Origin of the sequence: Vreelandella glaciei, from assembly GCF_013415125.1 — a bacterium.
Lineage (GTDB): Bacteria > Pseudomonadota > Gammaproteobacteria > Pseudomonadales > Halomonadaceae > Vreelandella > Vreelandella glaciei.
Genome location: NZ_JACCDE010000001.1, coordinates 114,108 through 171,332 on the forward strand (window position 1 = coordinate 114,108; position 57,225 = coordinate 171,332).

Below are 57,225 nucleotides of genomic sequence, written 5' to 3' on the forward strand. Positions count from 1 at the left end.
ATGGCACTGAGAGTGTGCCTCGTGTCGACAAGATCGTGGGGCCGGGCAATATTTATGTCGCCACCGCAAAGCGGGCGGTATTTGGACAGGTGGGAATCGACATGATTGCCGGCCCCTCGGAAATCATGGTGGTGTCCGATGGGCTGACTGATCCTGATTGGTTGGCGATGGATCTGTTCTCCCAGGCCGAACACGACGAAGACGCGCAGGCGATCTTGGTGAGCTGGGATAAGGCGCACTTAGCTGCCGTTGAGGCTGCGATTGAGCGCCTGCTGCCGACACTAGAGCGCGAAGAGATTGTGCGTGAATCGCTACGCCGACGTGGGGCGTTAGTGCTTTGTCAGGACGCCCAAGAAGCGATTACGCTGATTAACCGGATTGCCCCTGAGCATCTGGAACTTTCGGTCGCTGAGCCAGACGCTTGGTTGGACGATATCCGTCACGCCGGGGCGATCTTTATGGGGCGTTACACTGCTGAAGCGCTGGGAGATTATTGCGCGGGGCCCAATCACGTGCTGCCTACCTCTGGAACGGCACGTTTCTCGTCACCGCTAGGTGTCTACGATTTCCAGAAGCGTTCTTCAATTATTCACTGCTCGGCAGGCGGTGCATCTGAGCTGGGCAAAATTGCCTCGGTATTGGCGCGAGGCGAGTCATTAACCGCCCACGCCCGTTCAGCTGAGTACCGTATTCGCGATTGAGGCCCACCAAATATCGTGCCAACGCGTTCAAACTGTTACCGCTATGAGTCGCGTTGGCCGGGCACCTCTTCATTAATCGGAATAGCGGGAAGCGGGCGTTCGCCCACTTCTAATGTCATTTCCATGCGCTCGCCGCTGCGCACAATGGTTAACGGCAGCGACGTGCCGGGGGGGATTGAGGCGATTTCGCTCATCGTGGAGCGAGCATCCAGAATGGGCTCTCCGTCCACGGCGAGTAGTACATCGCCAGGCTCTAGACCTGCTTGCGCAGCCGGACCACCGCTGACGACACCGGCAACAATGACGCCTTGAGGTGTTTGCAGCCCAAAGGAGGCCGCGAGTTCGCGTGATAGCGCTTGTGCCTCTATACCCAGCCAGCCACGAATCACACGTCCTTGAGTAACCAGTTCATCTAGGATGCTGTGGGCAAGGTTGGCGGGGATCGCAAAGCCAATACCCTGGGAACCCCCTGAGCGTGAGAAAATGGCGGTATTAATACCCACCATGGCACCGTCAGGGTTGACCAGCGCGCCGCCAGAATTACCTGGATTGATCGCAGCATCTGTCTGAATAAAATCTTCATAGGCGTTGAGCCCTAGGTGATTACGTCCCGTGGCGCTAATAATGCCCATGGTGACGGTCTGGCCCACCCCAAAAGGGTTACCAATGGCTAGCGCTACGTCGCCCACTGCTACGTCGGCAGAATCGGTCAGTTCAATAACCGGCAAGTCGTCCAAATTAATGCGCAGCACGGCTAAATCACTTTCAGGGTCGGTGCCAATCACTTCGGCCAACGTTTCGCGCCCATCACGTAACGCCACCTGAATTTCGTCGGCGCCATTGATAACGTGGTGATTGGTTAATACGTAGCCGTCTTCACTCACAATAACCCCAGAGCCTAGGCTGGAAAGCATCCGCTGGTGAGTCGTCGCATCGTCGCCCTGGCTATCAAAAAATTGCTGGAAGAAGGGGTCCGACATCAGTGGGTGCTGATCGCGTTCCACAATACGTGATGAATAAATGTTAACCACGGCCGGCGCTGCTTGTTCGACTGCTCGTGAATAGCTCACTGGGCCCTTATTGCGGGATAGAGGGGCAGCCTGGTGTATTTCTGGAGCTGGGCGATTAGGGTTGGGTTCGACTGCCGCTGGGACCGTAGAAATAACCGGGGCCGGAGATTGAGGTGCCTGTGGCGTTGAATCACGAAACGGGTTGGGAAGTTGCTCGGGGAGCGCAAACAGGATCACCACAGCGAGCAGTACGCCAGTAACAACAGGCCATAGGTAAGGCAGCATATAGCGTCGCATGTAATAAATTCCTTAACGAGTCAGTCTCACTGTTCGCGATAAAAAGCAGCGAGTTTTACAATGTTTTAATGGTAACACTTTCTTAGCAAGTTCCTCACGGGTGCATTTAAATCAATAAAAGGACGCAATATGATTCATCGTGACCAATTAGTGGCAGCCTGTGACCATCAGCTGCGCGCTGCCCAGTTTAAAGATTATACGGTTAATGGTTTGCAGGTGGCGGGTAGTGAGCACGTTAAACGCGTTATGACGGGAGTGACAGCCTGTCAGGCTTTGCTGGATGAAGCCGTTGCTTGGCAGGCGGATGTGGTGTTGGTGCATCATGGGTATTTCTGGAAAAACGAACCCGTTGCGATCACCGGCATGAAGCAGAAGCGGATTAAAACACTGCTTGATAACGATATCAGCCTGCTGGCGTACCACCTACCGTTGGATGCTCACGCCGAAATGGGCAATAACGCCGAATTGGCCAGGCGCCTAGGCTGGAAAGTGGAGGGGTGTATTGATGGCGAGCTTGGAGAAGGACTTTTATGGTCAGGACGTTTAGCGCAGCCACTTTCTGTACAGGATCTCGCCGTGCAAATTGCGCACACCCTTCAGCGTGAGCCTTTGGTTATTGAAGCCCCACAGGTGGGTGATATTGAGCGCATTGCCTGGTGCACCGGTGGGGCGCAAGACATGATTACGGCAGCCTTTGAGGCGCGGGCGCAAGCCTTCGTGTCGGGTGAAATATCCGAGCGAACCACCCACTTGGCGCGCGAAATGGGGATCCATTATATCGCTGCTGGTCATCATGCCACCGAGCGCTATGGGATCCAGGCCATGGGTGAGTGGTTAAGTAATGAGTATGATGTTGAGCATCGCTTTGTGGATATTGATAATCCTGCTTAACACATTAAGCGCCCCGAAAGTTTGTTGATGAGAATCGGGGCCGCTTATTGTTGTTTGGTTATTTAATATTGTCGTTTAGTCACTTAATAGCGGGGTGGTTGAGGCGTTGTCACCTCATTTCTTTTCAAGCCAAAATCCTCAGATAGCGTACCGCCTTTACCGTCGGCGTAGTCGCGCGGGGTAGCGGGAGCCGCTGTATCAGCCGGTGCCTGCTGTTCAGAGGTAGAATTGATGCCAGAAAGATCAAGGCTTGGCTGAATCGCCGCATCTCGAATATCCCACTCCTCAGCGTCCTCTTTTAGCTGAAGTTCTAGTTGGTTGGCTTCATCGCGAATATTGCTGAGTCGCTGATAGATCCCGGTCAAATGGCTGCCCACGCTGTTCTTCATTTCAGCGATTTGATGTTCGCGTTCGAGTAGCTTTTGACGCATGGAAGCAGCCTCACGCTGGCTTTTGCTGAAGAGGCGATAGCAGCCTAATCCAACGATTAAACCGACGATAAAACCGATAATGGCAAAGGTTAATGGTGAGCTTGCGTCCACAGTGTTCTCCCTGGCGCCTTGAATATAACCGCAGACTGCATTAGCCAGCAGTTTTTGAATTAAACAGGCTGCCATTATAGGCGTCAGTCTGCCGGTTGGGTCAATCCACTCATGCGCTTAGACGTCTCTGCGGGTATAATCGCAGCCTTCTTAAGGTGGCCAGTGGTTGTGCTGGTTGCTGCCTTACATGCTGTGGGAGGCGATTGCATGTCATCAACATCTGCGGATAGGGCAATGTCCAAAACACGCCCGGCATCGCCTATTGAGCGCTACCGCGCGGATTTAGAGCGTGAGGATTTTCAATATGATGCGGCGCAGGAATCAGCAGTAAAACATTTGCAGCGGCTTTATGATGAGCTTGTAGCTGCACCTACGACCGTGCCAAAAACCTTGGTTGCCCATAAGGGCTTGAAAGCCAAGATGGCCGGCTTAATGGGTAAAAGATCTTCCTCTGCCGATAAACCTGTCTTGCCTCAGGTAAAAGGGCTCTATTTTTGGGGAGGGGTAGGGCGCGGTAAAACCTATTTAGTCGACACGTTTTACGAATCCCTCCCTTTTCCTGACAAAATGCGTACCCATTTCCATCGCTTTATGCAGCGCGTCCATAACGAGCTGACACACTACAAGGGTGAAAAAAATCCCCTCACGCTGATTGCGGGTAAATTTGCCACTGAGGCGCGTGTGATTTGCTTTGATGAATTTTTCGTCAAAGATATTACCGATGCCATGATACTTGCCAACCTGCTGGAGGCGCTTTTTGAGCGCGGGGTAGTGCTGGTGGCAACCTCAAATATCGTGCCTGATGACCTGTATAAAGAGGGTCTGCAGCGGGCCCGTTTTCTGCCTGCCATTGAGCTTGTCAATCGGCATTGCAGCGTGGTGAACGTCGATTCAGGCGTTGACTATCGTCTGCGCGCACTTGAGCGGGCTGCTATTTTTCACTCACCGCTGGAAGAAGCGGCTGAGCATGAACTTTCGCGTAGCTTTCGTGAAATAGCGGGGCAGGAGGGCGAGGTAGATGCGTCGCTAGAAATTAACCATCGTGTGCTGAAAGCCCGCCGTTTGCATGATGATATTGCTTGGTTTGAATTTCTTGAGTTGTGTGACGGGCCGCGTAGTCAAAATGACTATATTGAACTGGCCCGTGAGTTTCACACCGTGTTGGTCTCCAATGTAATGCGAATGGATGCAAAAAAGGATGATCAGGCGCGCCGTTTCATCAATATGGTGGATGAGTTTTATGATCGTGGCGTAAAACTACTGATGTCGGCAGAAGTGCCAATTGAGCAACTTTATAGCGATGGCAAGCTGACATTCGAGTTTCAGCGTACGCTTTCTCGCCTGCAAGAAATGCAGTCAAAGGAGTACTTGGCGTTGGCGCATAAACCCTAGCGGGCGAAGAGCCCCTAAGCCAAGTAAAAAAGTCACGATACGGCTTAACTTGTCGTTATCCTTACTGTAGAATGCCGCCTCGCTACATGTTGCTGGCGTAAGCTGGCAACCAAAAAGAATAGGGATGGTGCTTCGCCGTACAACGGTGTGAGTCACCCAATACATTTAATCTGGTGATTTTATCCATGAAGACGTTCAGTGCTAAGCCGCAGTCCGTCCAGCGCGACTGGTATGTTGTCGACGCTAAGGACAAAACGCTCGGTCGCCTGGCAACCGAGATTGCTCGTCGCCTACGCGGCAAGCATAAGCCCGAATTTACCCCTCACGTTGATACCGGTGACTACATCGTTGTTATCAACGCAGAGAAAGTCCATGTGACCGGCAACAAGGCGAAGGCTAAAACCTACTACCGCCACACTGGTTACCCGGGCGGTCTGCGCTCTATGACATTCGACAAGATGCTTGATCATGCGCCTGAGCGCATTATTGAGTCAGCCGTTAAAGGCATGTTGCCGAAAGGTCCTTTGGGTCGCGCCATGTACACTAAGTTAAAAGTGTACGCCGGTGCCGAGCATCCGCATGCTGCCCAACAGCCGCTTGAACTAGACATCTGAGGAAATCTTCGCCATGACACAGCAGTATTACGGTACCGGGCGCCGCAAGACTTCCACCGCTCGCGTGTTTATGAAGCCAGGCTCTGGCAAAATCACTGTCAACAACCAAGACCTTGACCTTTACTTTGGTCGTGTTACTGGTCGTATGGTTGTTCGTCAGCCGCTTGAGTTGACCGAAACGCTAAGCCAGTTTGACATCTTCGTAACTGTCGCTGGTGGCGGTGGTTCATCTCAGGCAGGCGCTATTCGTCACGGTATTACACGTGCCCTGATGAACTACAATGAAGACCTGCGTCCTTCGCTACGTGCCGCTGGTTACGTAACGCGTGATGCTCGTCAAGTTGAACGTAAGAAAGTCGGCCTGCGCAAAGCACGTCGTCGTCCGCAGTTCTCTAAGCGTTAATTCTTTACGTTATGCGGTAAAGCGCCCAGGTCACCGACCTGGGCGTTTTTTATTGAAATATCATAAAATTATATTGCTCGTACCACTATGGTCACGGGCGGTTGTTCTTGTGCACAGCGCTTTGTTTTTTTACCATAGAGCGTATTTGATATTCGTCGTCGCAAGACGCCTTTGCGGCGAAGCGGGTAAGCTGATGGGAGAAACCTGAAATGGCAGATAACGGCGTAAACAAAGGCCGACGCCGTTTCCTCGTAGGTGCCACCTCCGTTGTGGGTGCGGTAGGTGCTGTCGGGGTTGCGGTACCCTTTGTGGCTTCTTGGCAGCCTAGTGCCAGGGCAAGAGCGGCGGGTGCTCCTGTTCAAGCGGATATATCGAGGCTTGAACCAGGGCAGCGTATGACCGTTGAGTGGCGTGGTCGTCCTATATGGATTATCAACCGTACACCGGAGATGATTGAGCGCACTGAATCGCTGGGCAGTGACCAGTTAGCTGATCCTGATTCGGAAGTGCCACAACAACCTGCGTACATCGATGGGGGGTTGCGGTCGATTCGACCTGAGATTGGGGTGCTGATTGGTATCTGTACACACTTAGGTTGCTCGCCACTTTTTCGCCCTGAGCCTGATGCAGAGGGCGTAGGCGTCGATAATTGGCCGGGTGGTTTCTTCTGTCCTTGCCATGGTTCTCGCTTTGACTTAGCTGGTCGTGTGTTCAATAACGTTCCTGCGCCGACTAACCTCGAGGTCCCGCCCTACCGCTTTGAGAATGACGATATCATTGTCATCGGCGAAGATGAGGAGAGTGCCTAATGGGTAACCCGAATAAAGCCAAAGCGGAAAAGGGCATCATGCGGTGGGTAGATGATCGCTTTCCCGCGACTCAAATGTGGCAAGAGCATCTATCTAAATATTACGCGCCAAAAAACTTCAACTTCTGGTACTTCTTTGGCTCGTTAGCGCTGCTGGCGCTAGTTAACCAAATCCTAACCGGGGTTTGGCTGACGATGAGCTTTAATCCCTCGGCTGAAGGTGCGTTTGATTCTGTCGAATACATCATGCGCGATGTGGAGTGGGGCTGGTTGATTCGCTATATGCACACCACCGGCGCCTCTGCTTTCTTTCTCGTTGTTTACCTGCATATGTTCCGTGGCCTGTTATACGGTTCTTACAAAGCCCCCCGCGAGTTAGTGTGGGTCTTTGGCATGACGATTTACCTGGTGCTAATGGCGGAAGCCTTTATGGGCTACCTGCTTCCTTGGGGCCAAATGTCCTATTGGGGCGCGCAGGTTATCATTTCGCTATTCTCTGCCATTCCCGCTATTGGCCCTGATTTAGCGCAGTGGGTTCGCGGTGACTTCCTGATCTCAGGGATTACCCTTAACCGTTTCTTTGCGCTGCACGTGGTGGCCCTGCCCATCGTTATTTTGGCGCTTGTAGTGCTGCATATCATTGCCCTGCATGAAGTGGGTTCAAATAACCCCGACGGTATTGATATCAAGCAGAAGAAGGATGAGGCCGGTGTTCCGTTGGACGGGATTCCTTTCCATCCCTACTACACGGTTAAAGACCTGGTAGGTGTTGCGGTATTCCTGTTTGTTTTCTGTGTGGTGGTGTTCTACTTCCCAGAAGGCGGAGGCTACTTCATTGAGCGTCCTAACTTTGATCAGGCTAACCCGCTGCAAACACCTGACCACATTGCGCCCGTTTGGTACATGACGCCGTTCTACGCCATTCTTCGTGCTATAACTTTCTCGGTGTTTGGCTTAGACGCTAAGTTCCTGGGCGTTATATTCATGGGCGCAGCGATTGCAATATTGTTTGTTCTGCCCTGGCTGGATCGTAGTCCGGTACGCTCTATGCGTTACAAAGGCTGGATGTCGAAAGTGATGTTGCTGCTGTTTGCCATCAGCTTCGTTATTCTTGGTGTTTTAGGTGTGTTGCCATCAACGACAGGGCGAACCATTCTGGCGCAAACGTGCACCGTGATTTATTTCGCCTTCTTTGTCTTGATGCCTGTCTACACCAAGCTTGAGAAGACTAAACCCGTTCCAGAAAGGGTGACTGGCTAATGAAAAAGCATCTATTAGGACTCCTTTTCGCCTTAGTGCCAGTAACCGCGATGGCTGCAGGAGGCGCAAGTGTGCCTCATTCGATGGAGCCTGATCTTCACGATCAAGCCTCGTTGCAAAACGGCATGAAGCTCTACGTTAACTACTGCATGGGTTGTCACTCGCTTCAGTATCAGCGTTTTGCCCGTGCGGCTGACGACTTGGGGATGCCTCAGGATCTGGTGGAAGAGAATCTGATTTTTTCGCCTGAGTTGGCCTATAACGATCAAATGCACATTGCTATGGACAGTGGCGATGCAGAGGGTTGGTTTGGTGCGCCGCCGCCCGACCTATCGCTGAAAGCACGTGTGCGAGGAACCGATTGGATCTACTCCTATCTGCTCGGTTTTTATAAAGATCCCAGCCGTCCAACCGGCGTCAACAACACGGTATTCGATTTGGTAGCAATGCCTAACGTGTTGGAGCCTCTGCAGGGCGTGCAAGAGCTGGTGTGTGCTGAAACGGATCATCCGGTAGAAGGGCAAGAGCCGGATGCGTTATCAGGTAAGTATCAGTCTTGTGACGTGCTGCAAGTCACAGAGCCTGGTGAGCTCGAGCCTGCTGAGTTTGAGGAAGCGGTGTATGATCTTACTAACTTCCTGGCTTATGTAGGCGAGCCCTCCAAGCTTCAGGCCCAGGCACTGGCGCCTAAGGTGCTGATCTTTATTTTCATTTTTGGTGTGATTGCTTACCTGCTCAAGCGTGAGTATTGGCGAGATATCCACTAATTAGTAGTAGCTGATCGTCAGTAGGGCGCACGGCGTGAGCCGTGCGCCTTTTTCTTGTCAGCATGACAATAAAGCAAAGCAAGCTAGCTTCCCCTAAGGGTGTGCTGGCGTGTTATTATCCAAGATTGTTTTGAAGTGAGGATGCTTTCATGGGTGTTGTGGCCAAGCGGTCGTCGATGATCTTTTACTCAGGTGGTGATGATCATTTCAGTCATCGTGTGCGCATTGTGCTGGCCGAGAAGGGGGTCGCCGTTGATATCGTCGATGTTCTCGACGAAAAACCACCAGAAGAGCTGGCAGACCTCAATCCGTATAACAGTGTACCGACACTGTTAGATCGTGACCTAGTGCTTTATGAGTCCAAAGTCATGATGGAGTATCTGGATGAGCGTTTCCCGCATCCTCCGTTGTTGCCTGTTTACCCAGTGGCTCGGGCGCAAAGTCGTCTATGGATGCACCGCATTGAGCGTGAGTGGTGTCCAATGGTTGATCAGATTCGCAGCGGTGGAAAGAAAGAAGCGGATAAGGCGCGTAAAGAGCTACGCGAAAGCTTAATTGGTATATCGCCAATTTTTGAAGATATGCCTTATTTCATGAGCGAAGAGTTTACGCTAGTGGATTGCTGCTTAGCGCCTGTGTTGTGGCGCTTGCCGGATCTCAATATTGAACTGCCTGAAAAGCAGGTTAAGCCGTTGCTGGCATATATGTCACGTGTATTTGAGCGTGAAGCGTTTAAGGCATCTTTAAGTGAGCGTGAAAAAGAGATGCGCGCTTGAATTCATTCGGCTCCCGTTCGCTTGTTAGAGGCAGGGAGCCTTACTTGTAAGGAGGAGGGAGTCTAGATGAAATCGAGTCGGCCCTATCTCGCCAGAGCGCTTTATGAGTGGCTGCTGGATAATGAGCTAACACCTTATCTGGTGGTGGATGCTACCTTGCCAGGCGTCGAGGTGCCTCGCCAGTTTGTTCAGAATGGCCAGATCGTTTTGAATGTGGCGCCTACTGCCGTGCGCGATCTTTTTATGGAGAATCAAGCAATAGGCTTTAATGCCCGCTTTGGTGGGCAGCCGATGCAGGTGATGATTCCGACGCCGGCTTTAATTGCTATCTATGCCCGGGAAAATGGCGCTGGAATGGTCTTTGGCCATGAGCCTGAGTTGGGTGAAGGCACCGAATCTTTTGGGGATATTGAGGACGACGAGAAAGCCTCTGGTAAGCCTGAGCTTTCAGTCACTGAGCCAGTTCATGATGAACATGGCGATCCCAAAACTTCAGCCGAAACCTCTGATATAGCTTCTAGCGCTAAGAAAAAACCAACGCTACGGGTTGTTAAATAACGCTAGTTAAATAACACCTGTGGTGTGAATTAAAAAGCCTCGCTTTTATCAAGCGAGGCTTTTTTATGCGAGCTGGCAATGAAAGGGTGTACAGCTTAGTCGAGGTAGTCAAACACCTTGACGATTCGTTGTACGCCGCCAACTGCGGAGGCTGCATTAACGATGCGGTCGGCTTCTGCACGCGTCACGCTGCCCATCAGGTAAACGCTGGCGTTTTCTGTAGTCACTTTTAGTTTAGAAGAATCGATGTGGTCATTAGTTGCTAGGTGGCTGATGACGTTGGTGGTTAGCCATGTGTCCGTCAGGCGCTGGCTGGCCGGTAGGCGAGCGGCAATGGTGAGTTCGTTATGAATTTCATTGACCCCGCGTAAGCTGGTGGTGACTTCGCCCGCCATAGCGCGAAGCTCTTCACTAGGCACTTGTCCCACCAATAGCACCACACCGTTATAGGCATGGGCGCGGATACGGGCGTCGCCGAGTCGCGCATCGGCGCGCTCAAGTGCGTCGTCAACTTCACGCTCTATAGTGGCATCAATGGCTTCAACGTCGTCGCTACGTTGGGCATAGTTTGACTGATTGGAAGCGGAGTTATTGGCACAGCCGCTGATAAACATTACCGCGCAAAGCGCAGCAGCGATAAAACCGCGAGAGGAGAGGTGCTGGGGCATCGGTATGACTCCTTGGTGCTAGCTAGCTGTTAAAAATTAATCGAAGTCCGTTTATGTTAACGCTATAAACAAGGACTACTGGTGTTTAAGCGCTGCCAAACAGTTGTTCGTCGATAAGGTCGCATAGGCAGTGAATTACCAAAAGATGAACCTCTTGGATGCGCGCCGTCGAGGTGGCAGGAACGCGGATTTCACAATCATCCTGGCCTAGCAGTGAGGCCATGTCGCCGCCATCGCGACCGGTAAGGGCGACAACGGTCATATCGCGATCATGCGCCGCCTGGATAGCTTGTACAATATTGCCTGAATTGCCGCTAGTTGAGATAGCCAGCAGTACGTCGCCCGGTTGGCCCAGAGCACGGATCTGCTTTGAAAATACCTCATTATAGCTATAGTCGTTGGCGATAGACGTTAGCGTGGATGTGTCGGTGGTGAGCGCTAACGCAGGCAGGCTTGGCCGTTCACGTTCGAAGCGGTTGAGCAGTTCAGAGGAGAAGTGCTGGCTGTCGCCTGCACTGCCGCCATTGCCGCAGCTAAGTATTTTTCCTTCGCTAACAAGGCACTGCACCATCATTTGGCTTGCCACTTCAATAAAGGGCGGAAGCACTTCGCTGGCATACGTTTTAGTGTCGATGCTGGCGTTAAAGTGGCCGAGTATCCGAGATTGAAAGTCCATCAGGGCTTCCTGGTTAAATTAAAGTGTAAAGACCGTTTTTAAAGACAGTCAAAAGGCATCAAAAGCAGCTTTCACCCAGTGAAAATCAAGATCGGGGGACTTGCCAGTAATCGCCAGGACATCAAAGCGGCATGGCGATGAAAGTCCACCGCGAGCGATATATAACCTGGCCGCACGAACCAATCGCTGCTGTTTCTGGTGGGTGACCGTTTCTAGAGGATGGCCATAGCGCGTCGTAGTGCGATGTTTAACTTCGACAAAGACGAGAATATCGCCATCTCGCATTACCAAGTCAAGCTCACCCCCTTTCACGTGATGATTTTGCGTGACGAGGGTGAGTCCCTGTTGGCGCAGCCATTGAGCAGCTATCTGCTCAATGGCGGCACCACGGGCACGAGCGGTATGGGCGTTATTCGTCACTGACGTTACGGTTAGGGATCAAAATAGGCGATGGAACACCGTTTTGGAATTTTGCCCAAGGCAGCTCACGGTAAATGCGGCCGTCGTCGTTTAAGTAAAGCATGCCGGTACTGCCGTTCAAGCCGTTGAGCTCGTTAAGATTTGAGAAGCGAATTGCCAGCTCGTAAGCATCAACACCCATGGCCATTAGGCGGAACATAGAGGCATCCGATTCATCGCGTAGGCTCTGATAGGTTGATGCAAAAGGAAGCGCTTCTTCACCACCAACCGCAGCATCGGGGATTTGCCAGGGGATATCCATAAACATGACATCGTTTAAATCTTGATCAAGGCGCGTTTGCAAGCGGCCTTCATGTAAATGCGATGTGGCATAAATTGGCAGATCAGGGGCGTAATAATAGTCCATGGTGGGCGGCACTTGGCGCGCATATTCCGGTAACGCGAGTAGGAAAAGTGCGTCAATATTGCTTAGGCGGGCGCGTTCGCCGCTGACATTGAGAGCGGTTTGTACCGCATTAGAGACTGAGCTATCAGGGTTGTAGCGTACGGCGTTGGCAACTTCACCGCCTTGGCTGTGCCACTCATTCCAAAAGGCTTCACCTACGCGGCGCCCCCAATCGTTATCAGGCACCATCATGGACATTTGGCGGTGGCCATCCTGCCACGCACGGCGAGCTGCTTGGCGTGCTTCATCTTCAGCGGAGAGGCCGTACTGGAATAGCCGCTGTGCTTGGTTGTTATCGCCACTGCCATAGTTGAGCGCCAGCGTAGGAAGGGGAACACTATCGCGTTGCTCTAGCTGGGTGACTTGGCTTTTATCTAATGGGCCAATCATTAGCTGCGCGTTCATTTGCTGGGCGCGGTCATAGAGCTCATCAAGTGAGTAGCGCGACGCGTCGAGAAAGCTGAGTTCGGTATTGCCCCCTTTAACATCATGGTGCTGACGCATGGCGGTGGCGATGGTGTTAGCGACGCTGCTAAGTGGGCCAGATTCGGGCAGTGCAACCACGATACGGCGTATTGCCTGACCTTCAAGCTCAGGCAGTGCGACCGTTACCGCGCCAGGTTGGTCAAGCGCTTCACGAGCCCAGCGCTGACGCTCTGCAAGCCTCTCTTGCTGGCTAGCCTGCATTGGCAGTTCGTCGTCGAGTACTTGTGTGGCGCGTAACACGGCGCGTGGTTCATCCAGGGCGCGGGCAAGTTCGGAAAATAGCAACGCCCAGCGCACACGGTCAGGTTCTGATAGCAGGCTTTCATCGATTCCGTCGGCGGTTTCAAAGGCTCTGTCGCGCTCACCCTGCCTCGCCAGAATGTTGGCTGCTTCCAAGCGCGTTTTAGCTGCTTGTTCGGGTGCCTGCTGTTCCGCTTGGTTGAGTAATTGACCTGGGTCTTCAACAGGCACGCGGTCTACCACGCTTGGCGACTGCATCGCACAGCCAGCAACGAGAAATGCCACAAGGGCAGCGGCGAGTAAGCCACGTAATGACTGTTTCATGTATCCTTCCTTAAGTTTCCATTTGCGCTGTCGCTGCTTGCCAGCGATTGCCGAGGCTACGGCACAAGCATAGCGCACCGATAGAGCAAGCCATCAACGAATTGAGAGTCAACAATGCCAGACCATAATCCGGGTACATTGTACGTGGTTGCCACGCCAATTGGGAATTTGGACGACTTAACCGCACGTGCCGCTCGGGTGTTAGGGCAAGTCGCGCGGGTTGCAGCTGAAGATACCCGCCATAGCGGCCGCCTGTTGGCGCACTTAGGCTTGAATAAGCCGATGATCTCCTTACACGAGCACAATGAAGCGCGTCGTGTGGATACCTTGGATAGCTATCTCGCCGCAGGAGAAGATATTGCCTTAATCAGCGATGCAGGAACACCGTTGATTAGCGATCCAGGTTTTGTGTTGGTTCGTGAGCTGCGGGCGCGAAACCGCCATATCGTGCCTATTCCTGGCCCTTGCGCGTTGATTACCGCTTTGTCGGGAGCGGGCTTGCCGACAGATCGCTTTGTATTTGCTGGCTTTCTACCTGCCAAGCCAGGCGCTCGCCGCCAAGCACTCGATGGCTGGAAAGCCCGTGAAGAGACGTTGGTGTTTTACGAGTCGCCTCACCGTATTGTGCACACCCTTGAGGCGCTGCAGGAGCAAATGGCCGGGCGGGATGTGGTATTGGCACGTGAGCTAACCAAAACTTTTGAGACATTTTTGCACGGAACGCCTGAGAGTTTGCTTGAGCAGTTGGCGGCTGACCCTAATCAAGCTCGCGGCGAATTCGTCATTATTGTGGCTGGCGCTCCGCCGGTTGAGCAGAGTGAACATCAGAATATATCAGCGGAGGTCTTGCTAGAGGCACTGCTGGCAGAGGGCGTGGGCGTTAAGCAGAGCGCTGCGATTGCCTCGCGAATGCTCGGTGGTCGCAAGCAAACTTGGTACGCTCGTTTGCAAGCAATTAAAGGCGAGCATTGAGGCAAGTCGAGGGCGCTGGTATGCTTGCCGCCGGAGTTGGCCAGACAGTCGCCGCTAATACCCCTTAAAAGGTGTTGGGGGAGGAAAGTCCGGGCTCCATAGGGCAGAGTGCCAGGTAACGCCTGGGCGGTGTGAGCCGACGGAAAGTGCAGCAGAGAGTAGACCGCCTAAGCCCCTGAAATAAACCTCTGGGGCCGGTAAGGGTGAAAGGGTGCGGTAAGAGCGCACCGCGCGCCTGGTAACAGTGCGTGGCATGGTAAACCCCACTCGGAGCAAGACCAAATAGGGACCCAATGGCGTGGCCCGCGCTGGGTCCGGGTAGGTTGCTTGAGCGCTGTGGTAACGCAGCGCCTAGAGGAATGGCTGTCCACGACAGAACCCGGCTTATCGGCCGACTCCCCCATTTCCACATCAGGGCGTGCATGCACGCTCTTTATTACGTTGTCTCTAACATCTTGTGTGAGAAAAAAATGCCTTCTCCTGACGCTGAACAGGTTGCTTCCCGCTTTCGCCATACCAGCGTACTACTGGAAGGTGCTATTGATGCCCTGGTGCATGACGATCAAGGCGTCTATTTAGACGGTACTTTCGGGAGAGGCGGTCACTCACGGGTAATTCTTGACCGTCTGAGCAAGCAAGGTCAGTTGCTCGCCATGGATCGCGATCCTCAAGCCATTGCCGCAGCAGCTGACATTGATGATGCGCGTTTCCAGATTACTCAACGTGAATTTGCCCAGCTTGCCGAATTTGCCCGTGAACAAGGCGTGTTCGGTAAGCTTTCAGGGGTGCTGCTTGATGTAGGCGTTTCCTCCCCTCAGCTTGATGATCCCGAACGCGGTTTTAGTTTTATGCGTGATGGCCCGCTGGATATGCGCATGGATCCTACCCAGGGCCAAAGCGTTGCTGAATTCTTGGCGCGTGCCAGTGAAGCTGATATTGCCTACGTATTTAAAACCTACGGTGAAGAGCGTTATGCCAAGCGTTTAGCCCGGGCGGTGGTCACTCGTCGAGTCGAGAAGCCCTTTACCCATACGGTGGATTTGGCTGAAGTCCTTAAAGTTGCTCACCCCGCCTGGGAAAAAGGTCGTCACCCAGCCACCAAAGCGTTTCAAGGGCTGCGTATATTCGTCAACGGCGAGCTTGAGCAATTAGACAGTGCGCTTGATGCGGCGCTTGAGGCGCTTGCCCCCGGCGGTCACTTGGTGGTTATCAGTTTTCACTCGCTGGAAGATCGCCGTGTGAAGCGTTTTATCCGTCATCATGTGCGCGGTGACACTGACCTTCCGCGTGGGGTGCCTATTCGCGACGATCAAATAAATCGGCGTCTTGAGGCGTTAGGCAAAGGCGTGCGGCCAAGTGAGGAAGAAGTGGATGCTAATCCTCGCGCACGAAGTGCCGTCATGCGGGCTGCACGCAAACGGATGTCATCACGGATGTAATCATGAGCATGGATCGGATTGAGCAGTGGGCAACCACGCTACGCGCCGAATGGCCTTTCAAGCTACGCCTGCGCGCCTGGCCAGTGGTTATTAGCCTGTTATTTTTACTCTGCATGGCCTCTGGGTTAGCTGTTGTCATTACTACGCATATGACGCGGGTGCAATTTGCTCAGCTGCAACAGCTAGAGCAAGAAGAGAACCAATTGCAAACAGAGTGGGGGCAGCTACTGCTTGAAGAGGGCGCCTGGTCAACGCCTGCTCGTATAGAACAAATTGCCACTGAGCGCCTGGGCATGCGAATCCCCGATGTCCATGATGTTGAGGTGATTAGGCCATGAGAAGCGAGCGTCGCGGAGGCACCTCTCGTCAGGCCCCGATTGCACCTCCTCTTGGAGGTGGTCGGTTCGTATTTATTTTATTGGCGATTGGTTTGGCATCCGCTATTTTAATCGGCCGCATTACGCTGCTTCAGGTTATTGACCGCCCCTTTCTGCAAAGCCAGGGGGATGCACGTACCCTCCGCCATGAAGCGATTCCCGCCCACCGCGGCATGATTACCGACCGTAATGGAGAGCCACTGGCTATTTCTACGCCAGTCGTCACACTCTGGGCGAACCCCCAGGAGTTGCCCGAGGATGCCATACAGCGCGTTATGCTAGCCCAGGCGTTAGGGATGACGCTGGATGACTTTGAGTCGCGTGTAGCACGCTTTAGTGAGCGTGAATTTATGTATTTACGCCGCCAAATGACGCCCGCCGCGGCTCAGCAGATCCTTAATCTACGGACCCCCGGTGTCTATCCCCAGCGTGAATACAAGCGTTACTATCCTGCTGGCGAAGTGGCGGCGCAATTATTGGGCGTCACCAACGTTGATGACATTGGGCAAGAAGGTTTAGAGCTCTCCTATCAGCCCTATTTGGCAGGCCACCCTGGGCAACGGCGAGTGATTAAAGATCGCCGTGGGCGTCTGGTGCGTGAGCTTGGCGTGATTAACGAAGCCCAGCCGGGGGGGAAGCTCACCTTGGCTATTGATCAACGTATTCAGTATATGGCGTACCGTGAGCTGCGTGCGGCAGTCGCTGAGAATGAGGCTGATGGTGGCGTGCTAGTAATGATGGATGCGCGCACGGGGGAAGTGTTGGCTATGGCGAACCTGCCCTCCTATAACCCTAATAACCGGGCAGGACTCGATCCGCGTGGGTTGCGTAACCAAGCTCTGGTGGATGTATTTGAGCCTGGTTCGGTCATGAAGCCGCTGGCCATGGCAGCTATTTTGGAAAGCGGGGTGGTAGACCGCGATGTCATAGTGGATACATCGCCCGGTTGGATGCGGCTGGACCAATTTACAATTCGCGATTTTCGTAACTATGGTGAGTTGGATCTGGCCGGTATCCTGGAGAAATCATCGAATATCGGTATGTCACGTTTAGCGTTGCAACTGAGCGATACCGCTATTTGGGAAAAATATAACCAGTTAGGATTAGGGCAAGCGCCCGGTACAGGTTTTCCTGGTGAGTCAACGGGTAGTTTGCCCGCACCGGTGCGCTGGTCGCGCAGTGAGCGAGCAGCGCTCTCTTATGGTTATGGACTCTCTGTTTCCGCGGTGCAGCTAGCGAGTGCTTACACGGCGTTAGCTAATGATGGTGTTCGTTTGCAGCCCTCTCTTTTACGCCTTTCTGAGCCCCCTCAGGGCATTCCTGCTATATCGCCCACGGTTGCGAATGATCTGCTCAATATCTTGGAAACCTCGGTAGCCGCTTATACCGGTGGTCGGCGAGCCCGGGTGGAAGGTTATCGCGTGGGAGGGAAAACGGGCACCGTACGTAAGACCGGACAGCAAGGCTATACCACCGATGCTTATCGCAGTGTGTTTGCGGGGATTGCGCCTATTTCTGATCCGCGTATTGTCACTGTAGTCATGATTGATCACCCCAAGGCTGGCGAATTTTATGGTGGTGCTGTCGCCGCCCCGGTTTTTTCCAGCGTAACGGGTAATGCTTTGCGCTTGTTGGATGTTCCGCCGGATCACGATGCTGAGTAGTTTTTCTAAGGAGTTTGCATGACGCTGAGTTCAGTCGATGTGGTGTCGGCGCTTGCGCACGTATGGCCTAATTCACCACTGCCCGTCGATTTGCCTGAGCTGCCGGATCTAGTACGCATAGAAATGGATTCCCGCAAACTACAAACGGGCGATGTTTTTGTGGCAGTGCCGGGCAGTCAGCGTGATGGCCGCGATTTTATTGAGCAAGCGCTCAATGCGGGTGCTGCGCTTGTGTTAGCGCAAGGCGAGCCCGGTCAGGTGCTGCTTGAAGGCCGCGTGCTGAAACTGCCGCATCTTTCGGTGCGCTTGGGTGAGTTAGGGCGCGCCATGTTTAAAGTGCCTAATGATCTTGAAGTGATTGGCGTGACCGGTACCAACGGTAAAAGCTCCGTCACTAATTATATCGCTGCACTTAGCGAGACATTAGGAACGCCCACCGGACTGATTGGTACGTTGGGTGTAGGGCGTCCCGGTGAGTTGCGCGATAGCGGCTTAACCACGCCTGGCGCCTTAGCGCTGCAGGCGACACTGGGTGAGCTTGCCAGCCAGAGTGTGCGGCGTGTGGCGCTTGAGGCCTCTTCCCATGCGCTGGATCAGTACCGCTTAGAAACGGTAAACGTAAGCGTAGGCGTGTTTACCAATCTGACGCGCGACCATTTGGATTATCATGGCAGCATGGCCGCCTATGCAGCATCCAAAGCGAAGCTTTTTCGGCGCTCGGAGCTCCGTCTAGCGGTAGTCAATGGCGATGACCCCTTAGCACGCTTAATGCTGGCAGGTTGCAACAGTAATGTACGGGTGCTGGCGACGGGTAAAGATGAAGCCGTTACCTTGCGCGTGCTGGACTGGCAGCCCTCTGAGCAGGGGCAGCAGGCAATGATTGCGACTCCCGAGGGCGAGAAAATGCTTAGCTTAGGTTTAATGGGGCGTTTTAATTTAGATAACGTGCTGTTAGCGATGGCTGTGTTGTACGGATTAGGCGAATCACTCGACGACCTCTTCTCAGCCGCGTCTTCGCTGACGCCGGTGCCGGGCAGGATGGAGCGCTATGGTGGTGACGGCACGCCTACCGTGGTGGTGGATTATGCGCACACGCCGGATGCGCTTCATAGCGCGTTACAAGCGCTGCGTGCCCATCTGGGTGATGCTGGCAAATTGTGGTGTGTATTCGGCTGCGGGGGAGAGCGCGATACAGGTAAGCGAGCCGAAATGGCTAAAGCTGCCGAGGCGCTGGCAGACCACATTATCGTTACCGATGATAATCCTAGGCACGAGTCCGCTGAGCAAATCCGCCAACAGATTTTGTCTGGGTTCTCTGACACCGCGAACCCTATTGAAATCGGGGATCGTCGTGAGGCTGTGGCCACCGCTATTAAGCAGGCGGCTTTACAGGATGTCGTGCTTATCGCCGGAAAAGGCCATGAGGCGTATCAGGATATCCAGGGAGTGCGCCATGCCTATGCCGATAGCGAAGAGATCCAGCGTGCCTTTGCTGGGCGGAGAAGTCACTAATGCAGTGGACACTTGGCCAGCTCGCCTCTGTGCTGGGTATTGAGGCGCCTGTTGATAAAGCGCAGCTGTTAGTCAGTTCAGTCGTTACCGATAGCCGCAAGATCGAGTCTGGCTGCCTGTTTGTTGCCCTTAAAGGCCCTCGCTTTGACGGTCATGATTTTGTTGCGCTTGCCAGCGAGCTCGGTGCCGTAGCGGCATTGGTCGACGCCCCCGTTGCTGCCGACTTACCCCAGCTGGTGTGCCCGGATACACGTTTGGCCCTTGGGCTGATTGCCGGCGCGCACCGGCGCGCATGGCATGGCCCCGTGGTAGCCGTCACCGGCAATAGCGGTAAGACGACCGTTAAAGAGATGTGTGCTGCTCTGCTAGCGCCTTTAGGCGACGTATTAGCCACTCAAGGTAATCTGAATAACGACTTTGGCGCGCCGCTGACCTTATTGCGATTGCGGCCGCATCATCAAGCCGCGGTGATCGAGCTGGGCGCTAATCATTTAGGTGAAATCGCCTGGACAGCCCCGCTGACCAAGCCCGATGTGGCGATTATCACCAATGTCACCGGTGCCCATGTGGGCGAGTTCGGTGGCATGGGGCAGATTGCCCAGGCGAAAAGTGAATTACTGGTCGGGCTGGGCGAGCAGGGTACTGCTGTTCTGAATAGGGATGATCACTATTTTACGTTTTGGGCTGCTTGTGCGGCTCCGCGGCGGGTGGTGAGCTTTGGTTTTCACCCCGAGGCGGATGTGAGCGCCGCAGCGCTTTCCTGTGATTCGCAAGGGCGGTATGCTTTCACGCTATTTCAGCATGGTCGAGCGCTGGGCCAGGTGCGTTTGCCGTTACTGGGCAAGCACAATGTCAGTAATGCGTTGGCTGCTGCAGCTGCAGCATTAACGCTAGGCGTGCCGGAAGAGCAAGTGATATCACGCTTGGAATCGCTGCAAGCGCTTGCCGGTAGGTTGGCCGTGGTATCCGGATGGCGCGGTGTCACTGTGCTGGATGACACTTACAATGCCAATCCTGGCGCGGTCAAAGCGGCCCTGGATACCTTGGCCAGCTTTCCTCCGCCACGCTGGTGTGCGTTAGGGGCGATGGGCGAACTGGGGGAAGCATCGGCTGCGCTGCACGCCGATATCGGCCGCTATGCCGCCGAGCTTGGTATTGATGAGCTGTTAACGCTGGGCGAGGCCGCACGTGCCGCCAGCGAAGCCTTTGGTCGTGGGCTGCACTTTAACGATCACGAGACGCTAACGCGTTATGTCACTCATACTTTGCCGCCTGACACTACGTTGCTGGTGAAAGGGTCGCGCAGTGCGGGCATGGAACATGTCGTTAATGCACTGCGTTCGGATAAATAAGGTAAACGCCGTTCATGTTACTTCACTTGGCGAATTTTCTGTCGCAGTACCAATCTGATTTTCAGGTCGTTAACTATTTAACCCTTCGCGTAATTTTAGGCGCTCTCACGTCGTTAATGCTCTGTTTATGGCTGGGGCCATGGATGATTCGGCGCCTCGTGGAAGGCCAGATCGGGCAATCCGTGCGTGACGATGGGCCGCAATCCCACCTCTCAAAAGCGGGCACCCCCACCATGGGGGGGGCAATGATTTTGCTGGCCATTGCCATCAGCACCTTGTTATGGGGTGACTTAACCAATCTCTATATCTGGGTGGTGCTGGGTGTCACGCTCGGCTTCGGCGCCATCGGCTGGGTCGATGATTACCGCAAAGTAGTGGAAAAAAATCCACGCGGTTTACCCGCTCGCTGGAAGTATTTCTGGCAGTCGGTGGTGGGTTTGGGGGCGGCGCTGTTGCTCTATTTAACCGCCTCCACGCCGGTCGAGACCAGCCTGCTGGTGCCGCTGTTCAAAGAGGTGGCTCTGCCGCTCGGTGTCTTCTATATCGTGCTTACCTATTTTGTGATTGTAGGGAGCTCCAACGCCGTCAATCTAACTGATGGCTTAGATGGCCTGGCTATTATGCCGACGGTGCTCGTGGCCATGGGCTTATCGGTATTCGCTTATGCCAGTGGCAACACCGTTTTCGCCGAATATCTGCATATTCCGTTTATTGCCGGAACCGGTGAATTAGCCGTGTTCTGCGCAACGATTGCTGGCGCTGGGCTGGGGTTTTTATGGTTTAACACTTATCCCGCCCAGGTCTTTATGGGCGACGTAGGTGCCTTGGCGTTAGGGGCTGCGCTGGGGGTGGTAGCCGTGATCGTACGCCAGGAGATTGTGCTGTTTATCATGGGCGGTGTTTTTGTCATGGAAACAGTGTCGGTCATCCTTCAGGTGGGATCCTACAAGCTCACCGGGCGTCGCATCTTCCGAATGGCGCCTTTGCATCATCACTATGAATTGAAAGGCTGGCCTGAGCCGCGGGTCATTGTCCGCTTTTGGATTATTACCGTGGTGCTGGTGCTGCTTGGCCTCGCAACGCTCAAAGTTCGTTAATGCATCTGACCATGAGTGCATCGACGGATCGTTGGCATGATGCGAGAGGGAGCTTGTAATGGTTCAAGTAGCTAAGGGAGTAACGCTGGTTGTCGGGCTGGGGCTTTCCGGTCGGGCTATCTGCCGTCATTTAAGTCGCTTAGATGTACCTTACATGGTAGCGGACACGCGGGCCGAACCGCCGGGGCTTGATGATTTTCGCACTGCGCATCCCGGGGTGGAAATTCACTGCGGCTCGCTTGCCGCGCTGGATCTGCGCGATGTGGAAGAGGTGGTGGTAAGCCCTGGGCTTGACCCGAGAATGCCGGGCTTGAAAGAGCTGGCGGATCAGTTAAATCCTCGCACTGGGGAGCCGATGGTAGTGGGTGAGATGGCCCTGTTCGTGCGTGCCGCAAAGGCGCCCATCGCAGCGATTACCGGTTCTAATGCGAAGTCGACGGTGACCACGCTGCTCGGTGAAATGGCAGCGGAGGCAGGCGTGAATGCGGCAGTGGGTGGTAATTTGGGCACCCCCGCGTTGGACTTGTTGGCCAGCCACCCGGATGCCGCGCTCTATATCCTTGAACTCTCGAGCTTTCAGCTGGAGACGACACCTTGTCTGGGGGCGAGCTGTGCCGCGTTCCTGAACCTGTCCGAAGATCACCTTGATCGTCACGGTGATATGCACGGTTATCGAACTGCAAAACAACGTATCTTTATCGGTGCCCAGCACGCGGTGGTGAATGGGGATGACCCTCTGTCATGGCCTGACTATCCCGTTGACCAAGTGGCCTACTTTTCCCATGACGCTCCGGTGGAGGGCCAGTGGGGGCTGGCGCGTGATCAAGGTAAATTAATGCTGATGCAGGGCGACACCCCCTGGTTGTCCATTGATGAGTTAAGCATGACTGGGCAGCACAATTACCTTAATGCACTGGCTGCGCTAGCGATGGGGCAGGCGTTAGGGTTTGCAGCGGCGCCCATGTGTCGCGCACTGCGTGACTTTAAAGGGCTGGCACATCGCAGCGAAATGATAGCGCGTATCAACGATGTCACCTGGGTTAACGACACCAAGGGCACCAATGTGGGCGCTACTCTGGCAGCCATCAATGGCATTGGCGCTACGCTGGAAGGACGTTTGATTTTATTGGCAGGCGGGGTTGGTAAGGGCGCGGATTTTACCCCGCTGGCCGAGCCTTTGAAGAAGTGTGCGCGTCATGTGCTGCTGTTTGGGTTGGATGCTCCGCGATTGGCGGAGGCGTTGGATGGTCACGTGACGACTCAGCAAGTAGACGATCTAACTCAGGCCATGCAAGCAGCGTTTAAAATCGCTCAGCCTGGAGACTGTGTGCTGCTATCACCTGCCTGTGCAAGCCTGGATCAGTTTGCTAATTACCAAGAACGTGGCGAGGTATTTCGCCGTTGGGTGCATCAACAGGCAGCGTCCACTACTGGGGGAGCGTCATGAGCCGGCTTCAGCGTCTGCGTACTGTTCTTACCACGCGTGATTTGCCTTGTGATATCTGGCTGGTGATGGCGGCAGTAGCCTTAGCGGGTTTGGGCTGGGTAATGGTGAGTTCCGCTTCAATTGGCTTACTGGAAGATACTTACCACTACTCCCGCCAGCACGGCATTTTCCTAGTACTCGCTATCATGGCATGTGTATTTATGCTCTGTGTGCCGCTGGAAGCCTGGCGCCAGAATGCTGCGCTTATTCTGCTCGCCTCTATCTTTCTGTTGTTTCTAGTACTGATTATTGGCCAGGAGATCAACGGCAGTAAGCGCTGGATAGCGTTGCCGGGGCCATTGCCTAGTTTGCAGGTCTCTGAATTTGCCAAAATTGGGCTGATTTTTTATATGGCGGCATTTATGTCGCGTTTTACCTACGATTTGCGACGGCGCGCATTCAGCATGTGGCGCCCATTAGCCGTGCTGGCGGTTCCTGCCGGGCTGCTGTTTCTAGCCCCGGATTTTGGCGGCATGGTGGTCTTTACCGTTTGCGTTATCGGTATGCTGATGATGAGTGGCGCATCGCTAGTACTGCTTGTGGGCAGTGGCGCGCTGCTTGGCTCAGGGGCGGTTATGATGGTGGTGATAGAGCCCTATCGACTGGCGCGTTGGACTAGTTTTCTTGACCCCTGGGCAGATCAATTTGCGACAGGTTACCAATTAACCCAGGCGCTGATTGCCTTCGGGCGAGGGCACGTGACTGGCACCGGCCTGGGCAACAGTGTGCAAAAACTACACTACCTGCCGGAAGCGCATACCGATTTTATCTTTGCGGTGATCGCCGAGGAGCTCGGAATGATCGGCGCGATTATTGTCGTGCTGCTGTTTACGCTATTTATTGCGCGCGCTATGTGGGTAGGGCGCAAAGCGGAGATGGCCGGGCATCTTTTTGGCGCTTATGTAAGTTACGGCATCGGGTTTATTGTGGCTGCGCAGGCGTTTATTAATATGGCGGTAAGTTCCGGGCTGTTGCCAACCAAGGGTTTAACATTGCCGCTAATGAGCTATGGCGGTTCAAGTCTATTGGTGACTGGCGTGATGGTGGGGCTGCTGCTGCGCACGGATGCCGAAACGCGTCACCGCCCCCGGGCGTCCACCCCGTATAAATCGCGCCATGAACCGCGTTTATCGTAACGTTATGCCGCTTGGTGCTATCAGGAGTTTGATGTGAAGACTAATGTTAGGCGACGAGTGCTGATAATGGCAGGTGGCACCGGCGGCCATGTGTTCCCGGCGCTTTCCCTCGCCAACGCACTGCAGAAGCAGCAGGTGGATGTTGAGTGGCTGGGCAGCCCCAGGGGGATTGAGAACCGTCTGGTGCCTGAGGCGGGTATTAGATTGCATACTATTGCCATCAGCGGGCTGCGCGGTAACGGCATAACCGGCTGGCTAAAGGCGCCGCTGAATCTCACCCGTGCAGTCTTAGAAGCGCGGACGGTGATTCGAGAGTTCAAGCCGCATGTCGTGGTTGGCCTGGGTGGCTTTGCCAGTGGCCCCGGCGGGTTGGCGGCTTGGTTGACGCGCATCCCCCTGGTTATCCATGAACAGAACGCTGTGGCAGGGCTGACAAATCGTGTTTTATCGCGACTGGCTAAGCGTACCTACGCCGCCTTCCCAGAAGCCTTTGGCTCGCGCGCCGAAGTGATTGGTAATCCCGTACGTGACGATATTGCTGCCTTGGGTAGTACACCGCGGAATGTTGATGAGCTCTCTGCACGGCCACTGCGTCTGCTAGTGGTGGGGGGCTCGCTTGGCGCAGTGGCACTAAACGAACGCTTGGCGCCAGCGCTTGCTGCACTGCCTGTTGAGCAGCGACCCGAGGTCCGCCATCAGGCGGGTAAGGATCGTGATGTTGCGACTGCCGAAAATTATCAGCAGCACGGCGTAAACGCTGAGGTTAGTCCCTTTATTGATGATATGGCTGCTGCTTATGAGTGGGCCGATTTAGTGGTATGCCGCTCTGGTGCGCTCACCGTGGCCGAGCTGGCCGCCGCCGCCAAGCCTGCATTGCTGGTGCCTTTTCCCTTTGCGGTCGATGACCATCAGCGTATCAACGCGCAGGTGTTAGTTAAGGCGGGGGCCGCCAAGTGCGTTGTACAGTCTGAGCTGACGGTTGAGCGTTTAAGCGACTTTTTAAATGAATTGCTCGTCCCCAATACCCTGGCTGCGATGGCGGCGAACGCCCGTCAGGCCGCGCATTTGGATGCGACTCAGCGCTTGGCTGAAGGGTGTTTGGCGATGATAAAGCTAGGAGATTCTGCGTGATCGATAAAGACAAACCCACGACACCCTCACGTGGCACTCCCGCTGGCCCAGGTATGCGTCGCATTCGGCGCATTCATTTTGTGGGTATAGGTGGCGCTGGTATGTGCGGTATCGCAGAGGTGCTAACCAACCAGGGCTACATCGTCAGCGGTAGTGATATGAAAAACTCTTCAGTCGTCGAGCGACTGCGCCAATGTGGTGTATGCGTGGCGATTGGTCATGCTGAAGCAAACGTAGAAAGCGCTGACGTGGTGGTGGTGTCTAGCGCAATCGATGAAACCAACCCTGAAATTCGCTGGGCCCACGAGCATCGTGTACCGGTCGTGCGCCGGGCTGAGATGCTCGCCGAGCTGATGCGCTTCCGTCACGGTATTGCCGTAGCGGGTACCCATGGCAAAACCACCACGACCAGTTTGACGGCGACCCTGCTGGCAGAGGGGGGGTTAGACCCGACCTTTGTGATCGGCGGCAAGCTGACCAGCGCCGGTACTAATGCTCGCCTGGGCGAGGGCGACTACCTTGTTGCCGAAGCCGATGAGTCCGATGCCTCATTTCTGCACCTGCAGCCAATGGTATCCATCGTTACCAATATCGATGCTGACCATATGGCGACCTATGGCGGTGATTTTGAGCGGCTGAAAAGTACCTTTATCGAATTTCTGCATAATCTACCGTTTTATGGCCTGGCGGTGCTGTGTATCGATGACCCGCATGTCCGTGTGCTGTGCGATCAGGTGAAGCGGCAATTTGTGACCTATGGGTTTGATAGCGATGCTGACTATCGCATTGTCGATTTTGCCCAGCGCGAAGGAGAAGTTTCGTTTACTGCGTTACGCCCAGGTGGCGCTGAGCCGCTAGCGGTACGCTTGGCCATGCCTGGGCGGCACAATGCTCTCAACGCCATGGCGGCGATTGTTGTGGCTACTGATGCAGGCGTCAGCGATAGTGCAATTTTGAGTGGGTTGGCGAGCTTTGCAGGCGTGGGTCGTCGGTTTCAGGTGCATGGGCATTTCCCTGCACCTAAAGGCGGCGGCGACATCATGCTGGTGGATGACTACGGTCACCATCCGCGTGAAGTCGACATGGTTATTCAGGCCGTTCGCGCTGGGTGGCCCGAGCGCCGCCTGGTGATGCTTTACCAACCCCATCGCTATAGCCGTACCCGCGATTTGTATGAAGACTTTGTACGCGTACTTTCCCAAGTCGATACGTTGGTGCTGCTCGATGTTTACAGCGCCGGTGAAGCTATTATTCCTGGTGCCGAGGGGAGAACCCTGGCCGGGTCGATTCGCCAGCGTGGAGAAGTCGACCCACTCTTTGTCGAGCATAAGCACGAGTTACCGGTGCTGTTAGCCAATGTGTTACGGCCAGGCGATATTTTAATTACCCAGGGTGCTGGTGATGTGGGGGGGATTTCCCTGCGTCTGGCACAGGCACAGCTAGCGATGAACGAGGTAGATCTGTGAGCGTTGACGTAACAAACCCTGAGTCGCACGGAAAAGTCGTTGTCGTTTACGGCGGTACGTCTGCTGAACGCGAGGTATCGCTTAAAAGCGGGGCGGCAGTACTTGAGGCCCTTCAGCGTAAGGGCATCGATGCCTGTGGTTATGACCCCCGCGACAACGGCCTGGTGGGATTAGAGCAGCTGGCTCCTTCGGTGGTCTTCGTTGCCTTGCATGGACGCGGCGGTGAAGACGGCACGCTTCAGGGGGCGCTGGAGCTGCTCAATATTCCCTATACCGGGAGTGGCGTGCTTGCCTCAGCGTTGGGTATGGATAAGCAGCGCACCAAGCAAGTATGGAGTGCGGTTGGCTTGCCGACGCCAGAGAGCATCATGCTGGATGCCGGTTCGGATTGGTCAGCCGTGGTCGCTCAGCTTGGCTTGCCGCTGATTGTGAAACCCGTGCATGAAGGCTCAACGCTAGGTATTAGCATTGTCAAAAGTCAGGCGGCGCTTGAGGCTGCGTATCACGAGGCAGCACAGTTCGACGCCCGCGTCATGGCTGAGCGCTTTATCGTCGGCGACGAATACACGGTTGCGCTGCTAGGCGATCAAGTGTTGCCAGCGATTCGGGTTGAAGTCCCGGGCGGTTTCTATGATTACGAAGCCAAATATATCGCCAATACCACGCAGTACCATTTGCCATGTGGCCTGGCAACGGAGCAGGAAGCAGCGCTGGCGGATCTATGCCAGCAGGCATTTGCCGCCATCGGCGGGGTAGGCTGGGGGCGTGTTGATGTGATGCACGATAGCGAAGGGCGTTTCTGGCTGTTGGAAGTTAATACCGTGCCTGGGATGACCGACCATAGCTTGGTTCCCCAGGCAGCGGCACATGCGGGTATCTCTTTTGACGAGCTGGTGATGGAAATATTGAATACCGCTGGCAGGCAGTTATCGCTATGACGAGTTTGTTATGAAGGGTGCCTTATGAAAAGGCGTAATGCCTGGTTGGGCGTTATTCTATTAGCCTTGCTGATGGGCGCCGGTGGCCGGGCGCTTTGGCTGTGGTTAGATCGCCCTATTGAGCGGGTGTCTATTCGCGGTGAGTGGGAATACGTCAGCGCCGACTATCTGCGTACCCAGCTGGCGCCCCTGGTGGTCGATGCCACCTGGCTTTCGGCGGATCTGGGTGAGTTGCGTGACCGCGCCCTGCAAGTCGGCTGGCTAAATGAAGTGCGAATTACGCGCGAATGGCCGAATGCGTTAATGTTTGAGCTCATTGAACAACAGCCCGTCGCACGCTGGAATGATGATTTCTTGCTTAATCCTGAGGGAGAGCCTTTCGCATTTGCACCATTAAACCCGCCTTCGGGTTTGCCTGATATGGCGGGTCCTGTCGGTAGCAGCGAGGAAGTGTTGCAATACTATCATCGGCTGTTGCCGCACTTTACTCAGTTATCACTTGATCTTACACAACTTCGTTTAGAGCCGCGTGGGGCTTGGCGGCTGCAATTAAATGACGGCGCTTGGGTGATGTTAGGGCGTCGTCAGCACGAAGTTCGATTGGCGCGTTTATCTGCTTCTTGGCAAAGGGAGTTGTACTCTCTTGGTGATCAGATCCGCTATATAGATCTCCGTTACCCTAATGGTGTCGCCGTAGCGTGGCATGGAGAAAGTGAATTTGCTGTGCAAGATGAGTAACTCTTCTATTACTTGATGCAAATAAGGTGTAAAAGTGAGTGGTTGCCATCGATGAAAAAGCCAATAATCGGCTTTAAATTGCTTTCAATGCCTATTATTGTGGGTTCGTACTAGTCGTATTACGACTATTGTTTCTATACTATGGGCCAGATGATGGTTAAGTGGTTTTAAATTCCAGCTATTTGTACTTAGTCAGTAACTGAGAAAACCACTGTTTATTTTGGGTAGTACGCCTTCAATGTTAAGCGTTGGATTAAGCGTCACCCTATTAATATTTATTTTTAACAATGACGCAAGGAGATTTCCCGACTCATGGCAGGCTCACCCAACGCATCCAATATGGTGGTCGGGCTGGACATTGGAACGTCCAAGGTCGTCGCGATAGTCGGTCAACCCACCGATGACGGCGGAATTGAAATTGCCGGTATTGGCTCGCACCCCTCGCGCGGAATGAAGCGCGGTGTTGTGATCAATATTGAATCAACGGTGCAGTCTATCCAGCGGGCCGTTGAAGAAGCCGAGTTGATGGCTGGCTGTGATATTCATTCGGTATATGTTGGCGTTGCCGGTAGTCATATCAGTTCAATGAACTCTGATGGTGTCGTGGCTATTAAAGAGCGAGAAGTGACTCCCTCTGATATTGAGCGCGTTATTGATTCTGCTCGTGCCCGCGCTATCTCGGAAGGTCAGCGCGTATTACATGTACTCCCGCAAGAGTTTTCAATTGATGCTCAGGGAGGAATCCGTGAGCCGCTGGGCATGTCCGGCGTGCGTTTGGAAGCTCAGGTGCATTTAGTCACGGCTGCGTTGAATGCTGTTCAGAATATTGAAAAGTGTGTTCGTCGCTGCGGATTAGAAGTAGATGCTATTATTTTAGAGCAGCTTGCCTCAAGCATGGCCGTACTGACGGAAGATGAGCGTGAGCTGGGCGTCTGTATGGTGGACATTGGTGGCGGCACCACCGACATGGCAATTTTTAGTGAAGGTGCCATACGTCACACGGCGGTTATACCTATTGCGGGCGACCAAGTCACTAACGATATTGCCATGGCCCTGCGAACGCCAACCCAACACGCTGAAGAGATTAAAGTTAAATATGCTTGCGCGCTAACTCACTTAGCGTCAAGCGATGAAATGATTAAAGTACCTAGCGTAGGTGATCGTCCTGCGCGTGATCTATCGCGTCAAGCGCTCGCTGAAGTGGTAGAGCCACGCTACGAAGAGCTATTTACGCTAGTAAGAGATGAATTGCGCCGAAGTGGCTATGAAGACATGGTGGCTGCTGGGATTGTGCTTACCGGTGGAACTTCGCGCATGGAAGGGGTTAGCGAATTGGCGGAAGAGATTTTCCACATGCCCGTTCGTATCGCATGTCCACAGAATGTAAGAGGTTTGGCGGACGTCGTTTGTAACCCCATTTATGCGACGGGGGTTGGTCTGCTGCATTATGCCTTGCAGGAAACGCGTCATGGGCAAGGTCTAAGAAGCCACGGGGGAGTGGTTGCAGCCCATAAGGGTCGCAACGAGCTTGCCCGGCGTGATATCAAGGAAGACCATTCGGCGCTGGCAAGAATTAAAGGCTGGTTCAAAGGAAATTTCTGACAGGGCCGCAAGCGCGGTTCAGGAGACGGGGCTTATGTTCGAATTGGTAGATAACGCACCCTCGAGCAGTGCGGTCATCAAAGTGGTTGGTGTTGGCGGCGGTGGCGGCAATGCTGTTAACCACATGGTCGAAAGCAATATTGAAGGCGTTGAGTTTATCTGCGCTAACACTGACGCCCAGGCGCTTAAGCGCTGTTCAGCAAAAACCGTGTTGCAACTGGGTAGCGAAATCACTAAAGGATTAGGTGCAGGTGCCAATCCCGACGTGGGGCGGCAGGCGGCTATGGAAGACCGCGAGCGTATCGCGGAATTGCTGGTCGGCGCCGATATGGTGTTTATCACTGCTGGTATGGGCGGTGGCACCGGTACTGGTGGTGCGCCCGTGGTGGCTCAGGTCGCTAAAGAGCTTGGGATTCTTACCGTCGCGGTAGTGACGCGCCCCTTCCCCTTTGAAGGGCCGAAGCGAATGCGCGCCGCTGAGGAGGGCATGAAAGAGCTCTCCGAGCACGTTGATTCGTTGATCACGATTCCCAACGAAAAGCTGCTTTCCGTATTGGGCAAAAACGCCACGCTGCTAACAGCCTTCAGTGCGGCGAACGATGTGCTGCTAGGCGCTGTGCAAGGTATCGCAGAGCTGATTACCAGCCCAGGTATCATTAACGTCGATTTTGCTGATGTTCGCACCGTAATGTCTGAAATGGGCATGGCGATGATGGGTACCGGTGGGGCGACGGGCGAGAATCGTGCTCGTGAAGCTGCCGAAAAGGCTATTCGCAGTCCGCTGCTGGAAGATATCGACCTGCATGGCGCGCGCGGTATTTTGGTTAACATCACCGCTGGTCCCGATTTATCAATCGGTGAGTTCAATGATGTTGGCGCTACCGTTCAAGAGTTTGCTTCTCCAGATGCCACCATCGTCGTTGGCACCTCCATTGACATGGAGATGTCTGATGAGCTGCGCGTCACGGTTGTTGCCGCAGGCCTAGATGGCCAGAAAGCCAAAACCACCGCACGCGAACCGGCGCGCCGTTCAGCGGCGGAATCAACATCCGATTATCGCAAAATGCAGCAACCTACGGTGATGCGTCAGCAGGCGACAGCGCGTGCTGAAGCACCCGAAGCTGCCGCTAAACCTCGTCCTGAGAAGCGTCGCTCTACTGAAGCTGATGACTATTTGGACATCCCCGCGTTTCTACGCCGCCAGGCGGATTGATTCTCGATAACAGTCTCACTGTAACAGCGGGCGAGCGTTTTATTGGCTAAAACGCTCGCTTGCTGTTAAAGTGAACACTGTTTGATAACTTTTTCCCCTGCGGTTATTACCGTCATCAGAGTTCGGCTACTATCCATGATCAGACAACGCACCCTACAAAACGTCATTCGTGCCACCGGAGTGGGCCTGCATTCAGGCAAAAAAGTTCATTTAGCTCTGCGTCCGGCGCCGGCCGATACTGGGATTGTGTTTGTCAGAACCGATCTGGACCCCGTTGTACACGTGCCAGCGCGAGCTGAGTTGGTTGAAGATACCAAGCTGTGCACGGCGCTTTCATTTAATGGGGTTAAAGTCGCTACTGTTGAGCACTTGATGTCAGCCTTTGCTGGATTGGGTATTGATAACGCCTACGTAGACGTTAGCGAACCTGAAGTTCCCATAATGGATGGTAGCGCTAGCCCGTTTGTCTTCTTGATTCAGTCAGCCGGTATTCTGGAACAGGATGCAGCAAAGAAATTTATTCGCATTAAACATCGTGTAGCTGTTAACGATGGTGATAAAGAGGCTGTTTTCTTGCCCCACCAAGGGTTTAAAGTCTCGTTTGCGATTGATTTTGACCACCCCGTTTTTGAACAGCAGAAACAGACGGCGTTGATCGATTTTTCGACCACATCATTTGTCAAAGAAGTGTCGCGCGCACGTACCTTTGGTTTTATGCGTGATTTAGAGTTTTTACGCTCTAACAATTTGGCATTGGGCGGCAGTTTAGACAATGCGATCGTGGTAGACGATTACCGCATTGTTAACGAAGGTGGTTTGCGCTACGAAGATGAGTTCGTCAAGCATAAAGTATTAGATGCCATCGGCGATTTATACCAGTTGGGTTACAGTCTGATTGGTGAGTTTCGTGGTGTTAAGTCAGGACATGCGTTGAATAATCAGCTGTGCCGTGAGCTGATGGCTCAGCCTGACGCTTATGAAATAGTGACGTTTGAAGAAGATAAGGCCGTGGCGCCGATCTCTTATGCTGCGCCCGCAATGGCATAATATAGCCGCTTATAGAAAAGCTGCTATTAGCTAATAAGGTAGTCCGAAGAGTTATCGTAGCAGTGGTAATATCAATAAAGCATCGCTTAGGCGGTGCTTTATGCATTTTGTCGCCAGCATACGTTTTACGCCAAGAGCGTTATAGCCGGCAAATTTGTTTGCCATAGCCTTATGGCAACTGTTACTCGTTGGGTGGCTGAGCATGAGAGGCAAGCCGTTCAAGGGCGCGCTTTAACGTGGGATTTGTCGTGTCTTCAGCGCATTCAGCCAGTGTTTTGCCTGCATCTGCTGAAAGGCTGCGTGTATTACGTAGCGGGGCCACGATAGGGTGCACTGGGCGCACTTTAAAGGTAAAGCCGCTCACGCTTTCAAAGCCAGGCAACTGATGAAGCAGCTCTAATAGCCGACGCTGCTCAAAACGTAACCAGGTTAGCCAGCCTGCTTGACCACTGATCAGTGTTAAGCGACCTTCGCGAAAGCCACCGACAAAAATATGTTCACGCATCTCTTCGGGCAGATGCGCGCGAAGATGCTGCTGCGCCTGGTCAATTAAACGAGATAGGCGCATTAACTGACTAATATCGCCCGACTTTGAGAGTAGGCGGGCAATGGGCTGTGCGCGAGAACGCTTAACCTTTATACTCATACGCTTAATTCCTAGGGCACCGCTATCCTAGGGTGCCGCTAATGATGATGTCGGAGACATTAACCGATCTCACTTTAGCAGATTTTACCACGCTCAGGAGCCGGTCTACAGCATGTCACCTACGCTTGATGTTCAATCAGCTTTGCCGCGGCGCCATCGCCGGTATGGCTTAGCGCGTTGGTGGCTGGCCGGCTTATTAGTAAGTTGCCTATTACCCGCGAGTTTAAGCCCTGCGGATGCTTTTCGCAGTGGCGAACGCAGCGTTACTATCTGTTTATGGGTACCCGCGATTTTACGTGCGCAGTCGCACTGGATTGCTAAACGGCAGCGCGCTCTGCGCCGTTGGGCTCAACGCCCTAGGCGCTTTGCCCCGGTGCGGCGTCTCAGCAGTTGGCTTGCGCCGATGGCCCTGCTGGTGGCGGCGCGTGATGTTTTGACCCAGCGCGGACCTCCTGCCCATCAAGTATGCCGTTAAGATACTTACTTTGTCCCTACGCTGGTAGGTAGAAGACCTGCAGAAAAAGGTCTGCTGTATATAGGCAAAGTCCGATGGGTTGTTCGTGAATACTTGGATATTTCATGCTTAATAATTTATTACGTAAAGTCGTTGGTTCTAAAAATGACCGCGATGTAAAACGCATGCATAAAAATGTGCCTCAGATTAATGCCCTAGAAGCAGAATTTGAGGCATTAAGTGACGCTGATTTGCAGCAAAAAACAGCGCAATTGCGCGAACGTCTCGCGTCAGGTGAGTCCCTAGATGCGCTGTTAGCTCCCGCCTTTGCAATCGTCCGAGAGGCCAGTAAGCGCGTTATGGGCATGCGTCACTTTGACGTGCAGATGGTGGGTGGAATGACCCTGCACCGTGGCCGTATTGCAGAAATGAAAACCGGTGAAGGTAAAACCCTGGTGGCAACGCTGGCGGTGTATCTGAATGCGCTAACGGAGAAAGGCGTTCACGTGGTGACCGTGAACGACTATTTGGCCCGTCGTGATGCTGAGTGGATGCGCCCGCTGTATGAATTTCTAGGCCTTTCCATTGGTGTTATTTTCTCCGGTCAGTCTGGCGAAGAGAAGCGCCATGCCTATCAGTGCGATATTACCTACGGCACCAATAACGAGTTTGGCTTTGATTATCTACGCGATAACATGGCGTTTTCGTTAGAAGACAAAGTGCAGCGTGGCCTGCATTTTGCGATTGTCGATGAAGTTGACTCGATTCTTATCGATGAAGCGCGTACACCGCTGATTATTTCGGGCGCGGTAGACGAAAATACGGATCTCTATAAAGTCGTTAATCAGTTGGCCCAGCAGCTTGAGAAAGGCGAAGAGAGTGAAGATGAAGATGCTCCGGTGGTCGGCGACTTCTTAGTTGACGAAAAGCAGAAACAGGTAGAGCTAACGGAGCAGGGACATAACAAAGTTGAAGAGCTAATGCGCGGCGAGGGTTTATTGGGTGATGAAGAATCACTCTATGCAGCGCAAAACCTCAATTTGCTCCAGCATATGCATTCGGCCCTGCGCGCCCGCTACCTCTATAATCGTGATGTCGATTACATCGTTTCTGAAGGTCAGGTAGTCATCGTCGACGAACACACTGGCCGTTCGATGCCAGGGCGCCGCTGGTCGGAAGGCTTGCACCAGGCTGTAGAAGCCAAAGAGGGCGTTACAGTACAGCGCGAAAGCCAAACGCTTGCCTCCACCACCTTCCAGAACTATTTCCGTCTGTATGAGAAGTTAGCCGGTATGACCGGTACAGCGGATACTGAAGCCTTTGAATTTCGTCAAATTTATGGCCTCGACGTGGTGGTTATTCCTACCAACCGTCCATTGGCACGTAAAGACCTGAACGATCTGGTCTATTTGAGCGCTGAAGAAAAATACGAAGCGATCATTAAAGATGTCAAAACTGAGACGGAAGCTGGGCGCCCTGTGCTGGTTGGTACGGCCTCAATTGAAACATCGGAGTACCTTGCCAACCTGATGCGAGAGGCAGGCCTCGCGTTCAACGTGCTTAACGCCAAACAGCACCAGAGTGAAGCCGAAATTATCGCTCAGGCAGGCCGCCCAGGGGCTATTACCATCGCCACCAACATGGCTGGCCGGGGTACCGATATTGTGCTGGGGGGCAATTGGGAGGCTGAATCGGCCAAGCTGAAAAACCCAAGCCAAGCGCAGGTTGATGCGTTAAAAGCCGAGTGGCAGGCACGTCACGATGCTGTGTTGGCCGCTGGCGGCTTACATGTGGTAGGGTCTGAGCGCCATGAGTCTCGGCGTATCGACAATCAGCTGCGCGGCCGTGCTGGTCGCCAGGGCGACCCCGGCTCCACGCGGTTCTTCTTGTCGCTTGAAGACAGCCTGATGCGTCTGTTTGGCTCTGATCGCGTTAAGCGCTTGATGCAGGCGTTAGGGCTTGAGCATGGTGAAGCCATTGAGCATAAAATGGTCTCCAATGCGGTTGAGCGTGCCCAGAAAAAAGTCGAAGGGCGTAACTTCGATATTCGTAAGCAGCTGCTTGAGTACGATGACGTTGCCAACGACCAGCGCCGGGTGATCTACGACCAGCGTAATGAAATTCTCGCCGCGGACGATGTGGCTGATGCCGTTATCGGTATTCGTGAAGAGGTAATGGAAACGGCAATTAGCAGCTATGTTCCTCCTCAGAGCCTGCCCGAGCAGTGGGATTTGCCCGGTTTGGAAGCGCACCTGAAAACGGAGTTTAATCTTGATGTGCCCGTGGTTAAGTGGGCTGCTGAGGATGATCGCTTTAGCGAGGAGCAGTTACGTGAGCGGCTGCAGACCATGCACCGTGAAGCCTATGCGGCAAAAGTGGCTGCAGCGGGCGAGAAACTGATTCGTCGCTTTGAGAAGCAAGTCATGCTGCAGGTGCTGGATACGCGCTGGAAAGAGCACCTTCAGTCAATGGATCATCTGCGCCGTGGTATTCACTTGCGTGGCTATGCCCAGAAAAATCCCAAGCAGGAGTACAAGCGTGAATCGTTTGAGCTCTTCCAGCACCTGCTTGACCATATTAAAGAAGATGTAACGCGCATTCTGAGCCACGTTCAGGTTCGTCAGCCCGAGGAAGTAGATGCCCTTGAGCGTCAACGCCGCGAAGCGCTGGAGCGCGAAACCGCCACCGCCGCTAGTCGTCATGATGCCCCGACCCCTGAGCAAACTGAGAGCGAACAAGAAGCGCCTGGCAGTGAAGGGCGTCCGGTGCGTCGCGAAGGCCCCAAAGTGGGCCGTAACGACCCCTGTTTTTGTGGTTCAGGTAAAAAGTACAAGCAGTGCTGTGGCAAATTAAGCTAACGGCGATTGTGTCTTAGATAACGTCTGACCAAGGTTTGCCTAAAGGAGAGAATCATGGCGGTGGGAAACACTCCCTTTCCAGAGTTGCCACCCCTGCAAGGGGTGCGCCTTGGGGTTGCAATGGCGGGTATCAAAAAGCCGAATCGTCGTGATGTGGTGGTGATTGAATTGCCCGATACAGCGACGGTATCGGGGGTTTTTACCCGTAATGCCTTTTGTGCAGCGCCGGTAGTAGTGGCCAAGCAGCACCTTGAGCAGTGCCGTGCGGAGCACCGCTCGCCGCGTTATTGGTTGATCAATACCGGCAACGCGAACGCGGGCACTGGCGAGGCAGGCTTGCGCGATGCGCGGGCATGCTGTGCTGAGCTTGCCAAGCAGGTTGGGGTTGCGGCTGAAGATATAATGCCGTTCTCAACCGGCGTGATTGGTGAACCGCTGCCAATGGAGAAACTGCTAGCGGGATTGACACCGGCGCTTGAAAGTTTGTCCAGCGACAGTGTTGCCTGGGAACACGCAGGCCAAGGCATTTTAACCACCGACACCCGGGCCAAAGGGGCCAGTGTCACGGTTGAAATAGGTAATCAGCAGGTAACGATTAACGGCATCACGAAAGGGTCGGGCATGATCAAGCCCAACATGGCGACCATGTTGGGCTTTGTGGTGACCGATGCAGCTATCGAGGCACCGCTACTGGATCGGCTACTGCGTGAAACCGTCGATCGTTCGTTTAACTGCATCACGGTGGATAGCGATACCTCTACCAATGACGCCTGTATGTTGGCGGCGACCGGCACAGGCCCTCGAATCGCCGATGAAGCGCAGATAGCCGCGTTCAGTAACGCTTTACAGCGGGTAATGACCGGGCTGGCGCAAGCGATCATTCGCGATGCTGAAGGGGCGACCAAGTTCGTCACCCTGCAGGTTGGCGAAGCGCAAAGTCGGCAAGAAGCGCTTGATGTAGCCTTCACCGTTGCTCACTCGCCGCTGGTCAAAACAGCGCTGTACGCTTCTGATGCCAACTGGGGGCGAATTCTAGCAGCCGTCGGGCGGGCGCCGGTGAACGACTTTGACGTTAACCGCGTGGTGATTGACTTAGGCGACGTGCGTTTAGTCGAACAAGGTGGACGCGCGGCAGGCTACACCGAAGCGGCGGGAAGCGCTGTCATGGCGCAGTCAGAAATTACCATTCGCATTAACTTGGGGCGCGGCGAAGAGAGTGCCACGGTGTGGACCTCTGACCTCTCTCATGACTATGTGTCTATCAACGCGGATTACCGTAGCTAGTCGGTCGCTCTCAGCCGAGGGCATTGGTTGGCAGGGATAATGGACACACGCAGCGAGATAGCGCCGATGGCAGAAGCGTTGGTGCGCGCAGTGGATCAAGACGTAACGAGTATATGAGTATATGAGCATAAAGGTAAAACGACGGGTTCACGTCGCGGCAGCTGCGATTATCAGCGCCGATCAACAGCAAGTACTGATCGCTCGTCGACCGTCAAACGTTGATCATGGCGGACTGTGGGAGTTTCCGGGTGGCAAACTAGCACCTTATGAGACCGGTCTTGAAGGATTAAAGCGTGAACTGCATGAAGAGCTGGGCGTCGAGATTGTTTGTGCTCAGCCATTGATTCGCGTCCACCATGAGTATCCTGACAAGCATATCCTGCTGGATGTATGGCAAGTGCATGAGTTTGCCGGAGAGCCTTTTGGCCGTGAAGGACAGGCCGTGCGCTGGGTGCCTATGAGCGAACTCTCCAACTATCCTTTCCCGGCGGCCAATTTACCGATTCTGCGAGCGGTAAGATTGCCTACCGAGTATTTAATTACCGGGGAAGAGGCTGACGAAGCGCGCTTCGATGCATTTTTGGAGCGTGCGTTGCGTGAAGATAAAATTCGCTTGGTGCAGCTGCGTGCCAAGCAGTTGGACGAAGCGGCTTATCTCGCCCGTGCTCAGCGAGCGCTGACTCTATGCCGTGAGCACGGCGCGCGGCTGCTGCTGAATGGTGAACCCACGCTGCTGGATCATATTGACGCTGATGGCATTCATTTGACCAGCGAGCGTTTGATGCAGCTTGAGCGTCGTCCGATTGCTGAAAATAAATGGCTTTCCGCATCGACGCACAACCAGAAGCAGCTGACCCAAGCAGCCGTATTAGGCTGTGACTTTGTCAGCCTGTCGCCGTTGCGCACCACGCCATCGCACCCTGAAGTCGCTCCGCTCGGTTGGCATGACTTTCAACAGTTGGTCGAGCGTGCTGGTATGCCGGTGTTTGCATTAGGCGGTATGACGCGCTTTGATGCCAATCACGCCCGTGCCGTAGGCGCTCAAGGGATCGCCTCAATTCGCGATTTCTGGAAGTAATCGGTCGCGCTAGCCCGTTCTGTATCATCAAAAACGCCTGCCGGGAATGAATACCCAAGCAGGCGTTTTGTTTTCTTGGGGGCGGGCGCGGGGTTAGTCGCGGTAACGGCGAGTTAGATCCCCATACGCATCTACTCGACGATCCCTCAGGTAGGGCCAAATACGGCGTGTGTTTTCACTGCGCGCCATATCAAGCTCAACGACTAACTGTTCAGTCTCTTCCCCCGCATGGGCCAATACTTCACCTTGCGGCCCACAGACAAAACTACCACCCCAGAACTGAATGCCATCGCCGACCTCGGAGTGATCCGCCTCAAAACCAACCCGGTTAGCGACCAGCACGGGTAAACCGTTGGCTACGCCGTGGGCGCGCTGAATCACTGTCCAGGCATCTTTCTGGCGTGCTTTCTCAGCGGCATCATCATTGGGGTCCCAGCCGATCGCAGTGGGGTAGAGCAGTAAGTCCGCACCGGCCAGGGCCATCAATCGGGCGGCTTCTGGATACCACTGATCCCAGCAGACCAGCACGCCAAGACGGCCTACGGATGTCTCAATGGGCGTAAAGCCTTCGCCGCGGGCGCTGTCATGATCGCCTGGCGTAAAATAAAACTTCTCATAAAACCCAGGGTCATCGGGAATGTGCATTTTACGGTACTGCCCAACGCGCCCTTTGGCGCGGTCATAGACCACCGCGGTATTGTGGTAAAGCCCTGGTGCGCGGCGCTCAAACAACGAACCGACCAGGACAATGTCCAGCTCCTTAGCGAGTGCTGCAAGACGCTGGCCGGTCGGGCCATCCAACGGCTCCGCTAGATCAAACAGCGAAGGGTCTTCGAACTGGCAAAAGTAATGAGTGGCATGCAGTTCTTGCAGCAGTACCAACTGAGCGCCTTGTTTAACGGCACTGCGAATACCTGCTTCACTGGCGGCCAGGCTTTGCGCTTTATCAGGCCACGCAGGTTGCTGCACAACAGCGACGGTTAGCGTCGTCGACATGGTGACTCCTTTAACAAATAGCGGTCGCGGGAAACGTACTCTGGGTAAGCGTGCCTTGTGGAAGCTGCATGGTTAAGCAGTGCAGGCTGCCATGTTGGCGAATAACGCTGACGCACTCAATCGGAATTAGGGTGTGTTCGGGAAATGCACTTGCCAGCGCGTGTAGCGCGGTAACATCCGCCGGGTCGCCGTAAGTAGGAACCAGTACGGCTTGATTGATGATCAGAAAATTAGCGTAAGTGGCTGGCAGGCGGTGGCCGTCATCAGGGTCGAAGCAGGCCTGGGGCCAAGGCAGCGCGATTAAACGGTAGCGCTCACCATTGCGTTGTCGAAACGCTTGTAACTCCTGCTCCATCGCCGCCAGCGCCGGATAATGAGGATCATTGGGATCATCGCAGCGTACATAGGCGATAGTGGTTGGATCGCAAAAACGGGCAAGCGTATCGATATGACTGTCGGTATCGTCGCCTTCTAAATGACCGTTGACCAGCCATAATACGCGGTCAATGCCAAAATCTTGGGCGAGCTGGGCTTCTACATCTTCTCGCGATAGCGTGGGGTTGCGGTTGGGGTTGAGCAGGCATGCTTCTGTAGTGAGCAGGGTGCCTTCTCCGTCGGTTTCGATACCGCCACCTTCCAGTACTAAATTCCGTGTCGCTAGCGGGCAAGCCCAAACGCCCGCCTCGGCAAGCCACTGGGTAAGCCGATTATCACGCTCAGCGGGGAATTTTCCGCCCCAGCCGGTGAAGGTGTAATCAAGCATCAGCATCTGGCCCTGGGCGTCGATAACACTGATCGGCCCATGGTCTCGCGCCCAGGTATCATCAGTGGGTGCGACAATAAGCTGCAGCCGGGAAGCAGGCACGCCGTAAGCGTCAAATGTAGTGGTTATGCGTTGTTGCGTTAACTCATCGGGCACGCAAATCAGCACGCGCTGAAAGCGAGTCGTAGCGATCACAATACGTTCCAGGGTGGCTTCGATGCGAGCAAGCATGTGCGCCCAATCGCCGTCAGGCCGCGGCCAGGTCAATTGTATCCCGTCTTGGGGATACCATTCGGGTAGCAAACGATAAGTCATAAAAGCGCAGGCCCACGGTCAGCAGTAAATCGGCGCAATGTAGGCGGTGGCGGGGCAAGTTGCAAGCGTAACGTTTTTAATCTGAACGCTCGCAGGGCTGATCGCTCTAATGGCCGTTTGGAACATGCAGCGAGACTAAAAAAACCGTACCATGAGCGCTTATTGATAAGGAATGACGCCATGCTTGATCGTTTGCCTTTTCTGGTGGGGCTGCGCTACGTGCGCGCTAAACGCCGGAACCACTTTATTTCGTTTATTTCGCTTACCTCAATGCTGGGGTTAATGTTAGGGGTCGCCGTACTTATTCTGGTGTTGTCGGTAATGAACGGCTTTGACCATGAGCTGAGGACGCGCATTTTAGGCATGGTTCCCCACGCTAAAATTGAGTCCCGTGTGGGAATGGTCGAATGGGAGTCTCTGGCCGAAGAGCTGATGCAGCGAGAGCGGGTCATTGGCGCGGCGCCTTTTGTCGAGCAGCAGGGCATGTTCTCGGTCGGTGGCCACAATCAGGGTGCCATGGTGAATGGTATTAATCCCGCTTGGGAAGACCGTGTCTCCATTATTGGCGAACATATGAGCCAAGGGGCATTAGCCGATTTGGTGCCCGGTGAGTGGAATGTAGTGCTGGGGTCGATGCTGGCGCGCAGCCTGGGCGTTGGCGTTGGGGACCGAGTGACGCTGTTGGTGCCTGAGGCATCGATTACCCCGGCTGGGGTGTTCCCGCGCTTAAAGCGCTTCACCGTTAGCGGTATTTTTAGCGTCGGTGCGGATTTAGACGCCAATCTGGCCTATGCCAATATTGAAGACATGCAGACGCTTGCCCGCTTGGGCGACGCTATTGGCGGGCTTCGCCTTCAGCTAGATGACCTGTTTGCTGCTAGTAGCGAAACCCAGGCCATTCTCAATGAGCTTGGCCCTGAGTACCGCGGCAGCGACTGGACGTTCTCTCATGGCAATTTGTTCCAGGCGATACAGATGGAAAAGCGCATGATTGCGCTGCTCTTAACCGTCATCATCGCCGTGGCAGCGTTTAACATCGTCTCCACGCTGGTCATGGTGGTGACGGACAAGCGTGCCGATATCGCTATTTTGCGCACCATAGGGGCCACACCGCGCTCTATCATGGGCATTTTTATTGTTCAGGGGTTGGCCATTGGCTCGATTGGCATTGCGATCGGTGTGGCGGTGGGCGTGCTGCTGGCACTCACTATCGCTGACCTGATTGGCTGGGTCGAAGGAACGCTGGGTATTCAGTTCTTGGATGCTGGGGTTTACTTCATTAGCGATTTACCTTCTCGCCTACAGTGGGACGATGTTAGTCGTATTGTATTGGCCGCCTTTGGTTTGACGTTCCTGTCGACGCTTTATCCTGCGTGGCGGGCGGCGAAGGTTCAGCCAGCGGATGTGTTGCGCTATGAATAATGGCTTCAGGAATAAGGATGACACGATGTCGATGAATTCGCTGTCTATGAACAAAGAGCAAGACGCCGCCATCATGCTTGACTGCCAAGCGCTGACACGTACCTACAGCGAAGGCCCCCAAGACCTAACGGTGCTGGATAAACTCAATCTGAAGGTTCGGGCTGGCGAGCGAGTTGCTATCGTTGGTAGCTCGGGGTCGGGTAAAACAACGTTACTGAATCTATTGGGCGGTCTTGACCGTCCTAATGACGGTCGCGTGGTGATCGCCGGTGAGCCGCTGTCGGGGTTAAATGAAGCCGCGCTGGGTAGTTTTCGTAATCGCTACATTGGGTTTGTGTATCAGTTTCACCACCTGCTGGCGGAGTTCACCGCCGTCGAAAATGCGGCGTTGCCGCTGATTATTCGCGGCCAGTCGAAAAAGGCGGCCGAGCAGCGGGCGATGCAGATATTGGAGCGAGTGGGCATGCAGCCGCGTGCCGATCATAAGCCAGGTGAACTTTCTGGTGGGGAGCGTCAACGCGTGGCGATTGCCCGGGCGCTGGTTACCGATCCTAGTCTGGTGCTAATGGATGAGCCTACGGGCAATCTTGATCAGACCACCGCAGCGACTATTTTGGCGCTGATGGATGAACTGGCCAAAGAGAGCGCCTGTGCGTTTGTGATTGTGACCCATGATGTGGGTCTCGCGGCCCATCAGGATCGTGTGCTAAAGCTTGATGCGGGCAAATTGGTCGAACAAACGCCAACGCTTTAAGGATCGAGCTTGGCCAATGAACTGATGCATTAAGCTTATTGGTCAAGCTCAGCCATTAGCCTCACTATCAGGCTTAATCATCAAATTCTGCTTCAATCTGCGCACGCCGCTGCCGACGTTTTTGGCGGCGGCGTTTCCAATTATGGGAGACGTGCCAGCGCCAGATTAAGCGGATACCGATATTGACGACGATCGCTAATATCAGCGCTGTCACCAGCGAGCCAACGATCAGAGGCGGCATAATGTCGTGCATCTGTTCGGCAATCCAACGCGTTGAAATACGCGAGGGCGCTTCTCGTACAGGCGCACCGAGTATGAAAGTGCCAATCCGATAATTGCCGTAAAAAATGAGCGGCATTGTTAAAGGGTTAGTGATCCATACCAAACCGATCGAAAGGGCTAAGTTGCAGCGCGTTAAGCGAGCACCCAGCGCAGCGACCACCATCTGAAAAGGGATGGGGAGCATGGCGCAAAACACGCCCACGCTAAACGCATTGGCAACGCTTCGGCGAGTGAGGAGCCACAAACCCGGGTCTGCAATCAGCGGTGCCATAAAGCGTAGCGAGCGCTGTTTTCTGATGGTGTCGGGTTTGGGCATGTAGCGCTGCAGGAACCTGCGCGGCATGACGGATACTCTTACCTATCGATGCTGCCCATTATCCATATAGCGTTGCCCTTCGGCTATGCTAGGCCATCAATGAACATTCGCCAGGGAGAGTTCTATGCGGTTAGGGGTCGCCATGCCCGCTGCACTTGCAGCTCTTGCTGGAGGGATTTTGGCATGGTACAGCCATGCCGCAGGGATGACCTCCAATGCGTTCGGCTGGGTGCTGGTCGCCGCGTTGTTGATAGTGGCGTGGCAACCCCGCCGAGGTGTATGGCTACTGATGGGTCTATGGGTATTTGCTGGCGTTCAGCATGAATGGACGAGCCGTTTGCCAGCAGGGCTGAGTGGCGAGGATATAGCCGTTGAAGCCACTGTGCTGAACGCTCAGCCGTCGGGGGACGCAACGCGTCTGATGCTGCGTGTTGATAGCTGCCAAGGCCCGGCACAACGACCACGTTGCGTGGTGATAAACAAGGTGCGGGTAACGGCTTATAGCGATAAAGCGTTTTATCCCGGTGAGCAGTGGCGAATGACGCTCCGTTTGCGGCCTCCCAGTGGTTTTGCCAACCCCGGTACGTTTGATTATGAGCAATGGCTATGGCGTGAGGGAATTCACGCTACTGGGTATCTGCGCCAAGATCCACCGCCCGTTCGGCTAGCTTCCGCCGGGCCATCGCTGCGTCAGTTGGGGGTGGGTTTTTTAGCCCGGCAGGCGCTAGATGAGCGCACTAAACGCTGGTTGGCGGCACTGACATTGGGTGATAGCGAACAGCTTACCCAAGATGACTGGTCGTTGTTGAATGCGACCGGCACCACCCATCTGGTCGTTATTTCAGGCTTACACGTTGGGCTGGTGACGTCATTTGTATTGATGCTTGCCAAGCTCGGTGCGCGCTTAACGACGCCTACCAACTGGCGCATGCGCGCTTGGCCTTGGTGGGTGGCGGCGGTAGCCTGCATCAGTTACGCCACGCTTGCCGGGATGGCACCGCCCGCTATGCGTGCCATGGTGATGACGTTGATTGGCCTGTGGGTGCTTAGTGGTCGACATGCACCAAGCCCATGGCAAGGGTGGTGGCTGGCCATTGCGCTGGTGCTTCTCGTTGATCCGCTGGCTCTGTGGCGGCCCGGTATGTGGCTGTCATTTGTGGCGGTGGCATGGTTAATCGCTATTTGGCAGGGTCGGCGGCGCCCTCAGGGTATTAAAGGCTGGTGTTGGGCACTGGTCAGATCACAGTTGCTGCTTGCTCCGCTAATGGCCGCTGCTGTGCTGGTAGCATTTGGGCGCATAGCGCCCGCCGCCCCATTGATTAACCTAGTGGCCGTGCCGTGGGTGAGTTCCATCATGGTGCCTACGGCGTTATTGGGCTGGTTATTATCACCGGTGCCTTTTCTAGGCCATGCTTTATGGTGGCTGTTTGAGGCCGCACTTAATATTTTCCATTTACTGTTGAGCCTCTCTGTTCAGCACTGGCCGCTATGGGAGCCTGATCGGCCATTGACCTATCCACTGGCCTTTGCGCTGCTGCTGCTATCACTCTGCTGGGGATTGCCTGCGGTGCTACCGGGTATGCGGCTAGCCACTACGGCGTTGGTGGTGGCGCTGCCTTGGTGGTCGCTATTGTCAACGACTCCCCAGCAAGGGCTTCGAGTGAGCGTGCATGATGTGGGGCAAGGGCAGTTGATCGAGTTACGTAGCAAACATTATCGACTGCTTTATGATACCGGGCCGCGCTTTCGTGGCGGTTTTATGCCGCTGGAAACGCTGTGGTCTCCGGGTCAACGTTTTGATCAGGTGATCGTTAGTCACGCCGATAACGACCATGCGGGTGGTGTTAATGCGTTATTAGCCGAGCATCAGGTTAATCAGTGGATAGCGCCCGAGGGTGAGACCCTGTCAGTAGACAGCCGGGCGTGCCAGCGAGGTCAAACCTGGCAGCGCGATGGCGTTAATTATCGCTTTTTATGGCCACCCGCGGGCGCTAATGCTTTGTCACCCAATGATCGATCCTGTGTATTGGAAGTCAGTGTAGGCGAGCACCGGCTGCTCATCACGGGGGATGTGAGTAGCGAGATAGAGCGACGCTTTTTGCTTGAAGTGGATTCGCCTGTCTCTATGCTTGTCGCGGGGCATCACGGCAGTGGAACAAGTTCGGGTATTCAGTTCGTACGTCATACCGCCCCTGAACATGTTGTTTTTAGCGCAGGACGTGATAACCCTTTTCAGCATCCGGGAGATGCCGTCGTGCGCCGTTTTCGTGATCAGGAAAGCTGTTTGTGGAGTACGGCCCAAGACGGCGCACTGCGTTTTTGGCTGGAAGCTGCTCGTCCTTTTGAGGTTAGAACGACGCGACCACGGTCAAGTCGACGCAATCGGTGTTGAACCACGTCGCCATCAGGTAGAATTCACCGCATTGCACACTATTGCCGGGAGCGCGTGTGGCTGATTCAAGCTGGGGTATTTACAAGCGGTTATTGGGCTATGTTAAGCCACATTGGCGCGCGTTTTTGCTGGCGCTGGTGGGGTTTGTGGTATACGCCGCGTCGAGTACCGCACTGGCGGAAATGATGAAGCGGCTGATTGATGGCATTCAAAACCCGGATGCTGCTTTCCGGTTCTTCTTGCCGCTGTTTGTCATTATTATGTTCTCCGCCCGCGGGGTAGGCACTTTTTTAAGTACTTACTTTATGGCTTATGTGGGGCGCTATGTGATTCATACCCTGCGCTGCGATGTATTTGCTCATCTTCTTCACCTGCCTGGCCGGTTTTTTGACCACCACTCCAGCGGTCAACTGGTATCGCGGGTGACCTACCACGTCGAGCAAGTGGCAGGGGCGGCCACCAAGGCGGTGACGATTATTCTACGTGAAGGCCTGTTCGTCGTCGGCCTAGTGCTTTATCTGCTCTGGACCAACTGGATGCTCACGCTACTATTTTTAGGCGTGACGCCGATTATCGCCGTCGTAGTGAGTTACGTCAGTAAGCGGTTTAGGCGTATCTCCAAGCGCATTCAGCACTCTATGGGCGATGTGACCCATATTGCGTCGGAAGCGTTGTCTGGCTATCGCGTAGTGCGCACCCATGGTGCAGAAGATTATGAAAAGCAGCGCTTTGAGCGAGTGAGTGAAGAGAATCGTCGTCAAAGTATGAAAGAGGCCATGACCCGGGCGGTTAGCTCGCCGGTAATTCTGATGCTGGTGGCTATCTCTATGGCGCTGCTGGTATGGCTGGCGATGGCGCCCTCCCTGATGGAGAACATGACCCCCGGTGAGTTTGTCGCCTTTATTACGGCCGCCGCCCTGATGATCAAACCAGTGCGCCAATTGACTGAGATTAACGGTGAGATTCAGAAGGGGTTGGCGGCAGCGTCAGAGCTTTTTGGTCTACTGGATATGACGCCGGAGCAGGATAACGGTAAGCGTATTGCCAGCCGTTTAAGCGGTGAGGTCGTTATCGATAAGGTTAGCTTCCGCTATGCCGACGACCAACCCGAAGTGCTGCATGATATTAATCTACGGCTGGCGCCAGGTGAGCTGGTAGCGATAGTCGGTCGCTCGGGAAGTGGTAAATCTACGCTGGTGAGCCTATTGCCGCGCTTCTACCGGCCTAGCCAAGGCATTATCACCATTGATGGCGTCAATGTTGATGAGTACGCGCTTGGGCCGCTGCGCCAGCAGATTGCCTTGGTCTCCCAGCAGGTGACGCTATTTAATGCCTCAATTGCCGATAACATTGCCTATGGGGTGGCTAATCCTGACCCACAGGCTATTCAAGCGGCGGCTGAAGCGGCCTATGCCCACGAGTTTATCGACAAACTACCCGATGGTTATGCGACCACCGTAGGCGAAAATGGCGTGATGCTCTCGGGTGGGCAACGTCAGCGGCTGGCGATTGCCCGAGCTATCTTCAAGGATGCGCCACTGTTGGTGCTCGATGAGGCCACCTCAGCGTTGGATACGGAATCTGAGCGCTATATTCAGAAAGCGCTGGAGCGCGTTTGTGAGGGGCGCACTACATTGGTGATTGCCCACCGCCTGTCCACCATCGAACGGGCCGACCGGATCGTGGTGATGGATCAGGGGCGTATTATTGAAGAGGGCACCCATCAGGCCTTGTTGGATGCCGATGGCGCTTATGCAGCGCTGCATCAGTTGCAGTTTCAAGAAGCATTATGACCCTGCCTAAAAAAGCGCAAAAGACTCGGACACTGGCAGAGCGTTGGCTGCAAGGTGCCTATCAGGGCAGCCGTTGGCTTTGGCCGCTAAAGCCCTTAGGGGCGCTTTATCAATGGGGAATGGCCCGCCGTGAACAGGCCTACCAGCATGGTAAGAAGGCTATGTGGAAGGCCCCCGTGCCGGTGATTGTGGTCGGCAATATCACCTTAGGGGGAACCGGGAAATCACCGTTAGTGGCGTGGTTGGGCAATTGGCTGGTGGCGCAGGGCTGGTCACCAGGCATTGTTACCCGCGGCTATGGCGGAATATCATCGCACTATCCCTTGCTTGTCACCGCCGCCACTAATGTTGCCGAAAGCGGCGATGAACCCTTGATGCTCGCGCAGCAGACAGGGCTACCGGTAGTGGCAGACCCCAAACGGTCGCGCGGCGTGCAGGCGCTAGTGGCGGCGGGTTGCGATATTATTTTGAGCGACGATGGCTTGCAGCACTTGGCACTGGCGCGGGATATTGAGCTAGTCGTGGTTGATGGTGCCCGCGGTTTAGGTAATGGTCGCTGCTTACCCGCCGGGCCGCTGCGCGAATCGCCCAGCCGCTTGCAGCGCGTTGATGCCGTGATCATCAATGGTGACTCACAGCAGGCGTTGCCGGTCGGCTCTGTGACCACTATGCAGTTAGCACCGCGTTATTGGCGCCGCTTAGATGACGGTGCTCGGTTTTCGCTAGCGCCGCTGCCGTTTACGCTGCCAGTGCACGCAGTAGCGGGGATTGGCAATCCCGGGCGTTTTTTTCGCACGCTTTCCAATTTGGGGGTCAGTGGTGACTGGCACCCGTTGGCCGATCATCAGCATTACAGCGCTGACGCGCTAAAATTTGCAGATATCCGCCCGATTATCATGACAGCCAAAGATGCCGTTAAATGTTATGCCCTGGCGCCGTCGAATAGTTGGGTATTAGATGTGGAAGCCACGCTTCCACCTGAATTTGAATACTGGCTGGCAGCACGGCTGTCGGCACTTTCCTAAAGGAGTCAAGCGCATGGATAAGGAACTGCTGGCAATGCTGGTCTGCCCGTTGTGTAACGGCAAGCTGAAATATGACCGTGAGGCTCAAGAGCTGCGTTGCCACTACGATGGCCTGGCCTATCCCATTCAAGAAGGGATTCCCGTCATGCTGCCGGAAGAAGCCCGTGCCATGGACGCCGATGAGAAGCTGCCTACTTCCCCTGGTCGCGCGTCAGGGAGCGCGTCAGGACGCGCTTCAGGACAATCCGGAGGCGTTTAATGGCTTCTCCTGACGTTGCCGTGCCAGACTTTACGGTTGTCGTACCCGCACGCTATGGCTCCACCCGCTTGCCCGGCAAGCCGCTGTTAGAAATTGCCGGAGAGCCGATGGTCGCCCACGTATGGCGGCGCGCATGCCAAAGCCATGCCTGCCGGGTTGTGGTGGCCACGGACGATAGCCGCATTCGGGATGCCATGCTGCCTTATGGTGCTGAGGTGATCATGACGCGCGACGATCATCCTTCGGGCACTGACCGCTTAGCCGAAGTGGCTGATATTTTAGCGCTAGCGGATGACGCTCTGTTGGTTAATGTGCAGGGCGATGAGCCTTTGATTCCGCCTGCCTTGATTGATCAAGTGGCCCTTCGCTTGGCCGATGACCCCGAGGCATCGATTGCCACGCTGGCGGAGCCTATCAACGATGTCGACACGCTGTTTAATCCCAACGTGGTTAAGGTGGTGCGCACCTTGCAGGGTCGAGCGCTGTATTTCTCACGTGCGCCCATTCCCTGGGATCGGGAGCATTTCAAACAGGCGCCCACGCTACTGGCGACCGACGCTTGGCTGCGCCATATTGGCCTCTATGCATACCGCGCGGGTTTTCTAGCGGCTTACCGTGACTGGCCCGCCTCTAGCCTGGAGCAACTTGAACAGCTTGAGCAACTGCGTGCATTACAAAACGGCCACGCGATACAGGTAGCCTTAGCCTGTGAGGTAAATCCCACGGGTGTTGATACTGTCGAGGATTTAGCCCGTGTGCGTGCGCTGCTTGCCTAGCGCCTAAGGAGAGTTGTTGTGAAAGTGTTATTTGTGTGTCTAGGCAATATTTGCCGTTCGCCCACCGCAGAAGGTGTTTTTCGCCGTGCCCTTGAGCAAGCAGGGCTAGCCGACGAGGTTGAAATAGACTCCTGCGGGGTCGGCAGTTGGCATGTGGGCAAAGCGCCGGACTCACGCGCCCAGCAAGTAGCCTTGTGCCGTGGTATCGATTTAAGTGGTCTGCGTGCCCGCCAGTTAAATGTGCAGGATTTTGCTGAATTTGATTACGTGCTGGGTATGGATCAGGACAATTTGCGCGCCATATGTGACCTGAAGCCCGCCAATAGCCAGGCTCATGTCGGCCTGTTTTTAGATTTTGCCGGTACGCCTGGTGCAGAAGTACCTGATCCTTATTATGGTGGGGATGAGGGCTTTGAAAACGTTTTAAATATGATTGAAGCCGCTTCAAACGGGCTCATTCAACACCTCAAGCGTGAGCACTGAGGTGGCGGCTTTTAATCTGCAGTCCAATATTGATTTAACTCTTGCCAATACGCTGCGGCTACCTTGTCACGCCGAGCACTATGCAGCGCCGGGTACGCTGTCAGCACTGCGCGCTGCACTCGCTTATGCCCACGCTCAGGACTGGCCCGTTACGTTGCTGGGCGGTGGCAGCAATGTACTGTTACCTGAGCAGGTGCCGGGCCTGGTGCTACGCCCAGCCTTAAAGCAATGGTGGCTGAGACAACCAAAAGGCGCTCAACAAGGGGAGGTGTTTACCCAAGTGGGCGCTGGGGTTAATTGGCACGCCTTAGTCATGGCGACTGCCGCACGGGGTTTGTGGGGAATCGAAAACTTGGCGCTAATTCCCGGTAGTTGCGGGGCGGCACCGGTGCAAAATATTGGCGCCTACGGCGTTGAGCTTGCTGACACGCTGCAAGCGGTGCAGGTCATGGAGCTCGCCACTGGACGCTGTTATTGGTTAAGTACTCAAGAGTGCGCGTTTGCTTACCGGGACAGCATCTTTAAAGGCGAGTTAGCCGATAGTGTTGTGATTACCCAGCTAATATTGCGTTTATCACGTATGCCAGCGCCGCAACTGCATTATGGCGATCTTGCCGCGCGGTTATCTGCCACACCCTCGCCGCTTGAGGTTGCTGAAGCCGTTTGTGCTATTCGCCGCGAGAAGCTACCCGACCCTGAGGTGCTTGCCAACGCGGGAAGTTTCTTCAAAAATCCGCTAGTAAGTGATGAGCAGGCAGCGCAGCTGTCGCGTCAGTATCCTGCGATGCCCCATTTTCCCCAGGCGGGAGGGCAAACAAAGTTAGCGGCAGGTTGGTTGATCGACCAGTGCGGTTTAAAAGGGATGCGCGACGGCGCCTTTGGCGTACACCAGCATCAAGCGCTGGTGCTGGTGCATTTTGGTGGCGGTGATCGCCTCGGCTTGATGAAAATCGCCAGCTATATCGCCGCTCAAGTAAAAACACGCTTTGGTGTGCTGTTAGAACCCGAACCACGTTTTATTAATCCTTAACGCCCTTTTCCAGCGAATCCTTCTGCCGTTTTTAAAAGGCGCCTCCTAGACAACAAAATCCCCGCTTAAGCGGGGATTTTGCTGTTGCAACACGCGTCCGATTTTACTCGGAGTGGGTGTCCTGTTGCGCCTGTTTACGCTTTTCACGCGGATCGTTGTGAGCCCGTGTGCGGCGACGTGGTTTAGGCGTTTCTTCAGTTGCTGCATCTTCAGCGGGAGCTTCGCTAGCCACCGGCTGAGCAGGCTGAGGCTCTACTTCAGTCGTTTCTAGTTCGCCGCTATGTTCGACGCTCTTTTCTTCCTCGCCTTGCTTTTGCTCGCTGCTGGATGGCTCTTCAACTGAAGAGGCCGCGTCGTCACGCTCAGAAGCGCTCTCAGAAATGCTTGGTGTTACTGCTTCCTGGCGAATTTCCTGGGCGTTAGTTGACGCTTCAGGCTGGCGCTGTTCGCTGCTTTGATCCGTGTCAGCGCTACTGAGAGGCTCAGCGGCAGCTTCTTCAATAGTGGCCGCCGGATCGACCGCGTTGGCCGCAGGCGGTTCGATAGCTTCAGGTGCTACCGATTCGCTAGCACTTGGCTGGTTATCAGCAGTTTGCTCAGTTTCAGAAGGCTCCGAGTTGGTTTCGATTGCTTCTGAGTTCACCTCAGGTGGCACTGACGTAGTCTTACTCTCTTCAGAATGAGGTTCAGTCGTTTCAGAGGCAGCAGCAGGTGCGGGCTCTTCGCTGGTGACGGGCTTGGCAGCGGCTTCCTGCTCAGCGGTGTCAGAAGCAGGTTGAGTGGCTTCATCGGCAGATGCGGCGACGTCATCATTCTGAGTCTCGGCAGTTGGTGCTTCTGAAGCCGGTCTCTCTGAAGCTGGTGCTTCTACTTCCGGTGCCGAAGTTTTCGCGTCTGACGCTTCGGTTGTTGGCGCGACAGGCGCTTCATCCGCAGGTTCAGCGGTTTCTGGCGCTTCATCTACCACTTCTGCCTGCAGCTTTAACTGCTCGGCTTCTGCCTGTGGGTTGATCGCCTGGGTACGTGTGCGGTTACGCGGGTTGTTACGCGTACGCTTCGGCTTGCCGTCATCCTGCTTGGCTTCTGGCTGTTTGGCAGTTTCATCGGGTTGGCTGTCTTGGCCAGCCTCGCGACGTGGCTCTTTCGGCGCTGCGCTTTTGCCGTTATTGCTCTTTTTAGAGCTGTCTTTGCCAGAGCTATCCGACTGGCTCTCTTTACGAGGCGCTTTGTTGGCCGACTCTTCGGTGGCATCGTCTTGCTGGGGATGACGACGACGATTGCGGGTGCGGCTGGGGCCGCTGCGCTTGTCGCTGTTATCGTCACCGGCAGGACGCGGAGCAGTGGTGCGTTGCTCGCTTTTTTGCTCGGCTTTTTGTTCAGTTTTTGGCTCAGACCGGGCGCTGTTATCGCTGCCGCTGCGCGACTCGCTACGGCTAGTGTTGTCGCCGCGCTCATTGCGTGAGGGCTTCTGCCGCGACTCACTGCTGCGCTGATTGGTTTTACGCTCGCTTGGCTTGCGCGGCGCCGGGGTTTCAGTCTTGGGCTCTGGCGCAGCTTCAGCATTACTTTCGTCGCTGCCTAGCAACTTGGCGAAGCCACGGATAAAGCGGCCAATGACGCTGGGTTGCTCGCTGGTCGCCGGTGCTGCTTTCACCGCCGGGGCAGCAGCAGGCGCTTTCTCTTCGGTTTGCAGCGATGCCGGCGCGGGGGCGTTATGCGTAACGCTTTTTACCGCTGCTTCTGCGCGTTGAGCGGGCGGTACGAAGCTGGGTGTCGGCTCCTTACCTACTTCGGTATCCGTGGAGAGCTCAAAGCTCGAAAGGCTTTGAGTGTCATCCTCGTCTAAATGATCATCGCGCAGGCGCTGTACGTCGTAGTGGGGCGTATCCATGTCAGGGTTAGGCAGCAGCACTACGCGAACATTTTGGCGGGACTCTAAATCGGCCAGCACACTGCGTTTTTCATTGAGCAGATACGTAGCGACGGGTACCGGCAGAATAGCGCGAATCTGCGCGCTGTTCTCTTTCATGGCCTCTTCTTCAATCAGGCGCATGATTGACAGCGACAGCGAACGCACATCGCGAATGGTGCCTTGACCATTACAGCGCGGGCAAACCACGCCGCTGGTTTCACCCAGCGAAGGACGCAGGCGCTGTCGGGACATTTCCATTAGGCCAAAGCGTGAGATGCGACCAATCTGCACCCGCGCGCGGTCTAGCTTAAGCGCATCGCGCATACGGTTTTCAACTTCACGCTGGTTGCGCGCTGGCCCCATGTCGATGAAGTCGATTACCACCAAGCCGCCGATATCGCGCAGGCGTAGCTGGCGGGCGATCTCATCGGCGGCTTCGGAGTTGGTTTGTAGGGCGGTTTCTTCGATATCGCTACCGCGGGTAGCACGCGCGGAGTTGATATCGATAGAAACCAGCGCTTCCGTGTGGTCGATCACGATCGACCCGCCAGATGGGAGTTTTACTTCACGCTGATAGGCCGTTTCGATTTGCGATTCGATCTGAAAGCGCGAGAACAGCGGTACCTCGTCAGCGTAAAGCTTGATCTTCTGCTGATACGAGGGCATTACCTGGCGAATAAAGCCTAGCGCTTCGGCGTGAATCTCGGGGCTGTCGATCAATACTTCGCCGATGTCCTGGCGCAAGTAGTCGCGCATAGCGCGAATGATGACGTTGGATTCACGGTAGATTAGGAATGGGGCAGGGCGCTTGGCGGCTTCAGTGGTGATCGATTCCCACACCTGAACCAGATAGTCCAAATCCCACTGCAGCTCTTCCGGGTTACGGCCAATGCCAGCGGTGCGCACGATCAGGCCCATTTTGTCCGGCACGGTCAATTGACCCATGGCATCTTTGAGCTGACTACGCTCATCGCCTTCGATACGGCGAGAAATGCCACCCGCACGCGGGTTGTTGGGCATCAATACCAAAAAGCGGCCCGCCAGGCTGACAAAGGTGGTAAGCGCGGCGCCTTTATTGCCACGCTCTTCCTTGTCGACCTGAACGATGACCTCTTGGCCCTCTTTAAGCACTTCTTTAATGCTGGGACGGCCGGAAACGTCTTTTACAAAGTACTCTTTAGAGATCTCTTTGAGCGGCAAAAAGCCGTGGCGGTCAGCGCCATAATCGACAAAGGCAGCTTCAAGTGAGGGCTCTACGCGGGTGATTTTACCGCGATAGATATTGGCTTTTTTCTGTTCTCGAGCGCCGGATTCGATGTCTAAATCGTACAGGCGTTGTCCATCGACTAAGGCGACGCGCAGCTCTTCAGGCTGTGTCGCATTAATAAGCATCCGTTTCATGTTGTCTCGCATAGCGTTGCGTGCCGGCGAACTGCCTATGGGGTGACGTAGGCGAACCGCTGGGTGCTGCGTGCTTGTGCTCGGCGCATTGCAATGCTGACGCGTCAAGCCGGGAAGGCATCATTGCCAACCCGGCCAGTAGGGCGTTGAGTACGTGGCGGAGGCAGGACATATTCCGGTGGTTGTCACATCCATCCGGCCCTGCTGACACCGCCAACACCTGGCATTCATCGATTCACCAACGCCGGCCACCGGCACAGCGTTGAACTTGTCGCCCGGAGCCAGCCAGCGCCTTGTGACGAGAAAGGAGGGGCTGCTCGGGGCGTGGCGTTGTTTCGTTGCTGCCTGCCGTTGAGGGCGAGGCTTACTTTTCTCTGCCAGCATAAAAACGGGCGGCAGAGTTACTGCATTTTTTTAGATCAGATATTGGTACTGAAAAACGGGCAATGCGTACACTGGTGCCGTTTTTGTGTTCAGGCCTGCGTGTTAGTCGGGCAGGCGCATTAACCGAGCTCAGCGTAGACGTCTTCTGCTAACAAATTTAACCAATTAGCTATTTAGCTGCTAGCCGCGAGCGTTAGACAAGAAAGCTTTATGCGCTTGGCTGGTGAACGTTTTGGAATATAACAGTAAAGACAACGACCAGCAATTGACGCAATGCCCTTGGGTCTACGCTAGAATGCCGTTTTTTAGCTGATGTTAGCGAACTACAGCAGGAGCAAGCGGCAATGTCCGAAGGGCGCGAAGTACAGTGGGTGGATATTGCCCCAGAGCAAGCTGGGCAGCGAATTGATAATTTCCTCATGACGCGGCTCAAAGGAGCGCCCAGGGCGCTGATTTATCGCATCGTACGTAAAGGCGAAGTGCGCGTTAATAAAAAGCGCGTCAAAGTGGATTACCGTTTGCAGGCGGGCGATTTAGTGCGCGTGCCACCGTTGCGCTTGGCGCCCCGTGAGGCGGTCAAGGAAGTGAGCGATAATTTACGCGACCTGTTGGTGGGCAGCGTTATTATGGAAGGCCCTGATTGGATGGTGCTGAACAAGCCTTCGGGCTTGGCGGTGCACGGTGGTAGCGGGGTTAAAATAGGCTTGATTGAAGCGCTGCGCCAGGTGCGCGATGATTTGAGTTTTTTGGAATTAGTACACCGTCTGGATCGTGATACTTCGGGCTGTTTGTTACTAGCCAAGTCCCGGGATGCGTTGGTAACCCTCAATGAGTCACTGAAAAAGCACGGTATGGATAAGCGCTATCTAGCCTTGGTTAGCGGGCGCTGGCCGGCGCGTAAAACGTATGAGAGTGCCCGCCTGGATCGTTTTGATGCGGGCAATGGCGAGCGCCGGGTGAGAGTCGACCCCAATGGCAAAGTGTCGCGCACTCATTTTTCAGTGGTCGAGACGTTTGAAAAAGTCACGCTGATCGAAGCCGAACCGGTGACGGGGCGTACGCATCAAATTCGCGTGCATGCAGCTCATGCAGGCCATGCGTTGTTGGGCGATGATAAATACGCCACCCGGGAGAGCGGTCTGCTCACTAAGCAGTTGGGACTGGGGCGGCTGTTTCTGCATGCGCGTGCATTAACATTTCCAGAGCCCGGCAATGGACGCCCGGTGACCGTTAAAGCACCGCTGCCAGAGGCGCTGGAAGCGACCCTCACGCGTGCTCGTCAATAACCCGCCCCCTCAATACGGAGCTGTCATGCAGTATGAGCTAATTATATTTGATTGGGACGGTACCTTGATGGATTCGGTGCCGCGTATTGTCTCCTGCATGCAGGCCGCTGCCCTGGAAGCTGAGTGGGGCGAGCTTTCGACCGCTGAAGTGGAAGATATTATTGGTTTGGGATTACCCGAAGCCATTGCCCAGCTATGCCCGGGTATTTTGCCTGAGCAGGCCGAGCGCCTTCGTGAGCGTTACTCGCACCATTTTGTCACCGCGGATGCGACGCCGATGCTGTTTTTTGCCGGGGTTGAGGCACAAATTGCCCGCTTGCGTGGCCGTGAGCAGCAGCGGTTGGCGGTAGCGACCGGTAAAAGTCGCCGCGGCCTTGACCGCATTTTTGCTGAGACCAACAGCGGCGGCTGGTTTCACGCCAGCCGCACCGCCGATGAAACTCGCTCGAAACCCCATCCGCAAATGCTTTCGGAACTATTGGCCGAGTTAGAGGTGCCCGTCGAGCGAGCCGTGATGGTTGGCGATACGGCTTACGACCTTGAAATGGCCCGGGCCATTGGCATGGATCGCGTCGGCGTCACCTACGGCGTACATACGCCAGAGCGTTTGGCGCTCAGCCAGCCCAAGTGGATTGCCCATAGCATTAATGAGCTTTTTGATCGGCTGTAAGGTGAATAGCCAGCATTTACATAAGGACATTTTATGAGCGATGACCCAAACCGCCCCAGTGGCACAAACGACGGACGTGACGGCCCGACCAATGATGATCGCAATGAGGTGGGGGAGGATCGTTGGACACAGGGATCAGAGGTGCCACCTAGTAAGGGCGCTAAGCCTATGTCGGGTGCGCCAGACGATGATGCCGAA

Annotated in this window: 53 protein-coding genes and 1 other RNA gene (2 of these 54 running past the window's edge); 43 read left to right on the plus strand and 11 right to left on the minus strand. The window is 54.7% G+C overall.

Features of this window, described 5'->3' with window-relative positions:
• Positions 1-701, plus strand: the 3' portion of a protein-coding gene (gene hisD / locus HZS80_RS00525) for a histidinol dehydrogenase (protein ID WP_179914823.1). Its footprint begins 628 nt before the window's first position; 701 of the gene's 1,329 nt are visible here — the last part of the coding sequence; its start codon lies off the left edge, out of view; it ends in the stop codon at positions 699-701.
• A gap of 41 nt (positions 702-742) precedes the next feature.
• Here hisD and HZS80_RS00530 read toward each other — a convergent pair whose 3' ends face one another.
• Positions 743-2,008 carry a Do family serine endopeptidase gene (locus tag HZS80_RS00530; protein WP_179914824.1) on the minus strand — a complete coding sequence of 422 codons (1,266 nt, stop codon included), beginning with the start codon at positions 2,006-2,008 and terminating at the stop codon, positions 743-745.
• Positions 2,009-2,137: 129 nt separating this feature from the next.
• Between HZS80_RS00530 and HZS80_RS00535 the strand changes: the two genes are divergently transcribed.
• On the plus strand, positions 2,138-2,899 hold the full coding sequence (locus tag HZS80_RS00535) for a Nif3-like dinuclear metal center hexameric protein (protein ID WP_179914825.1): 762 nt from the start codon (positions 2,138-2,140) through the stop codon (positions 2,897-2,899).
• A gap of 83 nt (positions 2,900-2,982) precedes the next feature.
• On the opposite strand, the gene HZS80_RS00540 is transcribed toward HZS80_RS00535, so the two are convergent.
• Positions 2,983-3,441, minus strand: a complete 459-nt coding sequence (locus HZS80_RS00540; protein ID WP_035566857.1) for a ZapG family protein — start codon at positions 3,439-3,441, stop codon at positions 2,983-2,985.
• Between the two features lie 207 nt (positions 3,442-3,648).
• Between HZS80_RS00540 and zapE the strand changes: the two genes are divergently transcribed.
• The 8 genes from zapE (at position 3,649) to HZS80_RS00580 (ending at position 10,019) form a co-directional block, all read left to right on the plus strand.
• Positions 3,649-4,833, plus strand: a complete 1,185-nt coding sequence (gene zapE, locus HZS80_RS00545) for a cell division protein ZapE (protein ID WP_179914826.1) — start codon at positions 3,649-3,651, stop codon at positions 4,831-4,833.
• A gap of 185 nt (positions 4,834-5,018) precedes the next feature.
• Positions 5,019-5,447 carry a 50S ribosomal protein L13 gene (gene rplM / locus HZS80_RS00550; protein ID WP_008958668.1) on the plus strand — a complete coding sequence of 143 codons (429 nt, stop codon included), beginning with the start codon at positions 5,019-5,021 and terminating at the stop codon, positions 5,445-5,447.
• Between the two features lie 13 nt (positions 5,448-5,460).
• Positions 5,461-5,850 (plus strand): 30S ribosomal protein S9, encoded by a 390-nt coding sequence (gene rpsI, locus HZS80_RS00555; protein ID WP_008958669.1) that lies wholly within the window; start codon positions 5,461-5,463, stop codon positions 5,848-5,850.
• A 209-nt stretch (positions 5,851-6,059) separates the two neighbouring features.
• A complete protein-coding gene (gene petA / locus HZS80_RS00560) occupies positions 6,060-6,659 on the plus strand; it encodes a ubiquinol-cytochrome c reductase iron-sulfur subunit (protein WP_179914827.1) in 600 nt (199 codons plus the stop codon).
• Complete coding sequence (locus HZS80_RS00565) at positions 6,659-7,918, plus strand: cytochrome b (protein WP_035566295.1); 1,260 nt, start codon at positions 6,659-6,661, stop codon at positions 7,916-7,918. The genes petA and HZS80_RS00565 overlap by 1 nt, the downstream gene beginning before the upstream one ends.
• Positions 7,918-8,685: a cytochrome c1 gene (locus HZS80_RS00570; RefSeq protein ID WP_035566294.1), complete on the plus strand. Its 768-nt coding sequence runs from the start codon at positions 7,918-7,920 to the stop codon at positions 8,683-8,685. The genes HZS80_RS00565 and HZS80_RS00570 overlap by 1 nt, the downstream gene beginning before the upstream one ends.
• A 149-nt stretch (positions 8,686-8,834) precedes the next feature.
• A complete protein-coding gene (sspA, locus tag HZS80_RS00575) occupies positions 8,835-9,461 on the plus strand; it encodes a stringent starvation protein SspA (protein WP_008958673.1) in 627 nt (208 codons plus the stop codon).
• 66 nt (positions 9,462-9,527) lie between these two features.
• On the plus strand, positions 9,528-10,019 hold the full coding sequence (locus HZS80_RS00580) for a ClpXP protease specificity-enhancing factor (protein WP_179914828.1): 492 nt from the start codon (positions 9,528-9,530) through the stop codon (positions 10,017-10,019).
• Positions 10,020-10,114: 95 nt separating this feature from the next.
• On the opposite strand, the gene HZS80_RS00585 is transcribed toward HZS80_RS00580, so the two are convergent.
• The 4 genes from HZS80_RS00585 to HZS80_RS00600 all read right to left on the minus strand — a co-directional run bounded on the left by HZS80_RS00585 (position 10,115) and on the right by HZS80_RS00600 (position 13,278).
• On the minus strand, positions 10,115-10,687 hold the full coding sequence (locus tag HZS80_RS00585; RefSeq protein WP_035566292.1) for a BON domain-containing protein: 573 nt from the start codon (positions 10,685-10,687) through the stop codon (positions 10,115-10,117).
• 85 nt (positions 10,688-10,772) lie between these two features.
• Positions 10,773-11,363, minus strand: a complete 591-nt coding sequence (locus tag HZS80_RS00590; RefSeq protein WP_008958676.1) for a phosphoheptose isomerase — start codon at positions 11,361-11,363, stop codon at positions 10,773-10,775.
• Positions 11,364-11,411: 48 nt separating this feature from the next.
• Positions 11,412-11,783 carry a YraN family protein gene (locus HZS80_RS00595; protein WP_082072592.1) on the minus strand — a complete coding sequence of 124 codons (372 nt, stop codon included), beginning with the start codon at positions 11,781-11,783 and terminating at the stop codon, positions 11,412-11,414.
• The gene (locus tag HZS80_RS00600) at positions 11,773-13,278 is read right to left on the minus strand and encodes a penicillin-binding protein activator (RefSeq protein WP_008958678.1); all 1,506 of its coding nucleotides are present in this window, start codon (positions 13,276-13,278) and stop codon (positions 11,773-11,775) included. Before HZS80_RS00600 ends, HZS80_RS00595 begins: the two co-directional genes overlap by 11 nt.
• 114 nt (positions 13,279-13,392) lie before the next feature.
• On the opposite strand from HZS80_RS00600, the gene rsmI reads away from it, so the two are divergent.
• The 17 genes from rsmI to lpxC all read left to right on the plus strand — a co-directional run bounded on the left by rsmI (position 13,393) and on the right by lpxC (position 32,448).
• Entirely contained in the window at positions 13,393-14,250 is an 858-nt protein-coding gene (gene rsmI / locus HZS80_RS00605; RefSeq protein WP_179914829.1) for a 16S rRNA (cytidine(1402)-2'-O)-methyltransferase, read from the plus strand.
• 32 nt (positions 14,251-14,282) lie between these two features.
• Positions 14,283-14,653, plus strand: an RNA gene (rnpB, locus tag HZS80_RS00610) — RNase P RNA component class A.
• Positions 14,654-14,720: 67 nt separating this feature from the next.
• On the plus strand, positions 14,721-15,689 hold the full coding sequence (gene rsmH, locus HZS80_RS00615) for a 16S rRNA (cytosine(1402)-N(4))-methyltransferase RsmH (RefSeq protein ID WP_179914830.1): 969 nt from the start codon (positions 14,721-14,723) through the stop codon (positions 15,687-15,689).
• A gap of 2 nt (positions 15,690-15,691) precedes the next feature.
• Positions 15,692-16,027: a cell division protein FtsL gene (ftsL, locus tag HZS80_RS00620; protein ID WP_035566282.1), complete on the plus strand. Its 336-nt coding sequence runs from the start codon at positions 15,692-15,694 to the stop codon at positions 16,025-16,027.
• On the plus strand, positions 16,024-17,730 hold the full coding sequence (locus tag HZS80_RS00625) for a peptidoglycan D,D-transpeptidase FtsI family protein (protein WP_179914831.1): 1,707 nt from the start codon (positions 16,024-16,026) through the stop codon (positions 17,728-17,730). Before ftsL ends, HZS80_RS00625 begins: the two co-directional genes overlap by 4 nt.
• An 18-nt stretch (positions 17,731-17,748) precedes the next feature.
• Positions 17,749-19,242, plus strand: a complete 1,494-nt coding sequence (locus HZS80_RS00630; RefSeq protein WP_179914832.1) for a UDP-N-acetylmuramoyl-L-alanyl-D-glutamate--2,6-diaminopimelate ligase — start codon at positions 17,749-17,751, stop codon at positions 19,240-19,242.
• Positions 19,242-20,594, plus strand: a complete 1,353-nt coding sequence (locus HZS80_RS00635) for a UDP-N-acetylmuramoyl-tripeptide--D-alanyl-D-alanine ligase (protein ID WP_179914833.1) — start codon at positions 19,242-19,244, stop codon at positions 20,592-20,594. The genes HZS80_RS00630 and HZS80_RS00635 overlap by 1 nt, the downstream gene beginning before the upstream one ends.
• Positions 20,595-20,608: 14 nt before the next feature.
• On the plus strand, positions 20,609-21,691 hold the full coding sequence (gene mraY / locus HZS80_RS00640) for a phospho-N-acetylmuramoyl-pentapeptide-transferase (protein ID WP_008958685.1): 1,083 nt from the start codon (positions 20,609-20,611) through the stop codon (positions 21,689-21,691).
• A gap of 58 nt (positions 21,692-21,749) precedes the next feature.
• Positions 21,750-23,138 (plus strand): UDP-N-acetylmuramoyl-L-alanine--D-glutamate ligase, encoded by a 1,389-nt coding sequence (murD, locus tag HZS80_RS00645; RefSeq protein ID WP_179914834.1) that lies wholly within the window; start codon positions 21,750-21,752, stop codon positions 23,136-23,138.
• Positions 23,135-24,313, plus strand: a complete 1,179-nt coding sequence (gene ftsW / locus HZS80_RS00650; protein WP_179914835.1) for a putative lipid II flippase FtsW — start codon at positions 23,135-23,137, stop codon at positions 24,311-24,313. The genes murD and ftsW overlap by 4 nt, the downstream gene beginning before the upstream one ends.
• A 33-nt stretch (positions 24,314-24,346) precedes the next feature.
• On the plus strand, positions 24,347-25,444 hold the full coding sequence (gene murG / locus HZS80_RS00655) for an undecaprenyldiphospho-muramoylpentapeptide beta-N-acetylglucosaminyltransferase (protein ID WP_281662130.1): 1,098 nt from the start codon (positions 24,347-24,349) through the stop codon (positions 25,442-25,444).
• Positions 25,445-25,497: 53 nt separating this feature from the next.
• Positions 25,498-26,910 (plus strand): UDP-N-acetylmuramate--L-alanine ligase, encoded by a 1,413-nt coding sequence (gene murC / locus HZS80_RS00660; RefSeq protein WP_179914899.1) that lies wholly within the window; start codon positions 25,498-25,500, stop codon positions 26,908-26,910.
• Positions 26,907-27,848, plus strand: coding sequence for a D-alanine--D-alanine ligase (locus HZS80_RS00665; protein ID WP_179914836.1), 942 nt, complete (start codon positions 26,907-26,909; stop codon positions 27,846-27,848). The genes murC and HZS80_RS00665 overlap by 4 nt, the downstream gene beginning before the upstream one ends.
• 24 nt (positions 27,849-27,872) lie before the next feature.
• On the plus strand, positions 27,873-28,586 hold the full coding sequence (locus HZS80_RS00670; protein WP_179914837.1) for a cell division protein FtsQ/DivIB: 714 nt from the start codon (positions 27,873-27,875) through the stop codon (positions 28,584-28,586).
• A 312-nt stretch (positions 28,587-28,898) separates the two neighbouring features.
• Positions 28,899-30,188, plus strand: a complete 1,290-nt coding sequence (ftsA, locus tag HZS80_RS00675; RefSeq protein ID WP_035566259.1) for a cell division protein FtsA — start codon at positions 28,899-28,901, stop codon at positions 30,186-30,188.
• A gap of 34 nt (positions 30,189-30,222) precedes the next feature.
• A complete protein-coding gene (gene ftsZ / locus HZS80_RS00680) occupies positions 30,223-31,401 on the plus strand; it encodes a cell division protein FtsZ (protein WP_179914838.1) in 1,179 nt (392 codons plus the stop codon).
• Positions 31,402-31,536: 135 nt separating this feature from the next.
• On the plus strand, positions 31,537-32,448 hold the full coding sequence (gene lpxC / locus HZS80_RS00685) for a UDP-3-O-acyl-N-acetylglucosamine deacetylase (protein ID WP_035566253.1): 912 nt from the start codon (positions 31,537-31,539) through the stop codon (positions 32,446-32,448).
• Positions 32,449-32,629: 181 nt separating this feature from the next.
• On the opposite strand, the gene HZS80_RS00690 is transcribed toward lpxC, so the two are convergent.
• Positions 32,630-33,094, minus strand: coding sequence for a DUF721 domain-containing protein (locus HZS80_RS00690; protein ID WP_035566250.1), 465 nt, complete (start codon positions 33,092-33,094; stop codon positions 32,630-32,632).
• 112 nt (positions 33,095-33,206) lie between these two features.
• Here HZS80_RS00690 and HZS80_RS00695 point away from each other — a divergent pair, with 112 nt between their 5' ends.
• The 4 genes from HZS80_RS00695 (at position 33,207) to HZS80_RS00710 (ending at position 38,768) form a co-directional block, all read left to right on the plus strand.
• A complete protein-coding gene (locus tag HZS80_RS00695) occupies positions 33,207-33,569 on the plus strand; it encodes a hypothetical protein (protein ID WP_035566248.1) in 363 nt (120 codons plus the stop codon).
• 104 nt (positions 33,570-33,673) lie between these two features.
• Complete coding sequence (gene secA / locus HZS80_RS00700; protein WP_179914839.1) at positions 33,674-36,406, plus strand: preprotein translocase subunit SecA; 2,733 nt, start codon at positions 33,674-33,676, stop codon at positions 36,404-36,406.
• 54 nt (positions 36,407-36,460) lie between these two features.
• Positions 36,461-37,690, plus strand: a complete 1,230-nt coding sequence (gene argJ / locus HZS80_RS00705; RefSeq protein WP_179914840.1) for a bifunctional glutamate N-acetyltransferase/amino-acid acetyltransferase ArgJ — start codon at positions 36,461-36,463, stop codon at positions 37,688-37,690.
• Between the two features lie 121 nt (positions 37,691-37,811).
• Complete coding sequence (locus tag HZS80_RS00710; RefSeq protein ID WP_035566239.1) at positions 37,812-38,768, plus strand: Nudix family hydrolase; 957 nt, start codon at positions 37,812-37,814, stop codon at positions 38,766-38,768.
• 93 nt (positions 38,769-38,861) lie between these two features.
• Here the strand turns inward: HZS80_RS00710 and HZS80_RS00715 are convergent, their stop codons facing one another.
• Positions 38,862-39,764, minus strand: coding sequence for a carbon-nitrogen hydrolase (locus HZS80_RS00715; protein ID WP_179914841.1), 903 nt, complete (start codon positions 39,762-39,764; stop codon positions 38,862-38,864).
• 10 nt (positions 39,765-39,774) lie between these two features.
• A complete protein-coding gene (locus HZS80_RS00720) occupies positions 39,775-40,842 on the minus strand; it encodes an agmatine deiminase family protein (RefSeq protein ID WP_035566235.1) in 1,068 nt (355 codons plus the stop codon).
• A gap of 180 nt (positions 40,843-41,022) precedes the next feature.
• Here HZS80_RS00720 and HZS80_RS00725 point away from each other — a divergent pair, with 180 nt between their 5' ends.
• Together HZS80_RS00725 and HZS80_RS00730 are read left to right on the plus strand one after the other, a co-directional pair.
• Positions 41,023-42,264 (plus strand): lipoprotein-releasing ABC transporter permease subunit, encoded by a 1,242-nt coding sequence (locus HZS80_RS00725; RefSeq protein ID WP_035566233.1) that lies wholly within the window; start codon positions 41,023-41,025, stop codon positions 42,262-42,264.
• Positions 42,265-42,295: 31 nt separating this feature from the next.
• Positions 42,296-43,018: an ABC transporter ATP-binding protein gene (locus HZS80_RS00730; RefSeq protein ID WP_179914900.1), complete on the plus strand. Its 723-nt coding sequence runs from the start codon at positions 42,296-42,298 to the stop codon at positions 43,016-43,018.
• 73 nt (positions 43,019-43,091) lie between these two features.
• On the opposite strand, the gene HZS80_RS00735 is transcribed toward HZS80_RS00730, so the two are convergent.
• Complete coding sequence (locus tag HZS80_RS00735) at positions 43,092-43,643, minus strand: DUF2062 domain-containing protein (RefSeq protein ID WP_008956819.1); 552 nt, start codon at positions 43,641-43,643, stop codon at positions 43,092-43,094.
• 97 nt (positions 43,644-43,740) lie between these two features.
• Here HZS80_RS00735 and HZS80_RS00740 point away from each other — a divergent pair, with 97 nt between their 5' ends.
• Genes HZS80_RS00740 through murB form a run of 7 tightly spaced genes read left to right on the plus strand, consistent with a single transcriptional unit; the run spans position 43,741 to position 51,374 of the window.
• Complete coding sequence (locus tag HZS80_RS00740) at positions 43,741-46,008, plus strand: DNA internalization-related competence protein ComEC/Rec2 (protein ID WP_035566225.1); 2,268 nt, start codon at positions 43,741-43,743, stop codon at positions 46,006-46,008.
• A gap of 56 nt (positions 46,009-46,064) precedes the next feature.
• Entirely contained in the window at positions 46,065-47,801 is a 1,737-nt protein-coding gene (gene msbA / locus HZS80_RS00745; protein ID WP_035566223.1) for a lipid A export permease/ATP-binding protein MsbA, read from the plus strand.
• Complete coding sequence (gene lpxK, locus HZS80_RS00750; RefSeq protein WP_179914842.1) at positions 47,798-48,826, plus strand: tetraacyldisaccharide 4'-kinase; 1,029 nt, start codon at positions 47,798-47,800, stop codon at positions 48,824-48,826. The genes msbA and lpxK overlap by 4 nt, the downstream gene beginning before the upstream one ends.
• Positions 48,827-48,839: 13 nt before the next feature.
• Entirely contained in the window at positions 48,840-49,085 is a 246-nt protein-coding gene (locus HZS80_RS00755; RefSeq protein WP_035566220.1) for a Trm112 family protein, read from the plus strand.
• Positions 49,085-49,861 (plus strand): 3-deoxy-manno-octulosonate cytidylyltransferase, encoded by a 777-nt coding sequence (gene kdsB, locus HZS80_RS00760; protein ID WP_035566218.1) that lies wholly within the window; start codon positions 49,085-49,087, stop codon positions 49,859-49,861. The genes HZS80_RS00755 and kdsB overlap by 1 nt, the downstream gene beginning before the upstream one ends.
• 18 nt (positions 49,862-49,879) lie before the next feature.
• Entirely contained in the window at positions 49,880-50,344 is a 465-nt protein-coding gene (locus HZS80_RS00765; RefSeq protein ID WP_179914843.1) for a low molecular weight protein-tyrosine-phosphatase, read from the plus strand.
• Position 50,345: 1 nt separating this feature from the next.
• Positions 50,346-51,374: a UDP-N-acetylmuramate dehydrogenase gene (murB, locus tag HZS80_RS00770; protein WP_281662131.1), complete on the plus strand. Its 1,029-nt coding sequence runs from the start codon at positions 50,346-50,348 to the stop codon at positions 51,372-51,374.
• A gap of 103 nt (positions 51,375-51,477) precedes the next feature.
• On the opposite strand, the gene rne is transcribed toward murB, so the two are convergent.
• Positions 51,478-54,687 (minus strand): ribonuclease E, encoded by a 3,210-nt coding sequence (gene rne / locus HZS80_RS00775; RefSeq protein WP_179914845.1) that lies wholly within the window; start codon positions 54,685-54,687, stop codon positions 51,478-51,480.
• 728 nt (positions 54,688-55,415) lie between these two features.
• Between rne and HZS80_RS00780 the strand changes: the two genes are divergently transcribed.
• The 3 genes in view from HZS80_RS00780 to sppA are tightly spaced (at most 33 nt apart) and all read left to right on the plus strand, a layout consistent with a single transcriptional unit that may run on beyond the window.
• Complete coding sequence (locus HZS80_RS00780) at positions 55,416-56,357, plus strand: RluA family pseudouridine synthase (protein ID WP_035566208.1); 942 nt, start codon at positions 55,416-55,418, stop codon at positions 56,355-56,357.
• 25 nt (positions 56,358-56,382) lie between these two features.
• Positions 56,383-57,027 (plus strand): HAD family hydrolase, encoded by a 645-nt coding sequence (locus HZS80_RS00785; protein ID WP_179914846.1) that lies wholly within the window; start codon positions 56,383-56,385, stop codon positions 57,025-57,027.
• Positions 57,028-57,060: 33 nt separating this feature from the next.
• Positions 57,061-57,225, plus strand: partial view of a signal peptide peptidase SppA gene (gene sppA / locus HZS80_RS00790; protein WP_179914847.1) — the 5' portion only. Its footprint extends 954 nt past the window's final position; 165 of the gene's 1,119 nt are visible here — the first part of the coding sequence; its start codon is at positions 57,061-57,063; the stop codon falls past the right edge of the window.

What these genes read in the sequence shown, in the direction of transcription:
- HZS80_RS00530 (WP_179914824.1), bottom strand. Translation starts at nt 2,008, where the DNA reads ATGCGACGCTATATGCTGCCTTACCTATGGCCTGTTGTTACTGGCGTA.
- HZS80_RS00535 (WP_179914825.1), top strand. Translation starts at nt 2,138, where the DNA reads ATGATTCATCGTGACCAATTAGTGGCAGCCTGTGACCATCAGCTGCGC.
- zapE (WP_179914826.1), top strand. Translation starts at nt 3,649, where the DNA reads ATGTCATCAACATCTGCGGATAGGGCAATGTCCAAAACACGCCCGGCA.
- rplM (WP_008958668.1), top strand. Translation starts at nt 5,019, where the DNA reads ATGAAGACGTTCAGTGCTAAGCCGCAGTCCGTCCAGCGCGACTGGTAT.
- rpsI (WP_008958669.1), top strand. Translation starts at nt 5,461, where the DNA reads ATGACACAGCAGTATTACGGTACCGGGCGCCGCAAGACTTCCACCGCT.
- petA (WP_179914827.1), top strand. Translation starts at nt 6,060, where the DNA reads ATGGCAGATAACGGCGTAAACAAAGGCCGACGCCGTTTCCTCGTAGGT.
- HZS80_RS00565 (WP_035566295.1), top strand. Translation starts at nt 6,659, where the DNA reads ATGGGTAACCCGAATAAAGCCAAAGCGGAAAAGGGCATCATGCGGTGG.
- HZS80_RS00570 (WP_035566294.1), top strand. Translation starts at nt 7,918, where the DNA reads ATGAAAAAGCATCTATTAGGACTCCTTTTCGCCTTAGTGCCAGTAACC.
- sspA (WP_008958673.1), top strand. Translation starts at nt 8,835, where the DNA reads ATGGGTGTTGTGGCCAAGCGGTCGTCGATGATCTTTTACTCAGGTGGT.
- HZS80_RS00580 (WP_179914828.1), top strand. Translation starts at nt 9,528, where the DNA reads ATGAAATCGAGTCGGCCCTATCTCGCCAGAGCGCTTTATGAGTGGCTG.
- HZS80_RS00585 (WP_035566292.1), bottom strand. Translation starts at nt 10,687, where the DNA reads ATGCCCCAGCACCTCTCCTCTCGCGGTTTTATCGCTGCTGCGCTTTGC.
- HZS80_RS00590 (WP_008958676.1), bottom strand. Translation starts at nt 11,363, where the DNA reads ATGGACTTTCAATCTCGGATACTCGGCCACTTTAACGCCAGCATCGAC.
- HZS80_RS00600 (WP_008958678.1), bottom strand. Translation starts at nt 13,278, where the DNA reads ATGAAACAGTCATTACGTGGCTTACTCGCCGCTGCCCTTGTGGCATTT.
- rsmI (WP_179914829.1), top strand. Translation starts at nt 13,393, where the DNA reads ATGCCAGACCATAATCCGGGTACATTGTACGTGGTTGCCACGCCAATT.
- rsmH (WP_179914830.1), top strand. Translation starts at nt 14,721, where the DNA reads ATGCCTTCTCCTGACGCTGAACAGGTTGCTTCCCGCTTTCGCCATACC.
- ftsL (WP_035566282.1), top strand. Translation starts at nt 15,692, where the DNA reads ATGAGCATGGATCGGATTGAGCAGTGGGCAACCACGCTACGCGCCGAA.
- HZS80_RS00625 (WP_179914831.1), top strand. Translation starts at nt 16,024, where the DNA reads ATGAGAAGCGAGCGTCGCGGAGGCACCTCTCGTCAGGCCCCGATTGCA.
- HZS80_RS00630 (WP_179914832.1), top strand. Translation starts at nt 17,749, where the DNA reads ATGACGCTGAGTTCAGTCGATGTGGTGTCGGCGCTTGCGCACGTATGG.
- HZS80_RS00635 (WP_179914833.1), top strand. Translation starts at nt 19,242, where the DNA reads ATGCAGTGGACACTTGGCCAGCTCGCCTCTGTGCTGGGTATTGAGGCG.
- mraY (WP_008958685.1), top strand. Translation starts at nt 20,609, where the DNA reads ATGTTACTTCACTTGGCGAATTTTCTGTCGCAGTACCAATCTGATTTT.
- murD (WP_179914834.1), top strand. Translation starts at nt 21,750, where the DNA reads ATGGTTCAAGTAGCTAAGGGAGTAACGCTGGTTGTCGGGCTGGGGCTT.
- ftsW (WP_179914835.1), top strand. Translation starts at nt 23,135, where the DNA reads ATGAGCCGGCTTCAGCGTCTGCGTACTGTTCTTACCACGCGTGATTTG.
- murC (WP_179914899.1), top strand. Translation starts at nt 25,498, where the DNA reads ATGCGTCGCATTCGGCGCATTCATTTTGTGGGTATAGGTGGCGCTGGT.
- HZS80_RS00670 (WP_179914837.1), top strand. Translation starts at nt 27,873, where the DNA reads ATGAAAAGGCGTAATGCCTGGTTGGGCGTTATTCTATTAGCCTTGCTG.
- ftsA (WP_035566259.1), top strand. Translation starts at nt 28,899, where the DNA reads ATGGCAGGCTCACCCAACGCATCCAATATGGTGGTCGGGCTGGACATT.
- ftsZ (WP_179914838.1), top strand. Translation starts at nt 30,223, where the DNA reads ATGTTCGAATTGGTAGATAACGCACCCTCGAGCAGTGCGGTCATCAAA.
- lpxC (WP_035566253.1), top strand. Translation starts at nt 31,537, where the DNA reads ATGATCAGACAACGCACCCTACAAAACGTCATTCGTGCCACCGGAGTG.
- HZS80_RS00690 (WP_035566250.1), bottom strand. Translation starts at nt 33,094, where the DNA reads ATGAGTATAAAGGTTAAGCGTTCTCGCGCACAGCCCATTGCCCGCCTA.
- HZS80_RS00695 (WP_035566248.1), top strand. Translation starts at nt 33,207, where the DNA reads ATGTCACCTACGCTTGATGTTCAATCAGCTTTGCCGCGGCGCCATCGC.
- secA (WP_179914839.1), top strand. Translation starts at nt 33,674, where the DNA reads ATGCTTAATAATTTATTACGTAAAGTCGTTGGTTCTAAAAATGACCGC.
- argJ (WP_179914840.1), top strand. Translation starts at nt 36,461, where the DNA reads ATGGCGGTGGGAAACACTCCCTTTCCAGAGTTGCCACCCCTGCAAGGG.
- HZS80_RS00710 (WP_035566239.1), top strand. Translation starts at nt 37,812, where the DNA reads ATGAGCATAAAGGTAAAACGACGGGTTCACGTCGCGGCAGCTGCGATT.
- HZS80_RS00715 (WP_179914841.1), bottom strand. Translation starts at nt 39,764, where the DNA reads ATGTCGACGACGCTAACCGTCGCTGTTGTGCAGCAACCTGCGTGGCCT.
- HZS80_RS00720 (WP_035566235.1), bottom strand. Translation starts at nt 40,842, where the DNA reads ATGACTTATCGTTTGCTACCCGAATGGTATCCCCAAGACGGGATACAA.
- HZS80_RS00725 (WP_035566233.1), top strand. Translation starts at nt 41,023, where the DNA reads ATGCTTGATCGTTTGCCTTTTCTGGTGGGGCTGCGCTACGTGCGCGCT.
- HZS80_RS00730 (WP_179914900.1), top strand. Translation starts at nt 42,296, where the DNA reads ATGAATTCGCTGTCTATGAACAAAGAGCAAGACGCCGCCATCATGCTT.
- HZS80_RS00735 (WP_008956819.1), bottom strand. Translation starts at nt 43,643, where the DNA reads ATGCCGCGCAGGTTCCTGCAGCGCTACATGCCCAAACCCGACACCATC.
- HZS80_RS00740 (WP_035566225.1), top strand. Translation starts at nt 43,741, where the DNA reads ATGCGGTTAGGGGTCGCCATGCCCGCTGCACTTGCAGCTCTTGCTGGA.
- lpxK (WP_179914842.1), top strand. Translation starts at nt 47,798, where the DNA reads ATGACCCTGCCTAAAAAAGCGCAAAAGACTCGGACACTGGCAGAGCGT.
- HZS80_RS00755 (WP_035566220.1), top strand. Translation starts at nt 48,840, where the DNA reads ATGGATAAGGAACTGCTGGCAATGCTGGTCTGCCCGTTGTGTAACGGC.
- kdsB (WP_035566218.1), top strand. Translation starts at nt 49,085, where the DNA reads ATGGCTTCTCCTGACGTTGCCGTGCCAGACTTTACGGTTGTCGTACCC.
- rne (WP_179914845.1), bottom strand. Translation starts at nt 54,687, where the DNA reads ATGAAACGGATGCTTATTAATGCGACACAGCCTGAAGAGCTGCGCGTC.
- HZS80_RS00780 (WP_035566208.1), top strand. Translation starts at nt 55,416, where the DNA reads ATGTCCGAAGGGCGCGAAGTACAGTGGGTGGATATTGCCCCAGAGCAA.
- HZS80_RS00785 (WP_179914846.1), top strand. Translation starts at nt 56,383, where the DNA reads ATGCAGTATGAGCTAATTATATTTGATTGGGACGGTACCTTGATGGAT.